Below are 57,450 nucleotides of genomic sequence, written 5' to 3'. Positions count from 1 at the left end.
GCAGGGTCCAGATGGTGGTGGTCCAGATCACGAAAAAGAGCTTGCTCTTGTCAAAGCCTGCCAGCTTGCCCAAGTCGTCGTGCATGGGGAACTTGACATACACGGTGGTGCAGGGGTCGTCCTGATACTCGATCTCGGCCTCCGCCAGGGCGGTCTCGTCGTGGGGGCACCAGTACACGGGCTTCAATCCCTTGTAGATATAGCCCTTCTTGTACATCTCGCCGAACACCTTCACCTCCTCGGCCTCGAAGCCGGGGTTCATGGTGGCGTAGGGATGCTCCCAGTCGCCGATGACGCCCAGCCTCTGGAAGCCCTCGCTCTGCACGTCCATGTAGTGCTGGGCGAAGTCGTGGCAGGCGGAGCGGAAATCGGGGATGCTCATGGCCTTGTGGTTCAGCTTGTTCTGCTTGATGATGGCGCTCTCGATGGGCATGCCGTGGTTGTCCCAGCCGGGGATGTAGGGGGTGTAATAGCCCCGCATGGCGGCGGAGCGGGTGATAAAGTCCTTGATGGACTTGTTCAGGGCGTGGCCCATGTGCAGCGCGCCGTTGGAGAACGGAGGGCCGTCATGCAGGTTGAACAGGGGCTTGCCCTCGTTCTTCTTCAGCAGCTCGTGATAGACGTCGATTTTCTTCCAGCGCGCCAGCATCTCCGGCTCCCGTTTGGGCAGGCCCGCCCGCATGGGAAAGTCGGTTTTCGGCAGATGGATGGTCTTGTTGTAGTCCATATCTGTTTCCTCCAAATCAAAATCCGGGTTGAATTGATAATTGAATAATCGATGATTGACAGCAAGCTCAAATCTATTTTCGCCGCGGCATGTACGTGGCGAAAATACATTGACTCAGCCGCCTTGGGCGGCGTTCACCAGTGACCGAGGTCACTGGTGGGGGGATTTAAAGGGGGGATGAAATCCCCCTCTTTAAGAAAAAAACGCTTTGCCTCTCGTTCAAGAGACAAAGCGTTCAAAAAACACTCTGCGGTACCACTCTCGGTTGCCGTGGCCTTGCGGACACGACCGCTCACCGCCCGCCGTCACGGGCCGACGGAATAACGCCCGTCACACGTCCACGCTTACTCGCGTCGTCTTTCAGCAGGAGGCTCCAAGGTGATTTTCGTCCTCCGTGCCCGTCCGCCTTGCACCAAACGGCGGCTCTCTTCGCGGGAACCAGAGGGTTACTCGTCCTTATCTACGCCAAAATGTTCAATTACCGGAATATGATATCACGTTTTGGCGGTTTGTCAACGGTTTTTCATGGATTTTTTCTGGAAATAGCGCCGCATTTTTACTGATAGCGATACCTCTGGGCGGTGTAACGGTCGATACAGGACTGAAACAGCTCGTAGCTGCGAAATTCCAGCAGCCGCCCGCCGTCGATCTCATGGAAGGATACCACCTGCCGCTCCGTATCGACCCAGATGCGCCAGATCTCCTCTGTCTTTTTCTTCGCCAACGCATGTCACCTCCCGCAAAATGAGACCTTGCTCATCATTTTATGCGATTATCGCATAAAATGCAATATGCAATTTTGGCATATCCTAAAATAAAGGAACCCTGATTCAATCGGGATGTGCGGATTGGCAGGCAGATTTTTTGTCTGGCAAGGAAAAAAACGCGGGAATCCTGACGAATTTCAAGATTTTCTGACGCAGTCCAAGCAGAGAATATACCGCCAAAACGTGCGTCTCAATTGAATCAGCGGTTCCTAAAGCATCAGCATGGAAGGGGAGGGATATGCGGCGATGTATCACCGTCTGCGGGACATGCGGGAGGACAAGGATCTGCCACAGCGGAAATTGGCGGATCTGCTCAATATCTCCCAGACCACGTATTCCCGATATGAGAGCGGCGCGCTGGATATTCCCAGTGCGGCGCTGATCGCCCTGGCCCGGTTCTACGACACCAGCATTGATTATCTGCTGGGCCTGACCGACGATCCAATACCGTATAAAAAATAAAAAAGGGACCGCCCAGGCGGTCCCTTTTGCGTGTTTGATGGTCACTGATACCGGTACTGTTTGCAGGTGTATTGGTCCACGCAGCTCAAGAACATCTCCCGGCTGCGAAACTCCAGCAGCTTGCAGCCCTCCTCCTCATGGAAGGATACGATGCGTCGCTGGGTATCGACCCATACGCGCCACAGGGGTTCATTGGTCATAGCTTTCTCCATGGAGAGGCTCCTTTCACACAGCTTTTTATGTTGACTACATCTATAAGACGATTTATCCGGGCGTTTTGTTTCACGATTTTGAAAAATTTTTTAAAAAATTTTTCCGGCCGCTCAGCGTATGCGCCCATGGGCGGAATAAAGGCACGCGCAGACGGCGTTTGGCGCTTGCTCAGTCCGCCTGCTCCGCGGCCGCCTCCATTTCCGCCGCCACGTCGGCCCGGAACTGCTCCCAGCTCTCCGGGTCGTCCACGAAATGCCTGGGGCAGACCTTGCCCGTCACGTCGTAGTGGCGGATCACGTCGGCCTCCGGGTCCAGCCGGAACTCCTGGCACAGCCAGGCCGTCAGCTCCACCACGCGGTCATAGGTGACGGGGGAGAATACCCCCGTCTCGTCGGGGTGGCAGACCTCGATGGCCACAGTGTCGCCGTTCCGGGTGTTGGAGGCGTAGGCGATCTCGTCCAAGGGGATGCACTGGATGACCTCTCCCTCCAGCCCCACGATGAAGTGGCTGCTGGCGTAGGTCCCCTCTTTGCCGGAGGACAGAGACTCGAAATAGTTGCGGTTGGCCTGGGCGGTGGTGCCGGGATTGCCCACGTAGTGGATGACCACGCCCCGGATCTCCTTCAGCTCCGTTCCGGGACGGGACCACTCGTTCACCGTCAGATAGTCCTGCCGGACGTAATCCGGCACGGCCACGTCTGCCGGGTCCGGGGCCCGCCTGGCCAGCAGGACTCCGATCACGGCGCACGCCAGCACCAGCAGCGCTGCCCCCAGAGCGCCCAGCTTCAGCCGGGGGTCGATGTACCACCGCCTCCGCCGTCTTCTGTGGACTGCCATGGGTCAGATCACCGTTCCCGCCACATAGACCTTGGTGGGGCCGTCGGCCCCGCCGATGATGCCGATGCCGCCGGCGCCGCCGGTACCGCTGGCCGTTTCGGTATAGGTGCCCATTTCATCATATTCCTCCGACCAGCCCTCGTCGTTGTAGTACTGGCTCCAGGTGAGCAGCCGCTCCCGCTGGACAAGACCCATGGCGTCCAGGCAGTCCAGGGTGTTCTCCATCCCCGGACGGACCGCGATCGTGATCCGGTCGGCGTCCCTGTCGACGTCCGGGCCTTCCTTCGCGAAGGACAGGTAGAGGTCCATGGCGTATGCGTCGTCCCGGTCGCTGCCGGTCAGGTCCACCTGCCCCCAGGTCCCGGCCTGGGTGTCCCGGCCCACGGCGTCCAGAATGGTCTTGGCCTCCCGGCTGTTCAGGTCGAAGAAGCTGTCTTCCTTTCCGGCCAGGTCATATACGGTGATGGTGCCGCCGGTAACGGCGTAATCGTCGTCCAGGTGGAGCCGCCGGATCTTGGCGGCGGTGCTGTTCACAAACTGGTCCAGCAGGCTGTCATAGGTCCCCGCCTGGGCCAGCCGCTCCTCCGTGATGGGCAGGCGGTAATAGCGGTCCAGGGTCTTGCCGTCCGCCAGGGTGTAGGTCAGCTCCGTGTAGGCGTGATAAACGTCGTCGGGGTCGGCGCCGCTGCGCAGATACTCTGTGTCGGCCGCCACGGCCCGGTGCAGGTCCAGCACCTGCCGGATCATGTCGTCATCCTTTCCGGCCTGGAGGCTGTAGGAGTTCCCTCCTGCGTAGAGGTACACGCTCCGCAGCTCCTCTGCCGCGGGAATGCGGCGCTGGATGCCCAGCGCGTCGAACCGCAGCACGGCGCACAGGGCCGCGCAGGCCAGAACCACCGCCCCGGCTCCCAGCCAGCTCCGCCTGCGGAACACCCGCAAAGACTTGGCCAGCAGCATGGTGGCGGCGAAGTAGCCGATGACGCCTGCCACGGTCATGCACACCGCCATGGGCAGCGCCTCGGCGTAGGGGCCGTTCTGGAAGCCGCCCTCCCAGAACAGGGCGTACAGCAGCCGCCCGCCCAGCAGGGCCGACAGCGCCGCCAGCCCGTAGCGGAACAGGGGCTTCATCCAGCCCACGGCCACCACGTCCCCGGCGCACTCGCTGCGCCGGCGGCGGTAGAGGACGAAGGCGGCAGCCGCCAGCGCCGCGCCCACCAGGGCGTATACGCCGATCAGGTAGAAATTTTCCAGCTCCACGGCGGTCAGCACGCTGTCGACGTAATGGGTTCCGTCGGCGGTGATCCGCTCCGCTTCCTCATAAGTCGAGTCCACGCCCAGATGGCTGAGCAGATGGACCGTGGGGGAGAGAAAGCTGGTGGCGCCGTTATAGTAGGACCGGACCCCCACTAGGAAGCAGGAGGCGAACTCCGACAGGATCCACTCCAGCAGCACCGCCAGGAAGTGAAACAGGAAATACAGCGCCGGCAGGGCGAAGAGGTTGCCGGTGACAAAGGCCGCGAAAGTGGCGCTGGCAAAGTAGAAAAAGCTCAGTCCCAGCACGCCCAGAATGGTGTTGAAAAGGCCCGCCGGGTCAAAGCTGCCGTACAGCAGGGAGATCAGCACGCACAATGCCCCGGTGACAGCGTAGGGGATCAGCATCATGGTCAGGCCTGAGAGAAAATTGGTGAGGAACAGCCCCTCCCGCCGCAGGGGCAGGGTGTGCAGCATCCCCACGCTGCGGGCGTTGTAGAGATAGCTCCACACCACCATGGCGCAGAGGATCGCGTACAGCAGGGACACCACCGGCAGGCCGGTCAGCGTATTGTAATAGAGATTCGTGAATTCCAGCGGCTCCCGCAGGTAGCTGTGCAGGCTCCGGCTGATGTTCATCCACATGGCCAGGGGGAACAGCGCCCCCAAAAAGCTTGCGCCGCCCCACAGGGGCCAGAACCGGGTCAGGTTCTTGCGGAACAGGGTCCCGTTAAAGTACGATGTCTTTGACTGCATAGTCCGCACCTCCCAATTCATAGATAAAGATCTCCTCCAGCGTCAGGGGCACCGCGTCCACCAGCAAGGGGGCGTAGGTGGAGAGCTTCGCCGTGGCCTCCTCGGCGTTCATCCGCATGATGAGGGTGTGGATGCGGCCGACCCGGGAGGCGTGGAGCACCGGCAGCTCCGCCGGGACCTCCGTCACGCCGTCCTGGAACACCACCTGCAGCTTCACCATGTTGTCCTGGAGCTGCTCCAGGGACCGCTCCAGCAGCACCTTGCCGTGGTCCATGATGCCCACGTGGTCGCACACGTCCTCCAGCTCCCGCAGGTTGTGGGAGCTGACCAGCACCGTGGTGCCCCGCTGGGACACGTCGCCCATCACCAGGCTCCACACCTGCCGCCGCATCACCGGGTCCAGGCCGTCCACCGGCTCATCCAAAATCAGATAGTCCGGCATGCAGCTCAGCGCCAGCCAGAAGGCCACCTGTTTCTGCATGCCCTTGCTCAGGCGGCGGATGGTTTTTTTCTCGTCGATGTTGAAAACTTCCTTCAGCTTTTCGTACCGCTCCATGGAAAATGTGGGATAAAAGCCCCGGTAAAAGCGCATCATATCCCGGATGGTGGACTGCATGAAGTAGTACCAGTCGTCGGGAATGGCGGCCACGCGGCCCTTCAGCGCCGCGTTTTCCCACACGCCTTGGCCGTCCAGGCGGATGTCGCCCTCATCCTGGCGGTAAATGCCCGTCAGGCAGCGGATCAGGGTCGATTTGCCTGCGCCGTTGGGCCCCACCAGGCCATAGACGCTGCCGGCAGGCACGGAGACGGAGGCCCCGTCCAGCGCCGCGAAGCCGTCGAACCGCTTGACGGCGTTCTTCACTTCGATCATAGTCGTTCCTCCTCTTCCTCCATCAGTGCCAGCAGCTCCTGGCGGCTGACGCCCAGATACCGCAGCTCCGCGATCATTTCCCGCACCTGGCCCAGCAATTCCTTCTTCCGGGCGGCGTCCGCGTCCAGATTCCCGGAGGCAAAGCTGCCCTTGCCGGGAACGGAGTAGATGTACCCGTCGCTTTCCAGCTCGTTGTAGGCCCGTTGAATGGTGTTGGGATTGATGCTCAGCTGCATGGCCAGCGCCCGTACCGACGGCAGTTTTTCCCCCGGCGGCATGGCTCCGGTGACGATCAGCTTCCGCAGGCCGTCCTTGATCTGTTCGTAGATGGGCCGGGAATCCCGGTAATTCAGGCTGATCATCGCTTCACCTTCCCTTCCGCGGCGCGGAACGCCACAAACTGTATTAACTGTTCTAGTACAGTTAGAATAACACGGCGGCAGAGCGCTGTCAAGACCTGCCAGGAGCAAAATTTCTGTATTTTCAGGGAAAAAACAGGGCGGCTCCCCCTTTACAACCGGAAAATGATGTGTTATCCTTATACAGCATGCGGCTGTGAGGGAACTCCGGTCCCATGAAAATGCCCCGGAGCTTCGTTTTGCGGACATTCACCGGTCCCACGGCGCAGCCCCGCGGGGAATCTATATGGAAAGGTGGAAAAACCCATGCTTCGCAAAGAACAGAAAACCGCTATCATCGACGCCAACCGTACCCACGAGAACGACACCGGCTCTCCCGAGGTCCAGATCGCCATTCTCACCGAGCGCATCAACGTGCTGACCGAGCATATGCGCGCCAATCCGCAGGACAAGCACTCCAACCGCGGCCTGCTGAAAATGGTCGGTAAGCGCCGCAGCCTGCTGGATTACCTGCAGAAGAAGGACATCGAGCGTTACCGCGCCCTGATCGCCAAGCTGGGCATCCGTAAGTAAGCGTTGAATGAGGGTGGTGTGTACACACCACCCTTTCTTCACATTTTCCCCTGGCGCGCGTGAGAGCCAGTTTTAACCTTTAGCAGTTGAAAAAACGCCTGGACCGTGGTCCGCGCCTCCTATCTCGGGCCTTTTTTCAAGTGCTAAAGGGTTGTTTGGCTCCCATGCGGAAAACTTCAAATGAAAAGGAGCAAACACATGTCAACCATCATAACCCGCAGACAATTCCCCGGCTACCGCAAGTATGAGATGGAGCTGGCCGGCCGTCCCCTCTTCCTGGAGGTGGGCAAGCTGGCCGAGCTGGCCAACGCCGCCGTCATGGTGGGCTACGGCGACACCCGCGTGCTGGTGTGCGCCACCGCCTCCGCCCGTCCCCGGGACGGCATTGACTTCTTCCCCCTCAGTGTGGACTTTGAGGAGAAGCTGTACTCCGTGGGCCGCATCCCCGGCAGCTTCAACCGCCGTGAAGGCCGCCCCGGCGAAAAGGGCATCCTGACCAGCCGTGTCATCGACCGGCCCATCCGCCCCCTGTTCCCCTATGACTTCCGCAACGACGTCTCCATCATGGCGACCGTGATGAGCGTGGACCACGACTGCTCTCCCGAGATCGCCGCTCTCATCGGCACCTCCGCCGCCCTGGCTATCTCCGACATCCCCTGGAACGGCCCCGTGGGCGCCCTGAAGGTGGGCCTGGTGGACGGCAAGCTGGTGTTCAACCCCACCAGCGAGCAGCGCAAGGTCAGCGACCTGGACGTCACGGTGGTCTCCACCGGCAAGAAGGTGGTCATGATCGAGGCCGGCGCCAACGAGGTCCCCAACGATGTGATGTTCGAGGCCATCCGGCAGGCCCACGAGGAGAACCAGAAGCAGATCGCCCTCATCAACCAGATGGTCTCCGAGATCGGCAAGCCCAAGTTCGACTATCCCCATGCCTCCTTCGACCAGGAGCTGTTCGACGACATCGTGGCCAACTTCATGGACGAGGCCAAGGCCGCCATGGATACCGACGACAAGAACGTCCGGGAGGCCCGCTGGAATGCCATGATCGAAAAGTGGCACGAGAAGTATCTGGAGTCCCATCCCGACATGGACCAGTACCTGGAGGAGATCACCTACAAGTTCCAAAAGAAGATCGTCAAGGCCTGGCTGCTGGAGGGCCACCGCGTGGACGGCCGCCAGAAGAACGAGATCCGGCCCCTGGCCGCCGAGGTGGGCGTGCTGCCCCGGACCCACGGCTCCGGCCTGTTCACCCGGGGCCAGACCCAGGTGCTGTCCGTCTGCACCCTGGACACGCTGTCCGCCAATCAGAAGCTGGACACCATCTGGGAAGAGACCGAGAAGCGTTATATGCACCACTATAATTTCCCCGGCTACTCCGTGGGCGAGGCCAAGCCCGCCCGCAGCCCCGGCCGCCGGGAGATCGGCCACGGCGCTCTGGCCGAGCGGGCGCTGCTGCCTGTGATCCCCTCCGTGGAGGAGTTCCCCTACGCTATCCGCGTGGTCAGCGAGGTGGTCAGCTCCAACGGCTCCACCTCTCAAGGCTCCATCTGCGGCTCCACCCTGGCCCTGATGGATGCCGGCGTGCCCATCAAGGCCCCTGTGGCCGGCATCTCCTGCGGCCTCATTCAGGACGACGACGGCTCCTTTACCACCTTTATCGACATCCAGGGCGTGGAGGACTTCCACGGCGAGATGGACTTCAAGGTGGCCGGCACCAAGAAGGGCATCACCGCCATCCAGATGGACCTGAAGAACGACGGATTGACTATGGAGATCATCAAGAACGCCCTGGACATCACCTATGACGCCCGGGTCCAGATCCTGGATCAGATCATGCTGCCCTGCATCTCCGCGCCCCGGTCCGAGGTCAGCAGATACGCCCCCAAGATGATCACCATGCACATCGATCCCGACAAGATCCGGGACGTCATCGGCAAGGGCGGCTCCGTCATCCAGAAGATCGTGGCCGATACCGGCGCCAAGGTCGATATCAACGACGACGGATCCATCTTCATCTCCGCCCCCAATCCCGACAGCTGCGACGCCGCCAAGAAGTGCATCGACGACATCGTGTTCGTCCCTGAGATCGGCAAGCTGTACTATGGCCGGGTGGTGCGCCTGATGACCTTCGGCGCTTTTGTGGAGCTGGCCCCGGGCAAGGACGGCCTGGTCCACATCTCCAAGCTGGCGGACCACCGCATCGAGAAGGTGGAGGACGCCTGCAAGATCGGCGACATGATGTGGGTGAAGGTCACCGACATCGACGAGAAGGGCCGGGTCAACCTGAGCCACAAGGACGCCGTCCGGGAGATCAAGGCCAAGGAGGCCGCCGGCGAGCGCGTGCAGTGACATGGGCGCAAGGCCCAACGGAAAAATTTGCTCCCATAAAGGAGATGTGGCAGTGTGGATCGCAAGTGGATGAACTGGTGCTGGCGTCTGCTGTTTTATTTGACGGGATTGCTTCTGCTGGCATTTGGCGTCTGCATTACCAATTTGGCTGATTTGGGCGTGGCACCGTTTGTGTCCGTCCACTATGGGATCTCCCGGATCTGGGGATTGAATTTTCCGGCGCTGGCCTTTTGTGTCTACCTGGTCCTGGTGACGCTTCAATTTGTGATAAAGGGCAGGAACCGTTCCTGGAGAGACCTGCTGCAGGTCCCTTTTGCCCTGCTGTTTAGTCTGCTTCTGGAGTTCTTTGGGCGGCTTTTGACGTTTCAGCCCCAGGGGCAGTCCATCCCGCTTTTTTGCCTGGGCATTTTGTGCACCTCTGTGGGAAGCGCCATGTCTGTGAGCATGAAGCTGCTGCCGAACCCCGCCGACGGTCTGTGCCAGACCATTGCGGAGCGGGTGGGAAAGGATCTGGGTACGGTCAGAAATATCATGGATATCGCCTGTGTGGCCATTACCTGTGCCATTGGCATGGCCGCCGTGGGCCGCGTGGAAGTCATTGGTCCCGGCACACTGGTCTCCATGGTCCTCAGCGGGCGTATCATATTTTTGTTCAACCACTTTTTCAAGCTGAAAATGGATACTCTGGCGGGGGTAGCGCCTGCCGCATATCAAAGCTGACTGCTGTGTGTATCCATTGGCGGGGCGGGCGAATGCCCGCCCCGCTTTCATGTGGTGCTGTGTGCCGCCCATCGCGTAAAAGAAAGGCCTCGTCCGCTGGATGCGGGGATGAAGGAGCGCTGCTGCGGTCCTGCCCGCTGGTGAGCGTGTGCGGCAAGCCTTGGTAAAAATCAACGGGACGGGCCTTGCGGCCCATCCCATTTTTGCGTTTTAAATGGCGGCGCCCAATTTTCGGGCAGCTTCCAATTGCTCTGGCTTGCGCTGGATATCTCCTATACTGAAATTGTCCCCGGCATAGACGATGCCCGTGTTCTTCCAGCCCATGTGGTGCTGCAGGAACTCATAATAGGTCCGTACTGGGGCGAAGTTTTCCTCCGTGCTCCCCTTTGCCGCCATCAGCAGCACGGCGTTCTTGGTGGGACTGGCGTAATTAGGGCCCAGTTCCGCCACGGCGAACAGACGGTCGAGAGCGCATTTCAATTGACCGGTGATGCTTCCATAGTATATGGGCGACGCCAGCACCACCACGTCTGCCGCCATGTAGGCGGGGTAGATCTGATCCATATCATCTCGCTGAGCACAGGGGTAGTCAGGGGCCTTGCCGCCGCCGTAGCAGCCTTGGCAGCCGTGGATATCCATAGTTCCAAGGTCGAATCTGGAGACGGTGTGTCCCGCCGACTCCGTGCCCTCCGTAAAGGCGGCGACCAGCGCCGCTGTGTTTCCCTGTGCCCGGGGACTGCCATTTAATATCATAATGTTATTTGTTTGTAAAGTAGGCACATTTTTGTTAGATACGAACCAAAAGGAAAGTGATTCAATGACTGCTTATGTCATGCTCGATGCCAAAATGCAGAAAACTGGATGCGGATATGCGCTGTCCCTCATCAACGGCAGATACAAGATGAGCATTCTCCACTGGCTGGCAGAAAAGACTGTTCTGCGCTACAACGAGCTGAAGCGATATCTGGGGGGAATCTCTCACAAGACGCTGAGCCTGTCGCTGAAGGAGTTGGAGGCGGACGGGCTGGTCCTCCGGACGGAGTATCCCCAGATCCCGCCCAAGGTGGAATATAGACTTTCATCCAAGGGCAAGTCGCTGATCCCCATTCTGGACACGCTGTGCGTCTGGGGTGAGGAGCACCGGCCAGGAGGCCCGTCGGAAAACTCGTGAAAAAAGGACGCCGGAAGGCGTCCTTTTTCGGTGTGTCGTTTTATGCCTGCGCGGCCCTGTACAGGAAGGTTGCGATCTGGCCTCGGGTGCAGGGGCCGAGGGGGGAGAAGGCAGTGCCGTCGCCGGTGCCCTTAGTCACGCCGGCCTCCACCGCCCAGTGCACGCACTCGATGGGGTGCAGGAACTGCCTGTTTTCCTCTTCAGCCATGTCGGTGAAGGCGGTCTTGGCCTTCGGCGCGGGGCTGCCGTTGGCCCGCCAGATAAAGTGCACGGCGTCGAACCGGGTGCAGGTCTCATTGGGCCGGAAGGTCCCGCTGCCTTCCATGTCCATTTCGGCGGCCCACTGGACGGCCTTATAGTAGTAAGCGTCAGGGTCAGTCACGTCCATATACGCTGCTTCTGTGAGCTTCGGCTCAGGAGAACCGGCGGCCCGCCACAGGAAGGTGACGATCTGGGCGCGGGTGCAGGGATTGGCGGGGGCAAAGGTGGTGGCGGTGGCGCCGTTGGTGATCTTCTGCTCCACGGCCCACAGGATGCCCTGGTAGTAGGGGGAGCTTTCCGCCACGTCGGTGAAGGGATTCGCGGGCTTTTCGGCAGGGGCCTCATTCTTCACCTGCTCCACGTTCTTCCTCACGTCATAGGTCTCGCCGGCGTCATAGTTGAACTCCAGCTCGGCAGTGATCTTGTCGCTCTTGGGGGTGAACCAGATGGCGCCGTCCAGGCTCATGGTGCACTCGGCCAGCAGCGTGGCGCCCGCGGGGACCTCCTTGTCCACGTCCAGCTTGCCGTCCGTGTCGAAGAAATACAGGGTGCCGCAGTTGTTGGCGTCGGGAGTGATGTCCTCGCCCTTCATCTTCTTATTGGCGCCGTTGTAGACCACCTTGCAGTCGATGTTGGGCCCCACGCCCGCGTCGCCCTCCTTGGTGGCCATTTTGTAATCCCAGCGGGAGGCGAAGTACACGCCGTTGGCGTCAGGCTTGAGCAGCGTGCGGATCTCCTTGGTCTCATCCGTGGTGCCCTTGCACTCCTTGAAGTCGTGAATGAGCTGCACGGTGCCCGTCTCGGCCTCCGCCTGCTCCAGGGCGCTGGCGTCCAGGGGATAGGCGTCCACATTCTTGGCCGGGTCGGGCTTGGCGTCCTTATACTGGAACTTGACGGCCATTTCCAGCCCCTCGGTCTTGGGCATGGCGATGACGGTCCAGGTCTTGAGGTCCACCTTGAATTTGGCGATCTTCTCCGCGCCGTCAGGCGCGCTCTCCGTGCTGACGATGACCTTGCCGCCCTGTTCAAAGACGCTGATCTTGACCTCGTTCAGGCCGTCCAGCTTCAGGTCCTTGGTCTTGGATTTGTAGTCGGTGCCCTTGTAGGTCACGGTCAGGCTGATGTTCTCCACGGTGTACTTCCAGGGGGAGACATAGTAGCCGCCCTCCACCTCCACATAAGTGGCGGCGCCCTTGCCGTCATCCACACCGTCTGTCTGGAAATCGTGCTTGACCTTGATTTCCTTGGCTGTATAAATAGAGCCGGCCATTGCGGAGGGAACCATGGAACAGAGCATGACGATCGCGAGGATGAGCGCGGATAGTTTCCTTTTCATTAAGATTCCTCCTTCATTGCTGCAGCGGAAAAACCGCGGGGCTTTCGGCTGTTTCATCTATTGTAATCCCGCCTTCCAGTTTTTTCTATTGTCCCCCGGGAGAATTTCAAAGGGAAAATCATGCATTTTCACGATACAGTCCAAGAAGCTTTGCGTAAAATTTGGTCAAAATATAAAAGCGGTACAAAGATCTGGCGGAAAGAATTGCAATTTATCGGCAAAGGATATACATTGGAAAAAACGCGCCCGGTCTGTTTATGGGACACGGACGATGAAAAACCACACGCGAAGGATGATACATTTGTTGATCCGCACATACCGCCGGCCCTTTCTTGAGCGCCGGGGATAGATGCTGACCAATTACCTCATGGAAAAGGAGCTGATCTGATGGATACCATCGCCGCCATCGCCACCGGCGGAAATCCCACCGCCATCGGCATCGTCCGGGTCTCCGGCGAGAAGTGCTTTGACATCTGCGGCCGGGCCTTCCGGGCCGCTAACGGAAAGTCCTTCCCGGAACAGGAAGCCCGAAAAATGGTGTTTGGCGAGATGCTGGACAGCCAGGGGAGGACGATAGACCAGGGGCTGGCCGTTCGGTTTCCCGGCCCCCGCAGCTATACCGGCGAGGACTCCGCCGAGTTTCACTGCCACGGCTCCCCGGTGGTGCAGCGGGAGCTTTTGAGTGCCCTGTTCGCCGCCGGAGCCAGACAGGCAAAGGCCGGAGAATTTACCCGGCGGGCCTTTCTCAACGGGCGGCTGGACCTGACCCAGGCGGAGGCTGTGGTGGACCTGATCGACGCGGAGACCGCTGCCGCTGCCAGAAACGCCGCCGCCCAGCTGGACGGCGGACTGCGCCGGACCCTGGAGCCCATCCAGGAGGCCCTGCTGGATGTGATTTCCCGGTTTTACGCCGTGGTGGACTACCCCGACGAGGACATCGAGGACATCCGGCCGGAGCAGATCGCCCAGGCCCTGAGGACCGCCGGTGAAAAGCTCACCGCCCTGCTGGACACCTGCCGGCGGGGAAAGGTGCTGAAGTCCGGCGTCCGCACCGCCATCGTGGGGCGGCCCAACGTGGGCAAAAGCTCCCTGCTGAACGCCCTGGTGGGCTATGAGCGGGCCATCGTCACCGATATCGCCGGCACCACCCGGGATACGGTGGAGGACACCGCCGTGATACGGGATGTGCTCTTGCGGCTGGTGGATACCGCCGGTATCCATGCCACCTGCGACGCGGTGGAGCAGCTGGGCGTGGAGCGCAGCCGCCGGGCTGTGGCAAACGCCGACCTGGTGATCGCCGTGGTGGACGGCGTCACCGGCCCCACGGAGGCCGATCAGGAAATCCTGGCACTGGCCAGCCAGGCACCCCACTGGATTTTGGGCGCCAGCAAAGCCGACCTGCTGCCGCCCGGGACCGGTCACATTTCAAAGGACGCCAAAGGCGCCCGAACGGCAGACGCCTTTGTGATGTTCAGCTCCGTGGTCCCCGGCGGCCTGCACGCACTGGAGGGCGCCATCTCCAGGCTCTTCCCCGCCGGGGCGGCCGCGCAGGCCGGCAGCCTGCTGACGGACCAGCGCCAGGAGGAGGCCGCCCGCCGGGCCCGGGACGCTGTCCGCCGGGCCGGGGAGGCTCTGACCGCCGGACTGACCCCCGACGCGGTGCTGACCGATGTGGAGGAGGCGCTGGACGCCTTGGGTGAGCTGACGGGCCGTTCCGCCAAAGAGGAGATCGTCTCTCGCATTTTTTCCCGCTTCTGCGTTGGGAAGTAATATACCCCCGGGGGGTATGGAAACTGCGCGGAAAATATACCCCCGGGGGGTATATTATTCTGCTAAAATAATTTTCAACCTCTTAAAACACGGTTTACAAAACTGCATTTCCGTGGTATGATTACTGTATACTGCCAATAAGGAGGAGGCCGTCATGTCTGATCTGATGGAATTGCAGGAGCGGCTGCGGAACCAGCGGCCTGTGGACTGGGAACAGCTTCCGGATTTTGCCCTGTATATGGATCAGGTGCTGAGCTATATGGAGCGCCAATACATCCGCTTTGACGAGGATGACGCGCTTACCGCCGCCATGGTGAACAATTACACCAAAAGCGGTCTGGTGCCCCGGGCGGAGGGAAAGAAGTACAGCCGGGAGCACCTGGCCTACCTCACCGCCATCTGCGTGCTGAAGCAGGTCATGTCGACCCGGGACATGGATCTGCTGATCCACGAGGAATTGCAGGGTGCCCACTCCGTAGAGAGCGGCTACCGGGCCTTCTGCGATAGCCTGGACAAGGCTCTCTCCATCACGGTGGATGAAATGGAGGGACGTACGAACGACGATTCCCTGGCGGACTCTGCCATCCACTTCGCTTTGCTGAGCTATGCCGCCGGCGTGGCCAGCAGCCGCTACGTCTCTCTGCTGCGGCAGCAGAAGATGGCGGCGGGAGAGCTGCCGGTGAAGGCCAAGAGCAAAAAGGAAAAGGAGCGTGACTGAGCCATGCGTGATTTTGTGATCCTGACGGACAGCTGCTGCGATCTGGACGCCCAAATAGCCCAAAGCCTGGAGCTGGAGGTTTTGCCGCTGAGCCTGCAAATGGGCGACGCGACCTACCGCAACTTTCTGGATGGCCGGGAGATCGGCTTCCAGGACTTTTATGCCCGGGTCCGGGGCGGCACCGAGGCCACTACCTCCGCTGTTAACGTGGGAGAGTTTGAGGAGCGGATGCGGCAGCTCCTGGCGGCGGGAAAGGACATTTTGTGCATCAGCTTTTCCTCCGCCCTGTCCACCACCTATCAGTCTGCCGTCATCGCGGCGGAAGAGCTGAAGGGCGAGGCCCCGGAGGCGGATATCCGGGTCGTGGATTCTCTGTGTGCCTCCGGCGGCCAGGGCCTGCTGGTATGGCTCTGCGCTCGAGAGAAGGCGGCGGGGAAGTCCCTGGAGGAGGTCTGGGCCTTTGCAGAGGAGACTAAGCTCCACATCTGCCATTGGTTCACAGTGGACGATCTGTACCACCTGAAGCGAGGCGGGCGCATCAACGCTGCCACGGCCCTGTTCGGCACCATGCTGGCCATCAAGCCGGTGATGCATGTGGACGACAAGGGGCGGCTGACGCCGGTGAGCAAGGCTCGGGGCCGGAAGGCGTCTTTGCTGGCGCTGGTGGACGAGATGGAAAAGAGCGTGATCGAGCCTGAGACCCAGACGATCTTCATAACCCACGGCGACTGCGCCGAGGACGCCCGATTCGTGGCGGAGGAGATCACACGCCGCTTCGGCATCAAGGACATCCACATCAACTACGTTGGCCCGGTGATCGGCAACCACTCCGGCCCGGGGACCATGGCGCTGTTTTTCATCGGTAAAAACCGGTGAAAAACAATTAGGAATGAGGGATTAGGAATTTTAAATTGCCAGCGAAGCTGGCTGTTCTGTTTTGCCCTCCATAAGGAGAATTCCTAATTTCTCATCACATAAAGGAGTTTTTATGAGCTGGCTGGAACTGCATATCGACACGACCCACCTTGGGCTGGAGATGGTGGAGACGCTGCTTTCCTCTCTGGGCATCGACGGCGTAGTCATCGACGATGAAACGGAATTTCAGGACTTTTTAGAGAACAATCACCAGTATTGGGATTACGTGGACGAGGATCTGGAGCGGCAGATGCAGGGAAAGTCCCAGATCACCTTCTACCTGCAAGCGGATGAGGAGGGCTTTGCCAAGCTGGGAGAGGTCCGGATGGCGGTGCAGGCGCTGAAGGAGGCACGCGCCGACTGCGGGACCCTGCTGATGACCATGAACGACATGCGGGACGCCGACTGGGAGAACAACTGGAAGCAATATTACAAGCCCATGGAGATCGGGGAGCGGCTGCTGGTGGTGCCCCAGTGGGAGCGGGAGGACCCCAAGGTCCAGGCGATGATGGCCTCCCGGGTCCCGCTGATTTTGGAGCCGGGGCTGACCTTTGGTACCGGCAGCCACGCCACGACCCGATTGTGCCTGACGGCGCTGGAGCGAACGGTCCGGGGCGGCGAGAAGGTGCTGGACCTGGGCTGCGGCAGCGGGATATTATCTATCGCGGCCCTGAAGCTGGGAGCGGCCTCCGCCCTGGCGGTGGACATTGACGACAAGTGCCTGGACGTGGCCTATGAAAACGCTGCCATGAACGGCATCGGCCGGGAGACCTACACTGTGAAAGTGGGGGACATCCTGGAGGACGCGGCCCTGCGGGCCGAGCTTGGCGGCGGATATGACGTGGTGCTGGCCAACATCGTGGCGGATGTCATTATCGGCCTTGCACCCATGGTCCGATCCCTGCTCAGCGAGAGGGGCGTGTTTCTCTGTTCCGGCATTATTGACGACCGGGCGGAGGAGGTGGCGGACAAGCTGCGCCAAGCGGGACTGGAGATCCTGGAGACCCGCAGTGCCGAGGGCTGGTTCGCCTATACCTGCCGCTGACGGGCTGCGCCTGCGGCGTGGGAAAATCCGATTTCTATTACAGGCTGCGCCTTCCCCGCTCCAGTGCTTCTGGGGCGGGAGGCGGCAAAACCGGCCAATACTGGGCGGCCCTCAGCGGGCCGCCTCTTTTTTTGCGCATGCCCGCGTCCTTCGACAGGATATTGCCGACTTTTCACGCCGCAGGACGTAAAATAGGGGAAATTGGAAGGAGGCGGTCCTATGGCGGAAACGGAGGGACGGCGGGTCATGGAGCTGCCGGCGGCGGAGCTGCGGCCCAACCCGCGGCAGCCCCGGCGGGTTTTTGACGAGGCGGGCCTGCGGGAGCTGGCCGCGTCTATCCGGCGGCATGGCATTTTGCAGCCTCTGACGGTGCGGCGCTGCCCGGAGGGCTGGGAGCTGATCGCCGGGGAGCGGCGGCTCCGGGCGGCACGGCTGGCGGGATTGGAAACGGTGCCCTGCATCGAGACAGCGGCGGACAGCCAGCAGTCGGCGCTGCTGGCCCTGGTGGAAAATCTGCAGCGGCGGGACCTGCATTACTTTGAAGAAGCCGCCGCCATCGCGGATTATTTGCGGCGGTCCGGCGTGACCCAGGAAGAGGCGGCGGCGCAGCTGGGGCGGTCGCCGTCGGCCCTGGCAAATAAGCTGCGGCTGCTGCGCCTGTCGCCCCAGTGCCGGGAGCTTCTGGTAAAGGGCGGCTTGACGGAGCGCCACGCCCGGGCGCTGCTGCGGCTGGAGGATGAGGAGGAGCGGCTGGACGCTCTGCGGCGGATCACGGTCCGCCAGATGAACGTGGCCCAGACGGAGCAGTACATCGACCGACGGCTGGCGGAGCTGCAGGCCACGCCTCCGGCGGGACGCCGGACCTTCATCCTGAAGGACGTGCGGCTGTTTTTGAACAGCCTGGACCGGGGCCTGCGGCTGATCCGGGAGGCGGGCGTGGGCGCTGAGAGCCGCCGGGAGGAGACAGAGGACGCGATCCTGCTGACCATCCGCATCCCCAAGCAGCGGCGGGAGCGGGGCTAGGAAGATGCCCGGCGGCGGGGATCATGCCGCCGCTGAAAGCGCTCTTGAGACCCGGGCCGCTCTCTGTCCACTGCGGATATTGTTACGAGATTGTAACGCTTTTTCCAAAAAAGTGTGCTATAATCAAATCGCTTGAAAAGTGGCTCCGCCACTTTTCAAGCGTCACAGCGCTCGCACTGTGACAGGCCGCGGTCTGCGGCCTTGATTTGGATTTCATAGTCGATCACCGTACGTTTTGCGTGCGGCAGGCGCAGCCTGCATGAAAAATCGTTTGTGATTTTTCGGGTTCATTGACTATAAAATAAAAACCAATGGAATAGGCTGTTGTGTGTGCGGCTTGTTCCGGATCATTCGTAACAACAGGAGGGCTTCATGGAAGAGAAAGCAAACGAAGCCACCGCGCGGGAGCCGGGCGGCGCACGGCTGAAAAAGAGCGAGAAAAAGAAGCGGGGACCCGTGATCGCGGGGGTCCTTTTGGCCGTCATGATCGCGGCTGACCTGGGCCTGGGCTGGTACGCCAACAGCCGTCCGGGCTTCTGGCCGAATACGGACATCCTGGGGCAGGACGTCTCCGGCCTGACGGCGGCGGAGGCCGCGGAGAAGCTGGAGACGGCACTGCCGGACATCGGCCTGATGGTGTATGATATGCCGGAGGAGGGCCGGTTTTACTCAGCCGGCATGGCGACTGATCTGGCCGGCGCGCCGCCTCATGTGGTGCTCTCTCTGGAGGAGATGGGCGTCAGCCTGGACCCCGCCGCGGCGGCGGCGGACGCCTTTGATTTTCAGCACGGCGGATCCATCCTCACGGCCGGGAAGGCGTATCTGTCCCACAGCCGGGGCGTCCGCTGGACGAATTTCACCGGCAAGACTGCCTGCCAGGTGGACGGGGAAAAGCTGGCAAAGGCCGCCGCCCAGGCGGCGGAGGCCCTCTCCTACGCGCCTCAGGACACCGGCTACACCGTAACGGACGACGCCCTTCTGCTCCACGCGGCCAAGGATGGCCGGCAGGTGGACGAGGCGGCCCTGCTGGAGCAGATGAAGAGCCTCTCCTGGCTGGGCGACCTCTCTTTGAAAGCACCCTGCGCCTCCACGCCCGCCAGGATCCGCACCGCCCAGGAGATCTATGACGAGGTCCACGGTGAGGTGAAAAACGCCGGGTACGACGCGGAGACCGACACCATCACGCCGGAACAGATGGGCGCGGATTTCGACGTTTCCGCCGCGCAGGCGGCGCTGGACGCGGCCGCTCCCGGCGAGACTGTGGAAATAGACGCAAAGATCCAGCACCCGGAGGTCACGGCGGCGGACCTGCGGGCCGTGCTGTTCCGGGACGTGCTGGGGGAGGCCCGGACCAAGGTGGGCGGCACCGCCGCCCGGAAGAGCAATGTGCAGCTGTCCGCCTCCACCATCAACAACTATGTGATGAACACGGGAGACGTGTTCTCCTACAACGGCGTGGTGGGCAAGCGGACCGCCGCCAACGGCTACAAGCCCGCCCCCGCCTACGTGAAGGGAGAGACGGTGGATGAGATCGGCGGCGGCATCTGCCAGACCTCCTCGACGCTGTATCTGGCCTGCCTGCGGGGCAATCTGGAGATCACGGAGCGGTACGCCCACCGCTACATCCCCTCCTACATTGCCGCCGGCATGGACGCCACCGTGTCCTGGGGCGGGCCGGACTACAAGTTCACCAACGACACCAGCTATCCCATCAAGATCGTCACCAGCTATGAAAACGGCTATCTGACCGTGAAGCTGCTGGGGACCAACGTCACCGGCATCACCGCCAAGATGACCAACGAGCGGCTGTCCACCACCAATTTCGAGGTGGTGTATGAGGACGATCCGACCCTGGCTCCCGGCCAGGAGAAAGTAAAGACGACCCCCTATACCGGCTCCAAGTGGCGGACCTACCGCCATCTGTACGATAAGGACGGCAAGCTGATCTCCAGCGCTTATGAGGCTACCAGCGATTATAAGGCCCGGAACAGGGTCATTCTGCGGGGACCTGTGGTCCAGACTCAGGAGCCTGCGGCGCCGGTGATCGGCCCCGGGGATATCCCCGCCGATGTGCCGGCTGTGCCGGAGGAACCGGCAGTCCCGGATGATCCGGCGGAGGAGCCGGGGACGGCGCCGGTGGAGGAGCCGCCTGTGTCCGTCATCGTGGTGCCGGAGGAGCTGTGGGACGAGGGCGCGTGACCTGCCGCCGCAGAGCGGAAACGAACACAAACAGGCCCGGATGGAAGGGCGCGCAAAGCATTTGAAAAAAGGCCGGCCCAGTGTGGGCCGGCCTTTTTTGCGGCATTTTGGGCAACACGAAATGCGTTTTTTCCCTAAAATACCAGGGATGGGGAGAAAGCTGAATAGCGGATTTTTGGAACAAATACAGAAAAAATATGAAAGATACACAGAAAGCAATCGTTTACTTATGATAAATATGGCGAACAATATCGTTGACAGCGGCGGGAGAGGATGTTAAAGTGTTCACGGTCGCGCAGAGAGCGGGACGCGTAAAATTTGACGGTAAGGAGGAAACGAGCATGACACGAGAGATCGATATCAGGAGCAAGGAACAGGCGGAGAAAATCAGCAGGCTGGCCAGCGAAGCGCCCTACGAGGTCTGGGTCAGCACAGAAACTGTGATGCTGGACGCCCGGTCCCTGCTGGGCCTGCTGTCCCTGGTGGGCGGTAAGGCCCATGTGGTCGCGGAGGACAATGTGAATCCTGCTGCTTTCGGCAAGCTGGTTTCTAAAATGGAATAAGCTGAAAAGAAACTGGAGGGACCGGCTCAGGCCGGTCCCTCCAGTTTCTTCGGGCTTTTGCTGTTTTTTGTAGTTGTACTTTTTTCGCTTTTATGCTATGATATTTCAGTTGGAGTATATACATGCGGAGGAACTGTTTTGAACCGTGAAAATGTATTGATCCCGGAGGCGGACCTGGCCCGCCAGCGGGGATTTGAAGAGAAGATCCGGGCCATGTTTGCGGACCGGCAGGCCCATCCCGCGGCCTGTGTGGATACCTTCGGCTGCCAGCAGAACGTGGCCGACGGCCAGAAGCTGATGGGGATGCTGCGGGACTGCGGCTTCACCTTCACAGAGGACCCCAAGGAAGCGGACCTGGTGATCCTGAACACCTGCGCCGTCCGGGAGCACGCGGAGGACCGGGTGTTCGGCAATTTGGGCGCCCTGACCCACACCAAGAAGGAAAATCCCGAGCAGGTCATCTGCCTGTGCGGCTGCATGGCGCAGGAGCAGCGGGTGTCGGAGCGGATCAGGCGGTCCTATCCCCATGTGAACCTGGTGTTCGGCCCCCACGCCCTGTGGAAATTCCCGGAGCTTCTCTGGCAGGTGTATGAGGGGCGGAAGCGGGTCTTTTCCGTGGACGACGAGCACGGCACCATCGCCGAGGGCATCCCCGTGGTGCGGGAAAAAGGCGTGAAGGCCTGGGTCTCCATCATGTACGGCTGCAACAACTTCTGCTCCTACTGCATCGTGCCCTATGTCCGGGGCCGGGAGCGGAGCCGGGACCCCCAGTGCGTGCTGGAGGAGGTCCGGGCGCTGGTGGACGCCGGGTACAAGGACATCACGCTCTTGGGACAGAACGTGAACTCCTATGGAAACGACCTGAATATCGGCTATGACTTTGCGGACCTGCTGGCGGATATCGACCAGATCCCCGGAGAGTATTTGATCCGGTTCATGTCCAGCCATCCCAAGGACGCCACGAAGAAGCTCTTCGACACCATGGCCCGGTGTTCCCATGTGGCCAGGCAGCTCCACCTGCCCTTCCAGTCCGGCAACGACCGGGTCCTGCGGGAGATGAACCGGCGGTACACCCGGGCGCAGTACCTGGAATTGATCCGCTACGCCAAATCCGTCATGCCGGGGCTGGTGCTGACCAGCGACGTGATCATCGGCTTCCCCGGCGAGACGGAGGCAGAGGCCATGGACACAGTGTCCCTGGTGGAGGAGGTGGGCTTCGACGCGCTGTTCACCTTCATCTACTCTCCCCGCCCCGGCACCAAGGCGGCGGAGATGCCGGACCCGGCGACCCGCCAGGAGAAGCAGAAGTGGTTCGACAAGCTGCTGGCGGTGCAGAACGAGATGTCCGCCAAGCTCCACGCCGCCTACATCGGAAAGACCGTGCGGGTCCTGGTGGACGGTGAGAGCGACGACCCGGCCTATCCCCTCTCCTCCCGGACGGAGGGCAACCGCCTGGTGCGGCTGACGGGGGACAAGGCGCTGATCGGGCAGTTCCTCGATGTGAAAATCACCGCCAGCAACACCTGGGCGCTGTACGGCGAGCCGGTTTAACGGAAGATCTCCCGGGCCAGGAGAAAGACCTGGCGGGCGTACAGGTCCTCGCCGATGGAAGCGGTGGCGTTGCGGGCCTCCTCGTAGGCCAGAAGAAGCGGATACTGAGCCTCCGTCAAGGAGGCGTGGAGGGCCTCATAGGCGCGGCGTTCCCGCTCCAGCTGGAGATGATAGGCGCTGTCCATAAAGGAAAAGCGGAACTCAGAAAGGGCTTCCAGAAGGATGCCGATGTAGTCGTAGTCGTTCATGGTTTCACCTGATATTTCAGACATTGACAAACACAATCGTGTTCTATATGCTGTATCATAACAGACACAATCGTGTCTGTCAAGAGAAATGAGGAAAAAATGACTTTTCCCGAAAACCTTTTAAAATTGCGGAAAGCGGCTGGCCTCAGTCAGACTGCCCTTGCAAGTAAAATCGGCATTAGCTGGCGCACGTATCAGACCTATGAACGGGGTGAACGTGAGCCGTCACTTTCCACGCTGGTCGCTTTGGCGGACCTCTATGATATCTCGCTGGACGAGCTGGTGTGCAGGACATTGAAACAGAAAGAGAACGAGGTGTGACCATGGCGGAACTGACCCCCATGATGAAGCAATATCTGGAGATCAAAAAGGACAATCCGGATTCCATTCTGTTCTTCCGGCTGGGCGACTTCTACGAGATGTTCGCCGACGACGCCCGTCTGGCGTCGAAAGAGCTGGATCTGACCCTGACCTCCCGGGATCATGGCAAGCACGCCAAGCCCGCAGAGGAGCAGATCCCCATGTGCGGCATCCCGTATCATGCCAGCGAGGCCTACATCGCCCGGCTCATCGCCAAGGGCTACAAGGTGGCCATCTGCGAGCAGATGGAGGACCCTGCCACTGCCAAGGGGCTGGTGAAGCGGGACATCATCCGGGTCGTCACGCCGGGCACCGTCATCGACGCCGCGTGTCTCGACGATAAGTCCAGCAATTTCCTCTGCGGCATTTACATAGACTCCCGCGCCGCCGGCGCGGCCTTCTGCGACATCACCACCGGCAAGGCCCATCTGACTGCCTTCTCCGGCAAGGACCGGGTGGAGCACGTCATCAACGAGCTGGGCCGCTTCTCTCCGGCGGAGGCCATTTTGAACGACGGCGCCTATGGGGAAAAGACGCTGACTTCCGCCTTGGCGGAGAAGTTCCGCTGCCGCGTGGAAAATGGCGGCGAGCGGCGCTTTTTGCTGAATGAGGCGGAGAAAAACATCCGCAGGCAGTTCGGCGAGGAAGCCCTGAAGCGTCTGCCCGCCGGGGAACCGGCGGCGGCCATGGCCCTGGGGGGATTGCTGCATTACCTCTACGAGACCCAGAAAACGGACCTCTCCCACATCAACGACCTGGATTATTACGAGCAGGGCCGGTTCATGGAGCTGGACCTGACGGCCCGGCGCAATCTGGAGCTGACGGAGACCCTGCGGAACAAGGAGAAGAAGGGAAGCCTGCTGTGGGTCCTGGACAAGACCAAAACCCCCATGGGCGGGCGGCGGCTCCGGTCCTGGCTGGAGCGGCCCCTGCTGAGCGTTACCGCCATCTGCAAGCGGAATTCCGCCGTCAGCGCCCTGGTGGAGAACACCATCCAGCGGGAAGAGCTGATCGCCGCCATGACGGGCCTGGGGGACATGGAGCGGCTCATCGGCCGCATCGTCTACGGCACCGCCGGGGGACGGGACATGGCCTCTCTCCGGGCCGCCATTGAAAAGCTGCCCGCCGTGAAGGCGGGACTGTCCGGCCTGAACGATAGGCGGCTGGCGGAGCTGACGGGCGAGCTGGATACGCTGGACGACATCGGCGGGCGCATCGCCGCCGCCATCGACGACGAGCCGCCGTTCTCCGTTCGGGAGGGCGGTTTCATCCGGGACGGCTTCAACGAGGAAGTGGACCGCCTGCGGCACATCCTGAAAAGCGGCAAGGGCGTGATGGCGGAGATGGAGGCCCAGGAGCGGGAGCGCACCGGCATCCGGACCCTGAGGATCGGATACAACAAGGTGTTCGGGTATTACATCGAGGTCAGCAACTCCTTCAAGGACCAGGTGCCGGACACCTACATCCGCAAACAGACCCTGGTGAACGGCGAGCGGTTCATAACCCAGGAGCTGAAGGACCTGGAGCATGAGATCCTGACGGCCTCGGAGCGGGTGGTGGCCCTGGAATACGAGCTGTTCACCGCTCTGCGGGAGGAGATATCCGCCGCCGCGCCCCGCATCCAGCGGGCGGCCGCCGCTGTGGCCGAGGCGGACGCGCTGGCGTCCTTCGCCGCCGTGGCGGTGCGGAACAACTACTGCCGCCCCGACGTGGACGAATCCGGCGTTATCGAGATCCGGGAGGGCCGCCACCCGGTGGTGGAGCGGATGCTGAAGGACAGCCTGTTCGTCCCCAACGACACCTTCATGGGGGAGAAGAAGGAACGGGTCGCCATCATCACCGGGCCCAACATGGCGGGCAAGTCCACTTACATGCGCCAGGTGGCGCTGATCGTGCTGATGGCGCAGATGGGCAGCTTTGTCCCGGCAGCCCACGCCCACATCGGTGTGGTGGACCGCATCTTTACCCGCATCGGCGCCAGCGACGACCTCAGCGCCGGGCAGTCCACCTTCATGGTGGAGATGACGGAGGTCTCCGATATCCTGCGCCACGCCACGAAAAACTCCCTGCTGATCCTGGACGAGATCGGCCGGGGCACCAGCACCTTTGACGGCATGTCCATCGCCCGGGCGGTGCTGGAGTACTGCGCGGAGAAAAAACGGGCCAAGACCCTGTTCGCGACCCATTACCACGAGCTGACGGAGCTGGAGAACACCCTTCCCGGCGCCGTGAACTACAACATTGCCGTGAAGGCCCGTGGGGAGGACATCATCTTCCTGCGGAAGATCATCCCCGGCGGCGCGGACCGCAGCTACGGCATCGAGGTGGCCAAGCTGGCGGGGCTGCCGGACCAGGTGGTCCAGCGGGCCAGGGCGGTCCTGAAGGAGCTGGAGGAGGAGAACGGCGTGCAGTACGTGGCCGCCCGGCAGGAGGCGGACCAGGTGTCGCTGGAGGCTATCGGCGAGGGCGAGGTGCTGGATACCCTCCGCCGCTGCCAGCCAGACACGCTGACACCCATTGAGGCGATGACGCTGCTGTATGAGCTGAAGCAGAAATTGCAGTGAGATAGAAATTCCTGTCCGGAGGTACGAAAAGCGATGGCTAAACGCAAATCAGCCGCCTATATGACGGCGGGAGAGCAGATCGCGGGGGTCGTGTTTTTTGTCATCTACCTGCTGGTGCTGCCCTTTGCCGCCGCGCCCATGTTCCGCTTGGCGGGGAAGCTGATGGGGATGACGATCTCCAGCGCTCTGCAAAACATGATCTACTATTACGTGCTCTTCGCCGTGACGATCATCATTTTCCATGGTTTTCTGGGCCGCACCTCCCGCCATTTTGCGGACAACCTGGGGAGCGCCTGCAAGACGCTGGTGGTGGGCCTGATCGGCCTGTACGGCCTGAACGAGCTGGTGTACCGGCTGACCAATCTGCTGTTCACCAACCATACCAATCTGAACGACACCACCATCTCTGCCCAGATCGACGACGCGCCCCGGCTGACGCTGCTGATCGTCGTGTTTTTGGCACCCTTTGTGGAGGAGGTCCTCTTTCGGGGCCTGGTGTTCGGCAATTTGAAAAGCAAGAGCCGGACGGTGGCGTATCTGGTGAGCTGCCTGCTGTTTGCGCTGCTGCACGTGTGGCAGTTTGCAGTGGTACGGCAGGATATCACCTATTTTCTGCTGATGGTGCAGTATCTGGTGCCGGGGCTGGTGCTGGCCTGGGCCTATGAGCACAGCGGGACGCTGTGGACTTCCATCGCCCTCCACGCCGCTGCCAACGCCCTGAGCGTGTGGACGATGCTGTGAAAGGAGACGGAGCATGTCTGGAGAACTGCTGATCCAGTCCGACGGCTGGAAGAAGGCCCTGCCCGCCCTGGCGCTGAGCTGCCTGCTGGCGGGGGGCGTGACGATGATCTGGGCGCGGTATATCCACCTGGAGGGCTTTGCCAGAGGGGCGCTGATCGCCCTGGGGGCCTATGTGCTGTTCCGGGTCCTGTATCCTGCCTGCGTCAAGCTGCTGGGCGGGAGGGAGAAGCAGGGACCCGGCACCTGGACCGTGACGGAGGACACGCTGTATCTGAACGAGACCGCTGTTCCTCGGTCCAGTATCAAAATGGTCCACTGCTGGCCCAATCGGGACGCCCTGGGCCACGCGGGGACCGGCTGGACCGTGAACATCGAGACCACGGGGAAAAATCACCTGCTCCGGTCCCTGGCGGAGGGACCGGACGCCGACCGCTCCGCCCGCCAGCTGCGGGCCATGGTGATCGCCCTGGGCTACGGCGCCCAGTGGCGGGAGAACTGAGCGGGATGCTTTTGTGAAAAGAGGAAACGAGACGCATGAGTTTTTTGGATACGCTTTGTGAAATGCTGGTGATCCTCTTCGCCATCGTCCTGGGCTATGCAGCCAACCGGATGGGTATCCTGGGCGGGGAGACGGACCAGCGGATCTCAAAGCTGCTGCTGCGGATCACCATGCCTGCCATGATCCTTGCGGCAGTTATCACCGGGGAGGCTCTGCCAGGATTGGCGGAGGTGCTGTCCATTTTGAAGGTGGGCGTGGTGTTTTACGTCATGGAGGCGCTGTTCATGCTGGCGGTGCCGCGGCTGATGCGGGGTACGCCGGGGGAGAAGGGCGTTTGGCGCTTTACCATGATGTTCCCCAATGTGGGCTTTATCGGCTATCCCGTGGCGGTGGCCCTGTTTGGGCCGGAGGCGCTGTTTTACGCCGTGGTGCTGGCGCTGCCCTTTAATCTGATGGCCTTTACCATGGGACCGCTGCTGCTGGTGGGTGCCAGACGGTTCCGGCTCCGCCAGATGTTTTCGCCCTGTGTGGTGGCGTCGCTGCTGGCGCTGCTGCTGGCGTTGAGCGGCCTGCGGCCGCCCGCGCTGTTGGGCGAGATGCTGGATTTCGTGGGCGGCATCACAGTGCCGCTGTCCCTGCTGCTGGTGGGCTCCCTGTTGGCAGGGCTGCCTGTGGGACAGGTGTTCGCCTCGCCGAAGCTGTGGCTTCTGTCAGTTGTGCGGCTGTTGGTGATGCCGGCGGCTCTGTGGCTGATCCTGCGGGGAATGGACGCCGGATATCTGGTGATGGGCGTTGCCATTTCTCAGATGGCCATGCCGGTAGCGGTCAATGGCTCCATGCTCTGCATGGAATACGGCGGCGACGCGGAGAGCATGGCCCGGATCACCTTTTTGACCACGCTGGCGTCCATCGTCACCATTCCCCTGGTAGCGGTGCTGCTGCTGTGATATTTCGGAGAGGACCGGAGGTGGGCTTATGCCACACATTCAACAACTGGAATCCCATGTAGCTGATCTGATCGCTGCCGGTGAGGTGGTGGAGCGGACCCCAGCGAATGTCCCATCCGCTGGGGACCCCGTGATTTAATTCAAATCGTCCAAAGTAAATTTGGCCGATTTCAAGGTTTTGCCAGGGGCAAAACGCTTGAACGCCGCGTTTGCGGCGGGCCGGCCGCTCCACGAAAGGAGAAGAGAATGCCACACATTCAACAACTGGAATCCCATGTAGCGGATCTGATCGCTGCCGGTGAGGTGGTGGAGCGGCCGGCCAGCGTGGTGAAGGAACTGGTGGAAAATGCCATTGACGCCGGGGCTGCCGCCGTGGTGGTGGAGATCCAGCGGGGCGGCATGGGCCTGATCCGCGTGACGGACAACGGCTGCGGCATCGCGCCCGGCGAGCTGCCCACCGCCTTTCTGCGCCACGCCACCAGCAAGCTGCGGACCTCCGAGGATCTGGGGAAGATCGGGACCCTGGGCTTTCGGGGCGAGGCCCTGGCCGCCATTTCCGCCGTCAGCCGGGTCGATATCCTGACCTGTCAGCGGGGGGAGCGGTGCGGAGCGGCCCTGCATCTGGAGGGCGGCGTGCCTGGTCAGGTAGAGGAGGCCGGCGCGCCGGAGGGGACCACCATTATGGTTCGGGACCTGTTTTACAACACGCCCGCCCGGTTAAAATTCATGAAGAAGGACAGCGCGGAGACTGCCGCTGTGGCGGGATTGATGCAGCATCTGGCCCTGTCCCATCCCGACATCTCCTTTAAGTTCATCAAGGACGGCGTGGAGGCCCTCCACACCCCCGGCGACGGGAAGCTGGACTCCGCCGTTTACGCCGCTCTGGGGCGGGACTTTGCCCGGAGCCTGATCCCGGTGGAGGGGCGGGGCGGCGAGATCGCCGTTTCCGGCTTTGTGACCCAGCCTCTCATGAGCCGCGGCTCCCGGTCCATGCAGGTGTTCTTCGTCAATGGGCGGTTCATCAAGTCTCAGCTTCTGACGGCAGCCCTGGAGGAGGGCTACCGCAACCAGATCATGAAGGGGAAGTTCCCCGGCTGCGTTCTGGCTGTTGCCCTGCCGGTGACGGCGGTGGACGTGAATGTCCACCCTGCCAAGACCCAGGTGAAGTTCGCCCGGGAGCGGGAGGTATTCGACGCGGTGTACCACACCGTGCTGGACTGCCTGGACGCCAGGGGCGGAGCTGTGCAGGCCCCCAAGAGCGCGGAGCGGACCGCCAATCCCCGGGGAGATTTTTTCCAGTCCATGGACGCGGAGACCTTCCGCCATCGGAGCGGCCCTCTGACCAAGCAGCCGCCCCGGCCCGTCCCGCCTGCGGAAAAGGCGCGGCCTGCCTGGAATACGGAGTGGAAGAGCGCCGCCGCCGTGGCGGACAGCGCGCCCCAGCGGTTCGGTTACCGCACGGCTTCCGGCGGGGCCTTGGGGACCCCTCCGCCTTCCGTAGCGGCGCGACCCACGGAGGAAGAACCGTCCCGGGAGCACGTCTCAGCCAAGGCCCCAGTGAAGCCGGAGCCGCCCGCGCGGCCCTTTGTGCCTGCCATTCCGGCGGAGCGGCAGAAACTGGATCTGCCGGGACAGCAGACCATCGAGCCGCCGAAGGAGGCCCCCTGGCGCATCGCGGGAGAGGTGCTGCATACGTACATCATCTGCGAGAGCGAGGACGGCTGCGTGTGGCTCATCGACAAGCACGCTGCCCATGAGCGGATCAACTTCGACCGCCTGAAGGCGGCCCAGACCCCGCCCATGCGTCAGACGCTGCTGCGGCCCATCGCGGCGGAGCTGGACCGGGAGACTGGAGCGCTGCTGCTGGAAAATCTGCCGCTTTTGGAGCAGTTCGGCTTTGCCTGTGAGGATTTTGGCGACGGGGCCATTCTGGTGCGGGAGATCCCGGCGGACATCGACGCGGCGGACACCGTGGCCACTTTGGAGGAATTCGCGGAAAAGCTGCGGACGGGCCGGGATCCGGTGGAGCGGCGGGAGAGCCTGCTGCACACCATGGCCTGCAAGGCCGCCATCAAGGGCGGCTGGACCAGCGACCTCTCAGAATTGAAGGTGCTGGTGGAAAAGGTCCAGAGCGGTGAGGTGAGATACTGTCCCCATGGGCGGCCCGTGGCGGTGAAACTGACCAAGTATGAGCTGGAAAAGATGTTCAAGAGAGCGTAAAACCGTTGGGAATTCGGAATTGAGGTTGTCCGGCATGGCCGGATATCGAGGATCCCAACGGATCAAAGCGTGATTTGGAGGAAAGCATATGGCCAAGAGGGATGAACGGTTCGCAAAGATCTATTCCCAGGGAATGGTGACCCTCAGCGAGATCTGGGTCGACCGGAAGACCGGTGTGAACTATTTCTTTCACAAAGACGGGAATGCCGGCGGCATGACGCCACTGCTGGATCGGGATGGGAAGCCTATCATCACCACGGTATATGACGAGGAGTGATACGAGCCATGAAACTGCTGTTTGTAGATTGCTGCATCAGCCAGCGGGAGAACGACTCCCGGACACGGAAGCTGGCGGAGGCGTTTTTGAAGGCGTTCCAGGAAAACCGCCCGGAGGCGGAGATCCAGACCGTGCCGCCAGAGACCTTGCTGGCCCTGAAGCCCTTTGACGCAGCCATGCTGGACGAGCGGGACGCCCTGGCCTCCGTAGGGGCCTGGGACGCGCCGGTGTTCAGCTTGGCCAGGCAGTTCCGGGCGGCGGACCAGATCGTGGTGGCCGCGCCCTTCTGGGATCTGAGCTTTCCGGCGGCCCTGCGGACCTATATCGAGTACGTATCCGCCAATGGGCTGACGTACCACTACGAGGCGGATGGCTGCCACGGCGACTGCCGGGCGGAGCGGCTGGCGTATCTGACCTCCGGCGGCGACTTTGAGCGGGAGGACAGCGTGGGCGTGCTGTACTGGCGGCAGCTGTGCGCCATGTTCGGCGTGGGGCAGTTCGACTATGTGTTTGCCGGCGGCCTGGACATCGACCCGGCCAAAGCGCCGGAGCAGCTGGAGGCCGCCTGCGCCCTGGCGGGAAAGCTGGCGGAGACATTTTGAAAGGGGGCGTCCATGAGGCGGGCGGTATGTTTGGCGGTTTTGCTGCTTTTGGCGCTGACTGCCTGCGGCGGCGAGGACCCGCTGCGGGAGCAGCTGGAGGAGGCCAGGGCCGGGGGCCGCGTGGTGACGGAGAATGGCGATGTGACCGCCGGGGCGGAGGTCTGGACGGCCTTCTGCCAGGCGGCCTGGGCCGGCGAGGCGGCCGAGGTCCGGCTGGCGGACTGGTATGACGCCACGGAGCGAAGCCTGGCCCGCTTGTACTGCCACACGCTGGTATTTGACGGCGAGACCTATACCATCAGTGCCGAGTACGGAAGCGGAAACGGCGGCGAACCGTGGCAGAGCAGCTATACGGAGCTGCTGAGCTTTTCCCATGAGCCGTCGGGAGCCCGTGCGGAGATTTATGAGAGCTGCACGGACTATTGGCTGACCAACGACCCGGAACTGACGATAGAGGATATCCGCTACTTGGAGACATCTTCACTGGGGATGGTGGACGCTTACTGCGTATATACCGAGCGCGTTCCGAAGGACAGCGGGATGGCGGCCGGGGATCGAGGCGCCTGAAAAGGAGGCGGAGAAGATGGCCCCTAAAATTGTCTGCGTCGTAGGCCCCACGGCCTGCGGCAAGACCACGCTGGGCGTGCTGCTGGCAAAAAAATTGAATGGGGAAGTGGTCTCCGCCGACTCCATGCAGATCTACCGGGGAATGACCGTTGGCACTGCCGCTCCCACTGCGGCGGAGATGGAGGGCGTGCCCCACCACATGGTCGCCGTGGCGGACCCGGCGGAGCAGTGGTCCGCCGCCCGGTACGCACAGACCGCCATCCCCATCATCGACGATATCCTGGCCCGTGGGAAGCTGCCCATCCTGGTGGGCGGCACCGGACTTTGGCTGGACGCAGTGGTGAAGGGCCACGGTTTTGCCGGGGGCCATGCCGGCGGGGCCGTCCGGAAAAAATTGCAGGAACGGCTGAAGACGGAGGGCATCGGCCCGCTGCTGGAGGAGCTGCGCCGGGCCGACCCGGCGTCGGCGGAGCGGCTCCATCCGGCGGACGAGAAGCGTATTCTTCGGGCGCTGGAGGTGTATCTGGAGACCGGAAAGACCATTACCGCCCACAATGAGGAGACGAAGCGGCTGCCGCCCCGGTATGACGCGGTATGGCTCGGCTTGCAGTTCGCCGACCGGGCGGATATGAAGGCCCTCATCGACCGCAGGGTAGACCGCATGGTGGAGGAGGGCTTGCTGGACGAGGTCCGGGCGCTGCTGCGAAGCGGGCTGCCTCGGACAGCCACGGCCATGCAGGCCATCGGCTACAAGGAGTTCCTGGGAGTCCTGGACGGCACCGCCGCTGAGGCGGAGGCTATCGAGGAAGTGAAGCTCCGCTCCCGGCAGTACGCTAAACGGCAGCTGACCTGGCTGCGGAAAAATCGGGACATTCACTGGATATTTTGGGAAAAAGAACGGGATTTTGCACGGGCCCTACAGATTTCGACGGAAATCCTGACCGCCGCAGGCGTATGCTAGCCTCAGGCGGACGAGGATAGAACACATCGTCCGTACAAAGAAAAAAGGAGCGGACGATATGCAGACCAAGGCAAATTTACAGGACATTTTTCTCCTTCGGGCAAAACGGGACAAGCTGCCTGTCACCATGTTTTTGATGAACGGCTTCCAGATGCGGGGGACCATCACCGGCTTTGACGCCTTTGTGGTGGTCCTGGACAGCGACGGCAAGCAGCAGATCATTTACAAACATGCAATATCGACCATCGCGCCCATCCGGCCGGTGGACCTGGCGGAGGACCCGCGGTGAGCGGCGGACGGCCCGCCTGAAAGAGCGCGCTACATAAGAGGCTTGGAACGATGAAGAACAACTCTCTGGGAACAAAATTACTGATGCTGGCAGTGACGCTGGCGGTCCTGGCTTACTTTGGAGTACAGGTTTATCTGTATTTCACAGACCCCCTGTCCACCACGCTGGCCTATGCCTATCAGGTGGAGGAGGCGGCGGACCTGTCCGGCTATGTGATCCGGACAGAGCAGGTGCTGCCTGACGACGCCGGAGGCCTGCTGCGGCTCCAGCGGGCGGAAGGGGAGCGGGTCAGCGTGGGCGGCACAGTGGCCACGGTCTACGCGGACCAGGCGTCCCTGGACCGCCAGGCGGAGTTGGACGCGCTGACCACCCGCATCGAGCAGCTGGAATATGCCCAGGAGGCAGCGCTCAGTTCTGAAGTCTCTTTTAAGCTGGATACCCAGATCATGCAGAGCATCCTGGCCTATCGAAGCAGTCTGGCGGCAGACCGCCTGGTGAAGGCGGAGGAGGTCGGCAGCCAGCTTCGGAGCCTGGTGCTGAAGCGGGATTATACCAATGCCGGGACCGGAGACCTCTCCGCCCAGATCGAGGAGCTGAAGGCGCAGCGGAAGAGCGTGCAGGCACAGGCGGCGGGGTCCGTGCGGCGGATCACAGCGCCTGTATCGGGGCTGTATTCCGCTGTGGTGGACGGCTTTGAGACTGTGCTGACACCGGAAAAGCTGGCGGAGCTGACGCCCTCTCAACTGAGCGGCGTCCAGGCCGACGGCTCTGTCCGGTCCGAGGTGGGAAAGCTGATCTTGGGCGACACGTGGTACTACGCCGCTTCCATGCCCACGGAGGAGGCAGAGGAGCTGCAGGAGCGGGGCGGCCTGACGCTGCGTTTTACCAAGAGCGTGGAGCGGGATCTTCCGGTCACGCTGGCCTCCATCGGCCCGGAGGAGGGAGGCTATTCCGTGGCGGTGTTCCGGGGGGATACTTATCTTCCCCTGCTGACGCTGCTGCGGCAGCAGAGCGCTGAGGCGATCTACGATACAGTGGAGGGCATCCGCATCCCCAAGGAGGCGCTGCGGATGATCACACAGACGGCGGAGAATGAGGACGGCACCGTGACGGAGACCACGACCACCGGCGTTTACTGCGTGGTGGGCATGAAAGCCCGGGTCAAGCCGGTGAAAGTGGTATACAGCGGCGACAGCTTTGTTCTGGTCCAGCCCGATATTGCGGCGAATCAGGAAAAACTGCGGCTCCGGCCAGGAGACGAGGTCATCATCTCAGCCAATGACCTGTATGATGGAAAGGTCCTGGGCTGACCGCCCGAGGACCTGGATATAGATTTCAATTTGGGAGGGAAGACGCTTATGTCTATCGCGGAAAATATCGCCCAGGTGCGGGCCAATATCGCGGAGGCGGCCCGGGAGGCCGGACGGGACCCGAAGGAGATCACGCTGGTGGGGGCCAGCAAGATGAACGACGCGGCTGCCTGCCGGGAGGCCATCGCCGCCGGCATCGATGTGCTGGGGGAAAACCGGGTCCAGGAGATGATCCAGAAGCTGGCGGAAAACGCCTATGACGGCGCGCCGCTGCATTTTATCGGCCATCTGCAGCGCAACAAGGTGAAGCAGGTGGTGGGGAAGGTGGACCTGATCCAGTCTGTCGGCTCCCTGGAGCTGCTGGACGAGATCGAAAAGACAGCCGCGCGGCAGGATCTGGTGCAGGACATCCTGCTGGAGGTGAACATCGGTGAGGAGTCCGCCAAGAGCGGCTTCGCTCCGGCGGAGCTTTTCGCGGCGGCGGAGGCGGCGCTGTCCCGCCCTCATGTCCGGGTCCGGGGCGTGATGACCATTCCGCCCGCCGACGCGGACCGGGATACCAATATGCGGTATTTTGAGGAAGTTCGGACACTTTATGTTGACATTAACGCAAAATTGTTCCATAATAAATTAGAATATCTCTCTATGGGCATGAGCGGCGACTACGCGGACGCCATCCGCGCCGGGGCCACCATGGTCCGGGTGGGCACCGCTATCTTCGGCGCCCGCCATTATTCCTGAAAATACCGGCCCGACAGGAGGACGCGCCATGAGCATTATTGATGAGCTGAAAAAGCTGGCCCATCCCTATGAGGATGAGGACGAGGAATTTGAGGACTTCGAGGAAGTGCCTCGGAAGGACGCCTTTGAGGACCGCCGGAGCAAGATCGAGGATCGCCGCAACAAGGTGGTGAACATCCATGCCACGACCCAGCTGAAGGTGGTGCTGGTGAAGCCGGAGCGGTTTGAGAACGCCTCGGAGATCGCGGACCATCTGAAGGACAAGCGGACGGTGGTGCTGAACCTGGAATCCACCAACAAGGATATTGCCCGCCGCCTGATCGATTTTCTGTCCGGCGTGGCTTACGCGGGGGAGGGCAAGATCAAAAAGGTGGCCGCCAACACGTACATCATCACGCCCTACCATGTGGATATCGAGGGCGACCTGATCGACGAACTGGAAAATAACGGGCTTTATTTCTGAGATAGAGCAATGAAGAGAGGGGTACTGTCGAAATGCTGACACCGCAGGAGGTCTCTACCCATGCCTTTACCAAGGCGGTCATGGGCGGTTACAATATGGCCATGGTCGATGAGTTTTTGGATGAGCTTACCGACGATTATACGGCGCTGTACAAGGAAAACGCGGCCTTGAAGGCCAAGCTGAAGGTCCTGGTGGAAAAGGTGGAGGAATACCGGGCCACGGAGGATTCCATGCGGGCCACGCTGCTGACCGCCCAGCGGATGGCGGATTCCATCGTGCGGGAGGCCGAGGGCAAGCGGGACGAGATCCTGGCCCAGGCGGAGAGCGGCGCCCAGGAGAAGGTCGCCCACTACCAGCAGGAGCTGGCCGCGTCAGAGGAGCGGCTGAAGCAGGGCCGTCTGGAGCTGGCGAAGTTCATCGCCGCCGCCCGGGAGGTGTGCAGCCAGGAGCTGCAGCTGCTGGACCGCCTGCCGGACCTGCCGGTGGCCACGGAGCAGCCCGCCCCGGCGGAGGCGCCTGTGGAGGAGATCGAGGAGAAGGTGATGGCGGCCTTTGCCGCGCAGCCGGCGGAGGAGGCCCCCGCGATCCCCCCGGCGGACGATTATCCCGAAGGCGATCCCTTCGCTCAGACGGAGGATCCGCTGGAGGCGACCCGCCGCATCGACCTGGACGATCTGAAGTTTGGCCGCAATTACAGCGGAGGTGGAAACTGAGAAAAAAGCGGCTCTGCTGAGCCGCTTTTTTCTGAAAGGAACGGACATATGGAAAAGCAGCGGCCCATCGTGGCGTTCTTATATGATTTTGACAAGACCCTCTGCACCACCGACATGCAGGATTATGCCTTCATCCCCAGCCTGGGCATGACGCCCTCGGAATTCTGGGCGGTGGCCAACGGCTTTGGCCGGGCCAACCGCATCGACGGGATCCTTGCCTACATGTATACCATGATCCGGGAGGCGGAGCGGAAAAACCTGCCTTTTACCCGGGAGGACCTGGTGGAGAAGGGCCGCAGCATCGTGCTGTTTCCCGGCGTGGAGAGCTGGTTCCGCCGCATCAATGAATTCGGCGCCTCCCAGGGGGTCCAGGTGGAGCACTACATCATTTCCTCCGGCCTGCGGGAGATCATCGAGGGCTCCTCCATCAGCCATGAGTTCAAGGAGATCTACGCCAGCGAGTTCTATTATGACCAGCAGGGGCGGCCCGTGTGGCCCAAGCTGGCAGTCAACTTTACTGCCAAGACCCAGTTCGTCTATCGCATCAACAAGGGCGTGCTGGACGTGTCCGACGATAAGACGCTCAACGACTCCATGCCTGATGACAGCAAGCGGGTCCCGTTTCCCAATATGATCTATATGGGGGACGGCCTCTCCGACGTGCCCTGCATGAAGATGATGCGGGCTTACGGCGGACAGGCTATTGCTGTGTATCAGGAGAGCAACCGCATGGGTGTGGAGGACCTGCTGGCCAAGGGCCGGGTGGATTTTATTTTCCCGGCGGATTACAGCGAGGGCACCGCCCTGGACCTGACGGCCAAGAACATCCTGCGCAAAATGGCCATCACCGACCGCCTTTGGGAGGAGAATACCCAGCAGATGCGGAGCATCGGCGGAGATGTGCTGCCCAATCAGGTGGGCCTGTTTTAAAGAGTTTTTTCAATGCGCTGGGGCCGCCGTTGGCGGCCCTCTCGTTTTTTAGCAGGCCCTGTATCAAGAGGAAAGGTTTTTTCGCCGCAGAAGGAGCATGAGGCGTGCAAAGTCCTGGCAGGAAAAGAGAAGCGCTTCCACCCGACTTATGACAGAGCGGACTTTCACGGGTTTTGCTTTACATTTGGCAGCGCTTTTGCTAAAATATACCCTGCGTATTAAAACCGCTTTAAAGGAGAGAGAACGATGGCTTCCACTTCAGAATTTTCCCGCACCCTGTCCCTGCTGCGGCGGGAGCGGGGCGTGTCCCAGCGGACCGCCGCCGGGGACCTGGGCATTTCCCAGGCCCTGCTGAGCCACTATGAGAACGGCGTCCGAGAGCCGGGGCTGAGCTTTGTGGTCAGGGCCTGCGATTACTATAACGTCTCCGCCGATTTCATTCTGGGCCGCACTCTGTCCCGGGAGGGCAGCATGCTGACCAAGGAGGAGATCCTCAACGCCGCCGAGCCGGGCAATATATTGCAGGGCAGCGTAATGGCGACGCTGCAGAGCAAGCTGCTTTCCGGCGCCATCGGGGTTCTGTTCGGCCTGCTGGGCAAGCTGGGGGACAAGACCGCCATCAATGCGGCGGCGTCTTATCTGGGCAGTGCGGTGTATCAGCTCTACCGGCACCTGTACCGGGCCGCCGGGGCCAACGAGGGCTACTTCGCCCTGGACCCTGCCGCCTGTGCCATGGATATGGCGGGGGCGGACATGAAGCTGGCAGAGAATGAGTATGACCACGCCCTCCGCATCCAGGAGGAGGGAAAGACCGCCTTTCCGGATATGTCGCCGGAGGCGCTTCGGCAGGACTATCCCGGCCGCTGCCAAAGCCTGACCCAGGTGCTCAGCACCGCCGATACCCGGCTGAACGCCCTGTCCCGCAAGCTGCGATGAGCTTTCAGTCCATTTCGTTTCTGGCGTTTCTGGCCGTGACTGCGGCGCTCTGTCCGGCGCTGGCCCGGCACGCGCCCCGGGCAGGGCAGCTGGCACTGGCGGCGGCCTGCATTGTGTTCTATCTCGCCGGCGGCGGCTGGGCCGGACTGCTGGTGCTGGCGGCCGGTACGACGGTGACTGCCCTGTGCCTCCGGCAGCTGCGGGGAGAGGACGGCCCAGCCCGCCGTCGGCTGGCGCTGGTATTGGGCTGCGGCTATCACATCGCCGTGCTGATGGCTTTCAAGTACACCGGCTTTTTTTCCGGCGGCCAGTGGTCCATGGACTGGGCGCCCCTGGGCCTCAGCTTTTTCACCTTCCAGCAGCTGTGGCTGCTGAAGGAGGCCCATGCCCGGCAGTATGTTCCCCAGCAGGGGGACGATCTGCTGCTGTACGTCTTCTTTTTCCCCACGGTGACCTCGGGGCCGATCCTGCGTCCCGGGGCGTTTTTTCCCCAGCTGCGGGGAGAGGGCTTTCTGCGGCCTGACTGGGAGGATATCGCGGCGGGATTATATGCCATCTGCTGCGGCCTGGCGAAAAAGACCCTGCTGGCAGATCCTTTGGGCGCGGTGGCGGCCAATGGCTGGGCCGGTCCCGGGGCGCTGTCCGCGCCGGAAGCGTGGCTGGTGATGCTGGCTTATACCCTGCAATTGTACCTGGATTTTTCCGGCTACTGCGATGTGGCGGCGGGCTGCGCCCGGCTGCTGGGCGTAAAGCTGCCGGTGAACTTCGATTCGCCCTACCGGAGCCTCTCTGTGGGGGAGTTCTGGAAGCGGTGGCATATCACGCTGACCACTTTTCTGCGGGAGTGCCTGTATATCCCCCTGGGCGGCAGCCGGCGGGGGACGGCCCGAACGTATCTGAATATCCTGCTGGTGTTTCTGGCCAGCGGCTTCTGGCACGGCGCGGGCTGGACTTTTCTGGCGTGGGGCGGCCTTCACGGATTGGCCCAGGTCCTGGAGCGGGCCTGGGGACCTGGCCGGGAGCGGCTGCCCAAGGCGCTCCGCTGGGGGATGACATTCCTCTTCGTCAATGTGGCTTGGGTATTTTTCCGGGCGCCCAGCCTGTCCGCCGCAGGAAGTTTGCTGGCTTCCGCCGTTTCCGGCGGCTGGGGGTTTTCCGCCCAGACGCTTTCCGCCGGTGTGCTGGAGAGCGAGACCACGGCGCTGACGGTGCTGCTGCCCGGCCTCTCCGGCTGGGTCCCGACGCTGGCGCTGGGACTGCTGCTGGCGGCGGCGCTGACAGTATCCCTTTGGCCTCGGAACGTCATCCAGCGAATGGAGGAGGTCAAGCCCGCTCCCTGGCTGGGAGCGGCGCTGGCGGTGCTGCTGGTGTGGTGCGTGCTGTCCTTCAACGGCGTGTCCACCTTTATTTATGCTGATTTCTGATCCTGGAGGAAGGGGGGACTCCTTTGAAAGACCGATACCGGCGCTGGACCTGCGGCCTGCTGGCGGTAGCTTGTCTGCTGTTGACGGCCTGCGCCGTTTTCGTGGGGGCGGTGGACCCCTTTTTCCACTACCGCGCCCCGGACCCGGAGGGGGAGATCTGGTTCGACCAGCGTGCCCAGGGGGCCGGACTGCTGCGGAGCCAGGACTATGAGACGCTGTTCATGGGGTCCTCGCTGGCGGCCAACTACCGTCCCTTCTGGTTCGACGTGTTTTACGACACGTCCACCGTGAAGATCACCTTCCCCAACGGGGGCTTTCGGGAGTTTGACCGGGCGCTGGAGTATGCCTTTTCCCAGCAGGACGTAAAGCGGGTCATCTTCGGCCTGGACCCGAATCTGCTGGCCCGGTCCCCGGCGGAGGAGCCGTATGAGCTGCCGGACTACCTCTATGACGAGGATATCTGGAATGACGGCCGGTATCTGCTGAACAAGGACGTGCTGTTTCGCTCCGCCTATACGCTGCTGAAAAAGAGCCGGGGCGAGGCCCAGGCGATACAGGACGCTTTCATATGGGATGGCAATGTGTTCTTTTCCAAGACGCTGGCTCTGGGGAGCTACCAGCGGCCGGAGCCTTCCGGCGAGACCCTGGCGGCGGACGCCCTGCTGGCCGGCAGCCGGGAAAATCTGGCGGTGGTGACCCGCTGGCTGGAGCGGTATCCGGATACGGAATTTATTTTTTTCTTCTCCCCGTACAGCATCCTCTTTTGGGACAAGGCCCAGCGCACCGGGGAGACCGAGGCGGTGCTGACCATGCTGGAGGACGCCGCCGGGACCCTGCTGGACTATGAAAACGCAGAACTGCAATTTTTCATGGCGGATACTGAAGTGATATCAAACCTGGATAATTACGCCGACCATATCCATGTGGCGGGACGGGTCACCTATCAGCTGGCTAAGGCCATGCCCACGGGGCACTACCGCCTGACGAAGGAAAACTGCCGGGAAGTGCTGGACGGCCTGCGTACCTATGTGGTAAACTACGACTACGAGAGCATTTGGAATACGGCTCCCTGAGCGTAGAGGGACATGGAGCGCGGCGGCCTGCCGGCACAGCATGAGAGCTGGCAGCGGGGATTCTTTGAACAAGACCTGGAGGGAGCTTATGGGACTTTTCCTGTACACGTTTCTTTTCCCCGGCGGGGAGGAGGAAGCCTGCCGCGCAGCCCTGGAGCGGGAGGCCGATGACCCGGATCTGAACATCCGTCTGGATGAGTGCCGCTGGCATATGTTTCCCAAAGGCCCCGCCGTCCTGCTGAGCGACGGCGCCGTCGGCTTCGACTCCGCCGGGAGGCTGTCGGAGGCAGTGAACTGCCCGGTGATGGGGCTTTATATCTACGACGGCGACTTTTGGGGCTATGACCTCTGGCAGAGAGGGCGGCAGCTGGACCAATTCGCCAGCCTGCCCGGTTACTTTGACGAGGATTCCCCACCCAACATGCCTGGAAACGCTCAGGTGGTGGCGCATACTTTTGGCGTGGAGCCGGAGCGGGTGGAACGCTACCTTGTCCCCTGGGACGAGGAGACCATGGACGGGGACATCTATGCCTACGACGAGGACAAGACCGTCATCGGGGACTCGTGGCAGATGGCGGATCTCATGAACGCCCTGGGCTTTGACTTTGACCGGTTCTACCCACAGGATGAAGCGCTGGACGAGGAGCCGAAAAAAGAAGCGAACCGGTCCGCCTCAGTGACAGAAGGAGAGCTGAGGCAGGAATATGCCCGGAAGCAGTCCATGCCCATTGACACGCCAGAGCTGCCTGACGCGCTCAACAGCCGGTACTACGCCCTCCAGAGGGCGGAGCTTCTGGGCGAGGCGTATGAAGCGCTTTTTTGGCTTTTGCGGGACGGAGACTATCAGGAGGTGATCGCCCAGGCCACGGCGGCCATTACAGCTGCTCCAGACAAGGCGGGGCTGTATCTCCTGCGGGCCTTCTGCTGGAAGCAGACAGAGGGCCTTTCCGGCAGGAGCCGCAAGCCGGAGATCAGCCGGGACCTGACGAAGGCTTTGGAGCTGGAGCCGGACAACGTGATGGCCCTTCGGGCCCGCCACCCCAACACAGAGACCTCCGCCCGCTATCCCCGGCACATCCAGGACCTGACCCGGCTGATGGAGCTGGACCCGGAGAACCGGGACCTTTATCTGGTGGACCGGGCCTACCGCCACCACTGGCTGAAGGATGACGATGCCGCCCGGGCAGACCTGGAGGAAGTCCTGGACCATGGAGAGCTTTGGACGGTGGACCTGGTGTATCTTTGCGGGGAATTGGGACTGCCGGGGTTCTGATCCCGCCGCAGGGCCGCATCCCTCGCTTCCGCCTGAGGATGAAAGACGGCTCACCCGGCAGCACCCCTTTTCCTCCAAAATCTGATGATTTTGCGGAAGCCCTTTTGATTGAACATCCTCGGCGGAAATGAATTCCGCCTGCGGCAAGATTTTGGCTGAAGCCAAAATGCTTGGACGCGCATCCGCGCGAAACAGCGTGGACTTGCCTAAGGAGGTTTTGCATTTTATGACAAGACAGAGCAACATTCGAAATTTCAGCATCATTGCCCACATCGATCACGGCAAGTCGATTTCCCACAAAATCTGATGATTTTGCGGGAGCCCTTTTGATTGAACATCCTCGGCGGAAATGAATTCCGCCTGCGGCAAGATTTTGGCTGAAGCCAAAATGCTTGGACGCGCATCCGCGCGAAACAGCGTGGACTTGCCTAAGGAGGTTTTGCATTTTATGACAAGACAGAGCAACATTCGAAATTTCAGCATCATTGCCCACATCGACCACGGCAAGTCCACACTGGCGGATCGGCTGCTGGAAAAGTGCGAGGCGGTGAGCCAGCGGCAGATGGAGAGCCAGCTGCTGGACAACATGGACCTGGAACGGGAGCGGGGCATCACCATCAAAGCCCGGGCCGTCCGGCTGAACTACAAGGCCCAGGACGGGCAGGTCTATGAGCTGAACCTGATCGATACCCCGGGCCATGTGGACTTCAACTATGAGGTCTCCCGCTCCCTGGCGGCCTGCGAGGGAGCGGTGCTGGTGGTGGACGCGACCCAGGGCGTGGAGGCCCAGACCCTGGCCAACACGTATCTCGCCATGGAGCACGACCTGGAGATCCTGCCGGTGTTCAACAAGATCGACCTGCCCGCCGCGGACCCGCAGAAGGCCAAGCATGAGGTGGAGGACATCATTGGCCTGCCCGCTATGGATGCGCCGGAGATCTCTGCCAAGATGGGCATCAACATCGACGCCGTGCTGGAGGACATCGTGAAAAATGTGCCGGCGCCCACCGGCGATGTGAACGCGCCTCTGAAGGCTCTGATCTTTGACAGCCAGTATGACAGCTACCGGGGCGTCATTGTTTATATGCGGCTGATGGAGGGCAGCATCCGCACCGGCCAGCAGGTGAAGCTGATGGCTACCGGCGCTACCTATCAGGTGGTGGAGTGCGGCCACCTGCTGCCGTTGGGCCTGGAGCCATGCGGGATGCTGGAGGCCGGCGAGGTGGGCTATTTCACCGCCTCCATCAAAAATGTGCAGGATACCCAGGTGGGCGACACCGTCACCGACGCTGCCAGTCCCACGGCGGAGGCCCTGCCGGGCTACCGGCCGGTGCAGCCCATGGTCTACTGCGGCATTTACACCGAGGACGGCTCCAAATATCCCGACCTGCGGGACGCTTTGGAAAAGCTGCAGCTGAACGACGCCTCCCTCAGTTTTGAGCCGGAGTCCTCCGTGGCGCTGGGCTTTGGCTTCCGGTGCGGCTTTTTGGGGATGCTCCACATGGAGGTCATCCAGGAGCGGCTGGAGCGGGAATTTGACCTGGACCTGGTGACCACGCTGCCCTCCGTCATCTACCATGTCTATAAGACCGACGGGACGCTGGTGAAGGTGGACAATCCTCACAACTACCCGGACCCCGCCTCCATCGAGCGGGCGGAGGAGCCTTATGTGAAGGTCTCCATCATCAGCCCCAACGAGTATGTGGGAAATATCATGCCCATGTGCCAGAACCGCCGGGGCGAGTTCAAGGACATGCAGTATCTGGACACCCATCTGGTGGAGATCCACTACCAGATGCCCCTGAACGAGATCATTTACGACTTTTTCGATACCCTGAAGGCCAATACCAAGGGCTATGCCTCTTTGGACTATGAGCTGTCCGACTACCGGCCCAGCGAGCTGGTGAAGGTGGACCTGCTGCTCAACGGCGACAAGGTGGATGCCCTCAGCTTCATCGCCCATAAGGACAAGGCGTATCCCCGGGCCAGGAGGCTGTGCGAGAAGCTGAAGGAAAACGTGCCCCGCCAGCTGTTTGAGGTGCCTGTTCAGGCGGCCATCGGCGGCCGGGTCATCGCCCGGGAGACCATCAAGGCCATGCGGAAGGACGTGCTGGCCAAGTGCTACGGCGGTGACGTGACCCGCAAGAAAAAGCTGCTGGAAAAGCAAAAAGAGGGCAAAAAGAAGATGCGCTCGCTGGGAACGGTGCAGATGCCGACAGAGGCATTTCTGGCAGTGCTGAAGCTGGACGAGTGATGTTTGCCCTCTGCGAGCGGCAGCGAGCCGCCGCGGAAGCGGCGTCAAGCGTTTTGCCGGCGGCAAAACCTTGGAGCGGGCGGGCTTTGCCTGGCCGCTCAGGTGAAATGCGGGGTCCCCGGAAAATCAAAGATTTTCCGGGGATGCGGCAAAAAGAAGATGCGCTCGCTGGGAACGGTGCAGATGCCGACAGAGGCATTTCTGGCAGTGCTGAAGCTGGACGAGTGATGTTTGCCCTCTGCGAGCGGCAGCGAGCCGCCGCGGAAGCGGCGTCAAGCGTTTTGCCGGCGGCAAAACCTTGGAGCGGGCGGGCTTTGCCTGGCCGCTCAGGTGAAATGCGGGGTCCCCGGAAAATCAAAGATTTTCCGGGGATGCGGCAAAAAGAAAATGCGCTCGCTGGGAACGGTGCAGATGCCGACAGAGGCATTTCTGGCAGTGCTGAAGCTGGACGAGTGATCTTTGCCCTCCGCCAGCGGCAGCGAGCCGCCGCTTAGGTGAAAAGAAGCGGGGATTTACAAAAAACATAGAGTTCAGCGGACCATGGCACTGACCAGGGCCGGGGACCTGATATCGCAAAAAAGCCACGGGATCTTCCCGTGGCTTTTTTGCAGGCCGGCGGCGCTGGGACGGTGTAGATCTGAGAAAAAACCGCCCAAAATGGCGGGTTAGGTGGACCTTTGCGAAAATGCACAAAAAGTATTACCTCTCCCGCCGGAAAGTCTACTTCGGAAGAGGCGGGAAGGCGTTGACTGTTGCAGAAAAAACCATCATAATGTCATAGAATGAAGTAAAATAGAGGAAGTGTGGTCAAAGAGCAGGAGGAAGTTATGAAAAAAGGCTATTTGGTGTTACAGGATGGCCGGGCCTTTGAGGGCGTTCGGTTTGGCGCGGAAGGCCGCACGGTGGGCGAACTGGTGTTCACCACCGGCATGTGCGGTTACATCGAAACGCTGACGGACCCCAGCTACGCGGGGCAGATCGTAATGCAGACTTATCCCCTCATCGGCAACTATGGCATCATCCGTGAGGATTTTGAAGGGGCCTGCTGTGTCAGGGGCTACGTGGTTCGGGAGTACTGTGACGCGCCGTCCAATTTCCGGACGGACACGGACCTGGATACTTATTTAAAAGAGCAGGGCGTTCCGGGCCTGTACGGCGTGGATACCCGAGAGCTGACCCGCATCATCCGGGAGCACGGTGTGATGAACGCCGCCATCTGCGACGAGGTCCCCGCCGACCTGACGCCGGTGGAGACCTACGCTGTCACCGGCGTGGTGAACAGCGTCACCTGCAAGGAGCCTGCCGTCTATCCTGCGGCGGGAGAGGAGCAGTTCCGGGTCTCCCTCATCGACTACGGCGCCAAGCGCAACATCATCCGGGAACTCCAAAAGCGAGGCTGCACGGTGACGGTCCTGCCCGCCTCTGCTGCGGCGGAGGACATTCTGGCCGTGGACCCGGACGGGGTGATGCTCTCCAACGGCCCCGGCGACCCGGCGGAGAATGTCTTCCAGATCGAACAGATCAAAAAACTGCTGGGCAGAGTTCCCATGTTCGGCATCTGCCTGGGCCACCAGCTGACGGCTCTGGCGGCAGGGGGCTCCACCTATAAGCTGAAATACGGTCACCGGGGCGTGAACCAGCCCGTCCGGGACTTGAACGGCGTCCGCACTTACATCACCAGCCAGAACCACGGCTACGCTGTGGACGGCCAGAGCATAAAAGTGGGCCGGGTCAGCTTCGCCAACGCCAACGACGGCACCTGCGAGGGCATCGACTACCCCGGTTTCAAGGCCTTCACTGTCCAGTTCCATCCGGAGGCCTGCACGGGGCCCAAGGATACATCCTTCCTCTTTGACAGATTCGTTGACCTGATGAAAGGCGGTGACCGGTAATGCCCCTGGATACCAGTATCAAGAAAGTCCTCGTCATTGGCTCCGGCCCCATCGTCATCGGCCAGGCCGCCGAATTCGACTATGCCGGCGCCCAGGCCTGCCGTATCCTGAAGGAAGCGGGCGTCAATGTGGTGCTGTGCAACTCCAATCCCGCCACCATCATGACGGACCAGGCCATGGCGGACGAGATCTATCTGGAACCGCTGACCGTGGACACCATCAAGCGCATCATTAAGAAGGAACGGCCTGACAGCATCCTGGCGGGGCTGGGCGGCCAGACCGGTCTGACGCTGGCCATGCAGCTGGACAAGGAGGGCTTCCTGGAGGAGCAGAATGTCCGGCTGCTTGGCACCGACGCCAAGGCGATTTCCCGGGCGGAGGACCGGGAGCTGTTCAAAGAGGCAATGGCGGAGATCGGTCAGCCGGTCATCGCCTCGGATATCGCGGAGACGGTGGAGGACGCCCTGGCGGTGGCCGGGCGCATCGGTTACCCCGTCATCGTCCGTCCCGCCTTTACCCTGGGCGGCGCCGGCGGCGGCGCCGCGCAGAACGAAAAAGAGCTGCGCATCATTGCCCAGACGGGCCTGGACGCGTCCCCCATAACCCAGGTGCTGGTGGAGAAGGCCATTTTCGGCTGGAAGGAGATCGAGTTTGAGACCATGCGGGACGGCGTGGGCAACGTTATCGCCGTCTGCTCCATGGAGAACTTGGACCCCGTGGGGGTCCATACCGGCGACTCCATCGTGGTGGCACCGGCTCAGACCCTGGCGGACAAGGAGTTCCAGATGCTCCGCAAGGCGTCCCTGGACATCATATCCCACTTGGGCATCGTGGGCGGCTGCAATGTGCAGCTGGCCCTGGACCCCGACAGCTTTGAATACGCGGTCATTGAGGTGAATCCCCGGGTCAGCCGCTCCTCTGCCCTGGCCTCCAAGGCCACCGGCTACCCCATTGCCAAGATCACCACCAAGATCGCCCTGGGCTTTCGCCTGGACGAGATCAAAAACGACATCACCGGCAAGACCTGTGCCTGCTTTGAGCCGACGCTGGACTACATCGTGGTGAAGATGCCCAAGTGGCCCTTTGACAAGTTCGCCGACGCCAGCCGGAAACTGGGCACTCAGATGAAGGCCACCGGCGAGGTGATGGCTATCGCTCCCAGCTTTGAAATGGCTCTGATGAAGGCTGTCCGGGGCGCGGAGATCGGACAGGACACGCTGAACCGCAAGGCGGACCCCGAGGACGCCGCCCCCATCTGGGAGCGGCTGCGCCGGGTTGACGACCACAGGCTGTTCACCGTATTTGAGGCGTTGAAGTCCGGCATTTCCATCGACGAGATCTTCAGCATCACCAAGATCGACCGCTGGTTTCTCTCCAAGCTGAAGAAGATGGCCCAGTTTGAACAGGCGCTGGAAACCGACGGCCTGACGGCAGAGCACTACGAGACCGGCAAGCGCCTGGGCTATCCCGACGACACGCTGCTGCGCCTCTCCGGCACCGGGGAACTGCCCGCTTCTCCCAAGACCGCCGTCTATAAAATGGTGGACACCTGCGGCGCGGAATTCGACGCCGAGACCCCCTACTTCTACTCCTCCTTCGACCGGTTCTGTGAGTCCCGGACCTTCCCCCGGTCCGGCAAACCCGTCATCATGGTGTTAGGCTCCGGTCCCATCCGCATCGGCCAGGGCATTGAGTTCGATTACTCCTCCGTCCACTGCGTGTGGACGCTGAAGGAGCTGGGCTATGAGGTGGTCATCGTCAACAACAACCCGGAGACCGTCTCCACCGACTACGACACCGCCGACCGCCTGTACTTTGAGCCCCTGTTCCCTGAGGACGTCATGCACATCATCGACGTGGAGAAGCCCGTGGGCGTTGTGGTGGCCTTCGGCGGCCAGACGGCCATCAAGCTGACCAAGTTCCTGGACAGCCGGGGCATCCCCATTCTGGGGACCTCTGCCGAGTCCATCGACATGGCCGAGGACCGGGAGCGGTTCGACGAGCTGCTGGAGCGGTTTTCCATCAAGCGGCCCCAGGGCCTGGGCGTTGCCGGTATGGACGAGGCCCTGAAAGCGGCCCATGAATTGGGCTATCCTGTGCTGCTGCGGCCCTCCTACGTCATCGGCGGCCAGAACATGGTCATCGCCCACAACGACGAGGATGTGCGGACCTATATGGAGGTCATCCTCTCCGGGAAGATCGAAAACCCTGTCCTGGTGGACCAGTATCTGATGGGCAAGGAGCTGGAAGTGGACGTCATCTCCGACGGCAAAGACGTGCTGATCCCCGGCATCATGCAGCATATCGAGCGCACCGGGGTCCACAGCGGCGACTCTATCGCCGTCTACCCGCCCTTCTCCATCGGCGATAAGATGCTGAAAGTCATCATCGACTGCTCGGAAAAGCTGGCGCTCTCTCTGGGCACCCGCGGCCTGATCAACATCCAGTACCTCATCTATCAGGGCGAACTGTACGTCATCGAGGTGAATCCCCGGGCCAGCCGCACGGTGCCCTATATCTCCAAGGTCACTGGTGTGCCCATGGTGGACCTGGCAGCCCGGGTCATGGTGGGACAGCCATTGAAGTCCCTGGGCTACGGCACCGGGCTATACCGGCAGCCGCCGTATGTGGCCGTCAAGGTCCCGGTGTTTTCCTTTGAAAAGATCACTGACGCCAACGCTGCCCTGTCTCCGGAGATGAAGTCCACTGGCGAGGTGCTGGGACTGGGCAAGGACATGCAGGAGGCCCTTTTCAAGGGCCTGGTCTCCGCCGGCTACAAGGTGGAGAAATCTGAGCACGCAGGTGTGCTGATCTCCGTCAACCGCCGGGATCAGCCGGAAGTGGTCAACATCGCCCGGAAGCTGGACGAGATGGGCTTCAAGCTCTATGCCACGGAGCGCACCGCCCACGAGATCGAGCAGCTTGGCACCAGCGTGGAAGTGGTGGGCAAGCTGGGCCAGGACAACCGGGTGTTCCAGCTGCTGGAGGAAGGCAGGATCGACTATGTGATCCTCACCGGCTCCACGGAGCCCAGCTACATCCGGGATTTCATCCACCTGAACCACCGCTGTGTCCAGCTGGGCATTCCCTGCCTGACTTCCCTGGATACTGCCAACGCCTTGACGGATATCCTGGCTTCCCGGTATACCCAGCAGAACACGGAGCTGGTGGATATCTGCCACCTGCGGACAGAGCGGCAGAAGCTGCGGTTCGCCAAGATGCAGACCTGCGGCAACGACTACATCTTCCTGGAAAATTTCAACAGCCAGATCACCTGCCCCGAGTCCCTGTGCATCACCTTCTGCGACCGGCATAATGGCATTGGCGCTGACGGTATCATCCTTATGGAGCGGTCGGAAAAGGCGGACGCGAAAATGCGGATGTTCAACGCTGACGGCAGCGAGGGCGCTATGGCGGGGAACGCCCTGCGGTGCATGGGCAAGTACCTTTATGACAACGGCATCGTGAAGAAGGATGCCCTCACCATCGAAACGGGCCGGGGCATGAAAACGGTGCAGCTTTATACCACCAACGGCAAGGTCACCTCCGCCTGTGTGGACATGGGCTGTGCCACGCTGGATACGGCGGCGCTGAAATTCACTATTTCGGAGCAGACGGTGGTGGATTACCCCGTCCGTATTGCCGGACGGCCCTACAGCATCACCTGCGTGGATATGGGCAACCCCCACTGCGTGGTGTTTTGTGACCGGGTCGACGCGGTGGACATTGATTTCATCGGCCCCCGGTTCGAGCATGCGCCCTACTTTCCCCAGCGCATCAACACGGAGTTCATCCGTGTGGTGAATCCCAGCATGATCAAGATGCGGGTCTGGGAGCGTGGCAGCGGCGAGACCATGGCCTGCGGCACCGGCGCCTGCGCCGCGGTGGTAGCGGCGGTGGCCAACGGCCTGTGCGCCAAGGGCAGCGACGTGACTGTCCGGGCCAGAGGCGGCGATCTGATCGTCAACTACACCGACGAGCGGGTGACACTCACCGGCGATGCCAAACTGGTGTTTTCCGGCGAGGCGGAGTACTGAGCTGTAGGAACTGGTCCGGCGTTTCCCAGAGACGCTGGACCAGTTCTTTTTTGCTGTGCGCAAATTTTACGGGAATTTTGCGGAAAATTTACGAAAAGTCTTTTCCCCTGTCCTAAAATGTGGTATGCTCAAAAAGGGATGTGTAAACGCCCCTAAACGCCGCCGAGGAGGAACCCCTCATGGACACCAAACCCGCCCTGCACGCCCCCCACATTGGCCTTCGAAATATCAAGACCGCCCTGGCGGCGACCCTGTGTGCCCTGGTGTACTACTTTCTGGACCGCAGCCCCGCCTTTGCATGCATTGGCGCGATCTTCGGCATGGGCTTTGACCTGCAGAACTCCAAGCTCCACGGCGGCAACCGTTTTTTCGGCACGCTGGTGGGCGGCTTCATCGGCATGGGCCTGTTCTCGCTGTACATGCAGATATTCCCCGACGGCAGCAACCGCTGGTTCCTGATCCCCCTGACCTTTGTGGGCGTGGTGGTGCTCATCGTCTCCTGCCAATACATCTGGATCGGCGGCGTGCAGCCCGGCGGCGTGGTGCTGTGCATCCTTCTGTTCAACACCCCCACGGACGCCTACATCTCCTACGCCCTCAACCGCATCCTGGATACCGGCATCGGCGTGCTGGCGGCGCTGTTCGTCAACGGGATGCTCCCCGGCGGCTTTACCTTTGGCTTCATGCACCGGCTTTACCTGCGCCTCGGCATCAGGGATGACGTGTGCTGAATTTTTTACGTCCGGCATTTTTCGTGTTGCAATTTTTGTTCCGCTCTGGTATAATACCATCCAGACGCGGCTGTAGTTCATCGGTAGAACGGCAGCTTCCCAAGCTGCATAGGGGGGTTCGACTCCCCTCAGCCGCTCCAAAAGGAAAAGACAGGCATAGCCTGTCTTTTCCTTTTGGAGCTTTCCCGGTTTGCCAAGGGCAAACCGGGCCGCTGCGGCGGGCTGATTCAAATCGCGCGGGAAAACCCTGACGGTTTTCCCGCGCACACCCTTTCCCTCCGAGACCTGACAGCAAGGAAACATTTTGCGTTCCTTTTGGAGCTTTCCCGGTTTGCCAAGGGCAAACCGGGCCGCCGCGGCGGGCTGATCCAAATCGCGCGGGAAGGCCCTGACGGTTTTCCCGCGCACACCCTTTCCCTCCGAGACCTGACAGCAAAGAAACATTTTGCACTTCTTTTGGAGCTTTCCCGCTTTGCGGGGGCCCTGGGGCGGCTGAGCTTTTCCCGCGCACACTCTTTTCCCTGCGAAGCTTTCAAGCGCCCGGTTGGGCGCTTTTTTTGCGCGGCTGAGACTCCTTTCAATGTTACAAACGCAGTCAAACTAACTTCCAAAAGGACCTGCTCCGCACATGACTGAAAATCACCAAAAACCACTGAAATAAAGCGGTTTTTCGCAGTTTTTCCATGCCGATGCTCTTGCGGTTCTACTGGATGCGCTTGGATGCTTTGTTACAAGCAAGTTACAAAATAAGCTGATTTATTGACTTCCGAATTGACGGCGTGGTATAGTCATCGTGCAGAGAGGAGCACGGATGGCCCATCCCGGCATAGATACGGGGTCGGCTAGCCACTGTATGTGCGCCGGAACGGCCGGATAGGCCCCCCTCTGACACACCGGCGGCTCTTCACCGCCGAAAATCTAAAAGGAGGAAAAACCATGAAGAAGTTCCTTTCCCTGGTGCTGGCTCTGGTGATGACCATGTCTCTGGTCACTGTCAGCGCCGGCGCGAAGGAGTTCACGGACAATGACAGCATCACCTATGAAGAAGCTGTCGCCGTGGTCTCCGAGATTGGCATTGTCGACGGTTACAAAGACGGCAAGTTCAATCCCACCAACGTCCTGACTCGTCAGGCCGCCGCCAAGATCATCTGCAACATGATTCTTGGCCCCACCACCGCAGCCGAGCTGCACGCGGACACCGCCCCTTATAAGGACGTGCCCATCACCAGCGAGTTTGCGGGCTACATCGCCTACTGCCAGAAGGAAGGCATCATCAGCGGCTACGCTGACGGCGCGTTCCGTCCCGGCAACACCCTGACCGGCTACGCTTTCATGAAGATGCTGCTGGGCGCCCTGGGCTACAACGCCGCCACCGAGGGCTACACCGGCGCTAACTGGTCCATCAATGTTGCCAAGCGCGCCCTGAACGTCGGTCTGGCCAAGAGCCTGGAGGGCGAGTTCAACGGCATCAAGGCCGTGACCCGTGAAGAGGCCTGCCTGTATGCCTTCAACACCCTGAAGGCCGACCTGGTGGAGTATGAGACCGTTGTGAGCACTGTCATCAACGGCCAGCAGGTCAATGTTGGCACTTCTATGGCCAAGGCCCAGACCTGGAACAACTCCGCGACCCGCCGCAACAACATCAAGGCCGATGAGTACATCCAGTTCGCCGAGCAGTACTTCACCAAGCTGATCCTGGACGAGACCACCGACGTGTTCGGTCGTCCCGCCCGCGAGTGGACCTTTAAGAGCGAGGAGATCGGCACCTATGTGAACTATGATGTCATGGTTGCCGAGTACACCGACTCTGTTTCCGCCAAGGAAGTTTACGACGCCATCGGCAAGACTGCCATGGACAAGTTCGACCTGGCTGTGGCTGTGGACGGCAACGCCAAGAGCGCCATCGTCAAGGAGATCGCCAAGAACAACAAGGACGACCTGACCGACACCGGCACCGGCGTCCTGACCCAGGTGTTCGTGGACGAGGACAACAAGGAATCCACCGTGACCATGATCAACACCTATCTGGCTATCGCCGACAAGGACTACAACGAGAAGAAGGACGAAGTCGACTTCAACGTGTACGGCATCAAGGAGACCTCCACCGGCGTCTTTGAGAAATTCAACACCAAGGATGAAGCCAGTAAGGTAACCCTTGATAAGGAGAAGATGACTATTTCCGGCGACGATTTCGTCATCGAGGAGATCGAGGAGGACGACGCCTATCTGGTCACCGTGGCCGAGGGCGAGATCCAGAGCCTGACCAAGGCTGAGGTCATCGAGGATACTGAGATTTCTTCCTTCAAGAAGGGCTCCAACGTCACCGCTGACGGCACCAAGTACAGCTTCGCCGAGACCGCTGAGTATGACGCGGAGACTCTGAGCGCTTACACCGATGGCGACAACAGCATCAACCTGAAGGATGCTACCTATGACATCTATCTGGATACCTACGGCAACCTGATCGGCCTGGAGGAAGTAGACGCTGTTGATAACTACCTGTTCATCACCGGCGCTGACGCTGGCTCCAGCAACCTGGCCACCAAGACCACCGAGGCCAACGCCATTTTCCTGGACGGCACCTCCAAGGTCATCGATGTCAGCATGACCAAGGGCGACGGCGTTGAGGATGCGGCTATCATCAACAAGTGGTTCACCTACACCGTGGACAAGAACGACGTCTATACTCTGAATGAGATCAAGTCCGACGACTTCAATGATGAAAAGGACAAGGTCGGTCAGAAGGCTCAGGGAGAGGGCGAAGTGGAGATCGACAAGAAGCACGTCACCCTGGACGGTAACGGCACTCTGAAGAAGGTCTACGGCAACACCAGCTCCATCTATCTGACTGCCTCCCTGAAGAAGGTCAAGACCGACGACAAGAACTACGTGGTCATCTCCGGCGTTGACAACGTCACCACCGGCGTGAAGAACGCCAGCATCAAGACCTGGACCGAGAAAGAGGCCCAGAAGGACGCTGACAGCAAGACCACTACCTGGGAAAAGACCTCCTACGGCGTCTACACCCTGTTCAAGGATAACGGCTATGTGATCGCCGCCGTCGTGGTTGGCGAGGACGCCGCTTCCAGCAAGAACCTGGTCTACGCCCACAAGGGCAGCATCGACCTGGAGAGCTATGACAAGACCGAGGACGAGTGGACCTGGACCCGCAAGGTCGTCTTTGAGGGCGAGGAGATCACTCTGACTGAGAAGAGCGACGCTCTGACTGAGCTGAAGAAGATGAAAGAGGGCGAATGGTATCAGGTGAAGTACAACGCCGAGGGCAATGTCATCGACGTTGAGGCTGCTGAGACTGCTCTGACCGGAAACAAGCGCATCACGAAATTCTCCGATATCGAGACCGCTGTCAACAATGAGGACACTGTCCTGCTGGACGTCAAGAACATCGACCATGAGCTGACCCTGAAGGGAAGCACCCTGTACGATGAGACCAACGAAAAGATGGGCGTGGCCGTCGACGACGAGACCAAGATCGTCCTGATCCAGACCAACAACAACAAGAAGACCACCGTCTTCGATTCCGGCGTGAAGGCACTGGAGGATGTCCTGGAGGACCTGAACAAGGATAAGGAGACCAAGGAGTATGACTACAACGTGAGCGCCATCATCGAGGATGGTATCGCCACCGTAGTCGTGGTCTACGACAACGTTAAGGACGGCTACACCGAGAACGGCAAGCCCGCCGACTCTGACCTGATGGTCACTGTTAAGAACGGTGTTATCACTGTTGACGGCGCCGAGGCTGAGATCGATGTTGTCGCTACCGCGATCGTTGACGAGCTGGACGCTCTGGGTTACACCGACGTGAAGGTTTCCGTTGGCGGTACGAGTACAACCGAAATCACTGGCGTGACGGCTACCCGGAACTCCATCGAGTACTCCTTCAAGTTTGTTAACAAAACCAAGAAGTCCAATTCCGGTCACTGATGCACCGTAAGTCTTAACAACTTGCAAATATTCTGCCTGACAGAATAAGAAAGACCCCCGGGCTTCGGCCCGGGGGTCTTTTTGTCACGCTTCGCCGTCTGTTTGATAAAGCGCCAGGACCCAATAGACGGCGTCCTTTTCGTTCATCTGATACCGCTCATGTACGGAATTGGAAAAGGATACGGTGTTTTCAGTCCAGGTGAGCTTTGCGTCGGAGACAATACTGCCGGACTGGGTCGGATTTTTATAGGCGGTAAAGGCAGTCGTGTCGCTGCCTCGGGCCAGCAGGAGGGCCAGGGGGCCAACAATCATAAACGCCAGGGGTTTTGCCGGGAAAGGGACTGTAGTAGGTGTATCCCCGCCGTAAGTGCCAGTGCCAGTATAGGTGGTGACGGCGACACGGCAGTTGCCGCACTTTGTCAGCGCCGCCTGGACTGCCGCCAGCTCCGCCGCCTGGGCCGTCAGGGCCGCGTCCAGGGCCGCGTTGTCCCGGTTGAAATCCTCCATCTGGATGCGGTCGCTCTTTTCCCACTGGGTCAGTTGATAGTTTTCCGTCTGTTTCATAGGGTAGCCTCCAAAAGTAATGTAGATTTGATATACAAAGGTAACATTACCAGGGGCCATCCCCGCCCTCTTGCCCAAAACCGTGCAAAGCATCGGAAATTTCCCTGCCCAGCCGCAAAAAAGGACCGCCCAGACGGTCCCCCTTGACAAAATGTGAAAATGTGGTATCATAAAAACAGAAAGGGCCGATCAGCGGTTCAGCCCTGATTGCTAGGGTTAGTTGGGTTGCCCCAAGAAACCGTCACTGGTCAGAGTGGCGGTTTCTGCTTTTTACGATGATCGTTACCGTATAGGCTCCGATATGTAACGTAATCCGCATACATACCCTCAGCAGGCAAAGGGCAGTACGCCTGCCAGCGGCTAAAATCAACGCTGGCGGCGTCATCGTCCTAGGTGGGCGTCAGCCCACCGTTGTCCTCTTCCTTGCCAGCGCCGGTTTTTTCTCGCTGGCAGGTCTGTTTTTCGGGAGTAGATTTAGCGGCTGGCAAGGCAGACGAAGCAGCCGGGCTAACGCCCGGCAATGAGGATAACGCCGCCAGCCACTCAAGATGCCCCGAAAAAACCGTGCTGCCCCTTGCCTGCTGAGGGTAAGCACCCCCTCTCGGGTGGTGTGGCCAAACCGCCAACCGTTCACATGCCCTTTCTGGCCCCTTGCGGGGCGTATCCATCATAACAAAATTTGCAGAAATTGTCAAACCGAAAAAACCGCCGCCTTTTCACAGGCGGCGGTCTCCTTTTTATTCCGTGAGCCGCTTCTGGGCGGCTTTCAGCGTCCGCCGCAGGAAGGTGATGCTGAGGATGAGGGAGGCAAACTCTGCGATGAGGAAGGACAGCCACACCAGCTCCAGCCGCCCGGTCTGGGCCAGCAGCCACGCCGCAGGCAGCAGCACTACCAGCTGGCGGCCGACAGAGATGATGAGACTGTAAAAGGGATTTCCAATGGCCTGACACACGGAACCGGCAATGATGCAGAAGCCCGCCATCGGGAAGGGCAGGCAGATGAGCCGCAGGGCCGTGGGGCCGATGGCCAGCATTTCCTCCGAGGGGCTGAAGAAGCCCAGCAGAAACTCCGGGGCCAGCTGGAATACGGCGAAGCCCAGGGTCATGATGCACACGGCGGTGCAGATGGTCAGCTTGATGGCCTTTTTCACCCGGTCCAGCCGGGCCGCGCCGTAGTTGTAGCTGACAATGGGCACCATGCCGTTGTTCAGGCCGAACACCGGCATGAAGATGAAGCTTTGCAGCTTGAAATACGCGCCGAACACCGCCGTGGCCGCCTCCGTGAAGGAGATCAGGATCTTGTTCATGCCGAAGGTCATCACAGAGCCGATGGACTGCATGATGATGGAGGGCAGGCCGACCCGGTAGATCTCCCGGGCCGCGTCCCGATGCAGGCGGATGTCCCGGAGGCGGATGTGGACGTCCGGGTTGCACTTGACGTTCAGCAGGACCGCCAGCGTGGCCGCCACGATCTGCCCCAGCACCGTGGCCCAGGCCGCGCCCGCCACCTCCAGCCGGGGGAAGCCCAGCAGGCCGAAAATCAGGATGGGGTCCATGACGATGTTGATGAGAGCGCCGATCAGCTGCGTGGCCATGGCCAGCGTGGTGCGGCCGGTGGATTGCAGCAGCCGCTCAAAGCAGAACTGGCTGAAAATGCCCACGGAAAGCCCCAGGCAGATCCGGGCGTAGGCCGTGCCGTAGGCCACGATGACCGGATTTTTCGTCTGGGCCAGGAAGAAGGGCTTGGCCAGCAGCAAAATCAGCACCGCGAATACGGCCGCGCTGCACAGCGACAGGAAAATGCCGGTGTTGGCGGCCTTGTCCGCCATGTCCTGCCGCTTTTCCCCCAGGGAACGGGACAGCAGGGCGTTGATGCCCACGGCGGTGCCGCCGCCCACGGCGATCATCAGGTTTTGCAGGGGGAAGGCCAGGGACACCGCGTTCAGCGCGTCCTGGCTGATCTTGGCGACAAATACGCTGTCCACCACGTTGTACAGCGCCTGGACCAGCATGGAGATCATCATGGGGATGGCCATGCCCGCCAGCAGGGGGGCAATGGGCATGACGCCCATTTTGTTTTCCCGGGGCGGTGTGCCGGGAGCGGGCGATTGCGTTTTGTTATCTTTCATCTGTATTGTCCTTTCTGTATATGAGAGAACGGGCGGAAAAAGGACGCGGCTCTTCCAGCCGCGCCTTTTCGCAGGGGCGGCGCCCCTGCACCCCGCCGGCTTTTTGAAAAAAGCCAGGGCAAAAACTTTACTTTTTCAATTCGCCGGTGGCCAGCTGGGTCAGGTAGGCGTTGAGGAAGCCGTCCAGGTCGCCGTCCATGACCCCGTCGATGTTGCTGGCAGCACCCCACGCGCCGGGGACGTGCGGGGACCCCGCATTTCACTGAAATGGCCGGGCAGAGCCCGCCCATTTCAAGGTTTTGCTGCGCAAAACGCTTGGA

At 61.1% G+C, this 57,450-nt stretch carries 52 protein-coding genes, 1 tRNA gene and 1 other annotated feature (1 of these 54 only partly in view); of the genes, 41 read left to right on the top strand and 12 right to left on the bottom strand.

Features of this window, described 5'->3' with window-relative positions:
* Positions 1-727 carry part of the coding region annotated (gene ileS / locus Q0Z69_RS10455; RefSeq protein ID WP_298033066.1) for an isoleucine--tRNA ligase on the bottom strand (this coding region is incomplete at its 3' end). The annotated region extends 1,093 nt beyond the left edge of the window, so 727 of the 1,820 annotated nt are shown.
* 219 nt (positions 728-946) lie between these two features.
* Positions 947-1,199: a binding site (T-box leader), on the bottom strand.
* 84 nt (positions 1,200-1,283) lie between these two features.
* Positions 1,284-1,451 (bottom strand): hypothetical protein, encoded by a 168-nt coding sequence (locus Q0Z69_RS10450; RefSeq protein WP_298033063.1) that lies wholly within the window; start codon positions 1,449-1,451, stop codon positions 1,284-1,286.
* 289 nt (positions 1,452-1,740) lie between these two features.
* Between Q0Z69_RS10450 and Q0Z69_RS10445 the strand changes: the two genes are divergently transcribed.
* Positions 1,741-1,956, top strand: a complete 216-nt coding sequence (locus Q0Z69_RS10445; protein WP_298033061.1) for a helix-turn-helix domain-containing protein — start codon at positions 1,741-1,743, stop codon at positions 1,954-1,956.
* Between the two features lie 41 nt (positions 1,957-1,997).
* Here Q0Z69_RS10445 and Q0Z69_RS10440 read toward each other — a convergent pair whose 3' ends face one another.
* The 5 genes from Q0Z69_RS10440 to Q0Z69_RS10420 all read right to left on the bottom strand — a co-directional run bounded on the left by Q0Z69_RS10440 (position 1,998) and on the right by Q0Z69_RS10420 (position 6,246).
* On the bottom strand, positions 1,998-2,168 hold the full coding sequence (locus tag Q0Z69_RS10440) for a hypothetical protein (RefSeq protein WP_298033059.1): 171 nt from the start codon (positions 2,166-2,168) through the stop codon (positions 1,998-2,000).
* Between the two features lie 169 nt (positions 2,169-2,337).
* Entirely contained in the window at positions 2,338-3,006 is a 669-nt protein-coding gene (locus tag Q0Z69_RS10435) for an N-acetylmuramoyl-L-alanine amidase family protein (RefSeq protein WP_298033058.1), read from the bottom strand.
* 3 nt (positions 3,007-3,009) lie between these two features.
* On the bottom strand, positions 3,010-5,013 hold the full coding sequence (locus Q0Z69_RS10430; RefSeq protein ID WP_298033056.1) for an ABC transporter permease: 2,004 nt from the start codon (positions 5,011-5,013) through the stop codon (positions 3,010-3,012).
* A complete protein-coding gene (locus Q0Z69_RS10425; RefSeq protein WP_298033054.1) occupies positions 4,988-5,884 on the bottom strand; it encodes an ABC transporter ATP-binding protein in 897 nt (298 codons plus the stop codon). The genes Q0Z69_RS10430 and Q0Z69_RS10425 overlap by 26 nt, the downstream gene beginning before the upstream one ends.
* Positions 5,881-6,246, bottom strand: coding sequence for a GntR family transcriptional regulator (locus Q0Z69_RS10420; RefSeq protein WP_298033052.1), 366 nt, complete (start codon positions 6,244-6,246; stop codon positions 5,881-5,883). The genes Q0Z69_RS10425 and Q0Z69_RS10420 overlap by 4 nt, the downstream gene beginning before the upstream one ends.
* A 303-nt stretch (positions 6,247-6,549) precedes the next feature.
* Here Q0Z69_RS10420 and rpsO point away from each other — a divergent pair, with 303 nt between their 5' ends.
* From rpsO to Q0Z69_RS10405, 3 genes are all read left to right on the top strand, one after another.
* Positions 6,550-6,816 carry a 30S ribosomal protein S15 gene (gene rpsO, locus Q0Z69_RS10415; RefSeq protein ID WP_298033051.1) on the top strand — a complete coding sequence of 89 codons (267 nt, stop codon included), beginning with the start codon at positions 6,550-6,552 and terminating at the stop codon, positions 6,814-6,816.
* A 198-nt stretch (positions 6,817-7,014) separates the two neighbouring features.
* Positions 7,015-9,165, top strand: coding sequence for a polyribonucleotide nucleotidyltransferase (locus tag Q0Z69_RS10410; protein ID WP_298033049.1), 2,151 nt, complete (start codon positions 7,015-7,017; stop codon positions 9,163-9,165).
* A gap of 54 nt (positions 9,166-9,219) precedes the next feature.
* On the top strand, positions 9,220-9,885 hold the full coding sequence (locus tag Q0Z69_RS10405) for a YitT family protein (protein WP_298033047.1): 666 nt from the start codon (positions 9,220-9,222) through the stop codon (positions 9,883-9,885).
* A gap of 210 nt (positions 9,886-10,095) precedes the next feature.
* On the opposite strand, the gene Q0Z69_RS10400 is transcribed toward Q0Z69_RS10405, so the two are convergent.
* The gene (locus tag Q0Z69_RS10400; RefSeq protein WP_298033045.1) at positions 10,096-10,638 is read right to left on the bottom strand and encodes a flavodoxin family protein; all 543 of its coding nucleotides are present in this window, start codon (positions 10,636-10,638) and stop codon (positions 10,096-10,098) included.
* Positions 10,639-10,702: 64 nt separating this feature from the next.
* On the opposite strand from Q0Z69_RS10400, the gene Q0Z69_RS10395 reads away from it, so the two are divergent.
* Complete coding sequence (locus Q0Z69_RS10395) at positions 10,703-11,056, top strand: helix-turn-helix domain-containing protein (protein WP_298033043.1); 354 nt, start codon at positions 10,703-10,705, stop codon at positions 11,054-11,056.
* 40 nt (positions 11,057-11,096) lie between these two features.
* Here the strand turns inward: Q0Z69_RS10395 and Q0Z69_RS10390 are convergent, their stop codons facing one another.
* Positions 11,097-12,653, bottom strand: coding sequence for an S-layer homology domain-containing protein (locus Q0Z69_RS10390; RefSeq protein ID WP_298033040.1), 1,557 nt, complete (start codon positions 12,651-12,653; stop codon positions 11,097-11,099).
* A gap of 120 nt (positions 12,654-12,773) precedes the next feature.
* On the opposite strand from Q0Z69_RS10390, the gene Q0Z69_RS10385 reads away from it, so the two are divergent.
* The 9 genes from Q0Z69_RS10385 to miaB all read left to right on the top strand — a co-directional run bounded on the left by Q0Z69_RS10385 (position 12,774) and on the right by miaB (position 22,437).
* Positions 12,774-12,989: a hypothetical protein gene (locus Q0Z69_RS10385; protein WP_298033037.1), complete on the top strand. Its 216-nt coding sequence runs from the start codon at positions 12,774-12,776 to the stop codon at positions 12,987-12,989.
* Positions 12,990-13,040: 51 nt separating this feature from the next.
* On the top strand, positions 13,041-14,423 hold the full coding sequence (gene mnmE / locus Q0Z69_RS10380; protein ID WP_298033034.1) for a tRNA uridine-5-carboxymethylaminomethyl(34) synthesis GTPase MnmE: 1,383 nt from the start codon (positions 13,041-13,043) through the stop codon (positions 14,421-14,423).
* A gap of 154 nt (positions 14,424-14,577) precedes the next feature.
* Entirely contained in the window at positions 14,578-15,141 is a 564-nt protein-coding gene (locus Q0Z69_RS10375; RefSeq protein ID WP_298033032.1) for a DUF1836 domain-containing protein, read from the top strand.
* 3 nt (positions 15,142-15,144) lie between these two features.
* Positions 15,145-16,017: a DegV family protein gene (locus Q0Z69_RS10370; RefSeq protein ID WP_298033029.1), complete on the top strand. Its 873-nt coding sequence runs from the start codon at positions 15,145-15,147 to the stop codon at positions 16,015-16,017.
* Between the two features lie 112 nt (positions 16,018-16,129).
* Positions 16,130-17,101: a 50S ribosomal protein L11 methyltransferase gene (gene prmA / locus Q0Z69_RS10365; RefSeq protein WP_298033026.1), complete on the top strand. Its 972-nt coding sequence runs from the start codon at positions 16,130-16,132 to the stop codon at positions 17,099-17,101.
* Positions 17,102-17,320: 219 nt separating this feature from the next.
* Positions 17,321-18,124: a ParB/RepB/Spo0J family partition protein gene (locus tag Q0Z69_RS10360; protein WP_298033023.1), complete on the top strand. Its 804-nt coding sequence runs from the start codon at positions 17,321-17,323 to the stop codon at positions 18,122-18,124.
* A gap of 372 nt (positions 18,125-18,496) precedes the next feature.
* Positions 18,497-20,323: a VanW family protein gene (locus tag Q0Z69_RS10355; RefSeq protein WP_298033022.1), complete on the top strand. Its 1,827-nt coding sequence runs from the start codon at positions 18,497-18,499 to the stop codon at positions 20,321-20,323.
* Positions 20,324-20,664: 341 nt separating this feature from the next.
* Entirely contained in the window at positions 20,665-20,886 is a 222-nt protein-coding gene (locus tag Q0Z69_RS10350; protein ID WP_298033020.1) for a hypothetical protein, read from the top strand.
* 138 nt (positions 20,887-21,024) lie between these two features.
* Positions 21,025-22,437, top strand: a complete 1,413-nt coding sequence (gene miaB, locus Q0Z69_RS10345; protein WP_298033019.1) for a tRNA (N6-isopentenyl adenosine(37)-C2)-methylthiotransferase MiaB — start codon at positions 21,025-21,027, stop codon at positions 22,435-22,437.
* Here the strand turns inward: miaB and Q0Z69_RS10340 are convergent.
* Complete coding sequence (locus tag Q0Z69_RS10340; protein WP_298033017.1) at positions 22,434-22,685, bottom strand: hypothetical protein; 252 nt, start codon at positions 22,683-22,685, stop codon at positions 22,434-22,436. The genes miaB and Q0Z69_RS10340 overlap by 4 nt on opposite strands.
* Positions 22,686-22,784: 99 nt before the next feature.
* Between Q0Z69_RS10340 and Q0Z69_RS10335 the strand changes: the two genes are divergently transcribed.
* The 26 genes from Q0Z69_RS10335 (at position 22,785) to Q0Z69_RS10210 (ending at position 54,437) form a co-directional block, all read left to right on the top strand.
* A complete protein-coding gene (locus Q0Z69_RS10335; RefSeq protein WP_298033015.1) occupies positions 22,785-23,006 on the top strand; it encodes a helix-turn-helix domain-containing protein in 222 nt (73 codons plus the stop codon).
* Between the two features lie 2 nt (positions 23,007-23,008).
* Positions 23,009-25,609, top strand: a complete 2,601-nt coding sequence (gene mutS / locus Q0Z69_RS10330) for a DNA mismatch repair protein MutS (protein WP_298033013.1) — start codon at positions 23,009-23,011, stop codon at positions 25,607-25,609.
* Positions 25,610-25,642: 33 nt separating this feature from the next.
* Entirely contained in the window at positions 25,643-26,350 is a 708-nt protein-coding gene (locus Q0Z69_RS10325; RefSeq protein WP_298033011.1) for a CPBP family intramembrane glutamic endopeptidase, read from the top strand.
* Between the two features lie 13 nt (positions 26,351-26,363).
* Positions 26,364-26,849: a hypothetical protein gene (locus Q0Z69_RS10320; protein ID WP_298033008.1), complete on the top strand. Its 486-nt coding sequence runs from the start codon at positions 26,364-26,366 to the stop codon at positions 26,847-26,849.
* Between the two features lie 35 nt (positions 26,850-26,884).
* Positions 26,885-27,796, top strand: coding sequence for an AEC family transporter (locus tag Q0Z69_RS10315; RefSeq protein ID WP_298033006.1), 912 nt, complete (start codon positions 26,885-26,887; stop codon positions 27,794-27,796).
* Between the two features lie 246 nt (positions 27,797-28,042).
* Positions 28,043-30,016 carry a DNA mismatch repair endonuclease MutL gene (mutL, locus tag Q0Z69_RS10310; protein ID WP_298033003.1) on the top strand — a complete coding sequence of 658 codons (1,974 nt, stop codon included), beginning with the start codon at positions 28,043-28,045 and terminating at the stop codon, positions 30,014-30,016.
* An 88-nt stretch (positions 30,017-30,104) separates the two neighbouring features.
* Positions 30,105-30,293, top strand: a complete 189-nt coding sequence (locus tag Q0Z69_RS10305; RefSeq protein ID WP_298033000.1) for a DUF6440 family protein — start codon at positions 30,105-30,107, stop codon at positions 30,291-30,293.
* 8 nt (positions 30,294-30,301) lie between these two features.
* Positions 30,302-30,895: an NAD(P)H-dependent oxidoreductase gene (locus Q0Z69_RS10300; RefSeq protein WP_298032997.1), complete on the top strand. Its 594-nt coding sequence runs from the start codon at positions 30,302-30,304 to the stop codon at positions 30,893-30,895.
* Between the two features lie 30 nt (positions 30,896-30,925).
* Positions 30,926-31,462: a hypothetical protein gene (locus tag Q0Z69_RS10295; RefSeq protein ID WP_298032994.1), complete on the top strand. Its 537-nt coding sequence runs from the start codon at positions 30,926-30,928 to the stop codon at positions 31,460-31,462.
* A gap of 16 nt (positions 31,463-31,478) precedes the next feature.
* Positions 31,479-32,423: a tRNA (adenosine(37)-N6)-dimethylallyltransferase MiaA gene (miaA, locus tag Q0Z69_RS10290; RefSeq protein WP_298032992.1), complete on the top strand. Its 945-nt coding sequence runs from the start codon at positions 31,479-31,481 to the stop codon at positions 32,421-32,423.
* Positions 32,424-32,481: 58 nt separating this feature from the next.
* Positions 32,482-32,712 carry an RNA chaperone Hfq gene (hfq, locus tag Q0Z69_RS10285; RefSeq protein ID WP_298032990.1) on the top strand — a complete coding sequence of 77 codons (231 nt, stop codon included), beginning with the start codon at positions 32,482-32,484 and terminating at the stop codon, positions 32,710-32,712.
* 50 nt (positions 32,713-32,762) lie between these two features.
* Positions 32,763-34,022: an HlyD family efflux transporter periplasmic adaptor subunit gene (locus tag Q0Z69_RS10280; RefSeq protein ID WP_298032987.1), complete on the top strand. Its 1,260-nt coding sequence runs from the start codon at positions 32,763-32,765 to the stop codon at positions 34,020-34,022.
* Between the two features lie 48 nt (positions 34,023-34,070).
* Complete coding sequence (locus Q0Z69_RS10275; protein ID WP_298032985.1) at positions 34,071-34,763, top strand: YggS family pyridoxal phosphate-dependent enzyme; 693 nt, start codon at positions 34,071-34,073, stop codon at positions 34,761-34,763.
* A gap of 28 nt (positions 34,764-34,791) precedes the next feature.
* Complete coding sequence (locus Q0Z69_RS10270; RefSeq protein WP_298032982.1) at positions 34,792-35,226, top strand: cell division protein SepF; 435 nt, start codon at positions 34,792-34,794, stop codon at positions 35,224-35,226.
* Positions 35,227-35,258: 32 nt separating this feature from the next.
* The gene (locus tag Q0Z69_RS10265) at positions 35,259-35,939 is read left to right on the top strand and encodes a DivIVA domain-containing protein (protein ID WP_298032980.1); all 681 of its coding nucleotides are present in this window, start codon (positions 35,259-35,261) and stop codon (positions 35,937-35,939) included.
* 48 nt (positions 35,940-35,987) lie between these two features.
* The gene (locus Q0Z69_RS10260; protein WP_298032977.1) at positions 35,988-36,869 is read left to right on the top strand and encodes an HAD family hydrolase; all 882 of its coding nucleotides are present in this window, start codon (positions 35,988-35,990) and stop codon (positions 36,867-36,869) included.
* Between the two features lie 246 nt (positions 36,870-37,115).
* Positions 37,116-37,805, top strand: coding sequence for a helix-turn-helix domain-containing protein (locus Q0Z69_RS10255; protein ID WP_298032975.1), 690 nt, complete (start codon positions 37,116-37,118; stop codon positions 37,803-37,805).
* Positions 37,802-39,229, top strand: a complete 1,428-nt coding sequence (locus tag Q0Z69_RS10250; protein ID WP_298032968.1) for an MBOAT family protein — start codon at positions 37,802-37,804, stop codon at positions 39,227-39,229. Before Q0Z69_RS10255 ends, Q0Z69_RS10250 begins: the two co-directional genes overlap by 4 nt.
* A 23-nt stretch (positions 39,230-39,252) precedes the next feature.
* Positions 39,253-40,302 (top strand): hypothetical protein, encoded by a 1,050-nt coding sequence (locus Q0Z69_RS10245; protein ID WP_298032966.1) that lies wholly within the window; start codon positions 39,253-39,255, stop codon positions 40,300-40,302.
* Positions 40,303-40,390: 88 nt separating this feature from the next.
* On the top strand, positions 40,391-41,575 hold the full coding sequence (locus Q0Z69_RS10240; RefSeq protein WP_298032963.1) for a hypothetical protein: 1,185 nt from the start codon (positions 40,391-40,393) through the stop codon (positions 41,573-41,575).
* A gap of 448 nt (positions 41,576-42,023) precedes the next feature.
* Entirely contained in the window at positions 42,024-43,829 is a 1,806-nt protein-coding gene (gene lepA / locus Q0Z69_RS10235) for a translation elongation factor 4 (RefSeq protein WP_298032962.1), read from the top strand.
* An 827-nt stretch (positions 43,830-44,656) separates the two neighbouring features.
* A complete protein-coding gene (locus tag Q0Z69_RS10230; RefSeq protein ID WP_298032960.1) occupies positions 44,657-45,721 on the top strand; it encodes a carbamoyl phosphate synthase small subunit in 1,065 nt (354 codons plus the stop codon).
* Positions 45,721-49,758, top strand: a complete 4,038-nt coding sequence (carB, locus tag Q0Z69_RS10225; RefSeq protein WP_298032958.1) for a carbamoyl-phosphate synthase large subunit — start codon at positions 45,721-45,723, stop codon at positions 49,756-49,758. Before Q0Z69_RS10230 ends, carB begins: the two co-directional genes overlap by 1 nt.
* A 179-nt stretch (positions 49,759-49,937) precedes the next feature.
* A complete protein-coding gene (locus Q0Z69_RS10220) occupies positions 49,938-50,489 on the top strand; it encodes an aromatic acid exporter family protein (protein WP_298032956.1) in 552 nt (183 codons plus the stop codon).
* A gap of 66 nt (positions 50,490-50,555) precedes the next feature.
* Positions 50,556-50,629 (top strand) — tRNA-Gly (locus Q0Z69_RS10215).
* Positions 50,630-51,425: 796 nt separating this feature from the next.
* The gene (locus tag Q0Z69_RS10210; protein ID WP_298032953.1) at positions 51,426-54,437 is read left to right on the top strand and encodes an S-layer homology domain-containing protein; all 3,012 of its coding nucleotides are present in this window, start codon (positions 51,426-51,428) and stop codon (positions 54,435-54,437) included.
* 84 nt (positions 54,438-54,521) lie between these two features.
* Here the strand turns inward: Q0Z69_RS10210 and Q0Z69_RS10205 are convergent, their stop codons facing one another.
* Together Q0Z69_RS10205 and Q0Z69_RS10200 are read right to left on the bottom strand one after the other, a co-directional pair.
* Positions 54,522-55,001 (bottom strand): hypothetical protein, encoded by a 480-nt coding sequence (locus Q0Z69_RS10205; RefSeq protein WP_298032950.1) that lies wholly within the window; start codon positions 54,999-55,001, stop codon positions 54,522-54,524.
* Positions 55,002-55,738: 737 nt separating this feature from the next.
* Positions 55,739-57,073, bottom strand: a complete 1,335-nt coding sequence (locus tag Q0Z69_RS10200; protein WP_367272290.1) for an MATE family efflux transporter — start codon at positions 57,071-57,073, stop codon at positions 55,739-55,741.
* Between Q0Z69_RS10200 and Q0Z69_RS10195 the strand changes: the two genes are divergently transcribed.
* Positions 57,063-57,450, top strand: a 388-nt coding sequence (locus Q0Z69_RS10195) for a hypothetical protein (RefSeq protein ID WP_298033068.1), incomplete at its 3' end; no start/stop codon positions are given. The two genes, Q0Z69_RS10200 and Q0Z69_RS10195, sit on opposite strands and share 11 nt — an antisense overlap.

The organism is uncultured Dysosmobacter sp. (assembly GCF_947631165.1).
In the GTDB taxonomy this organism is placed as follows: Bacteria; Bacillota; Clostridia; order Oscillospirales; family Oscillospiraceae; genus Oscillibacter.
The sequence above is the reverse complement of the archived record's forward strand: the minus strand, read 5'-3'. Positions and strand labels throughout refer to the sequence as shown.

Bases quoted from the DNA above. Each gene is read 5' to 3' on its own strand.
- Q0Z69_RS10445 (WP_298033061.1), top strand. From the start codon at position 1,741: ATGTATCACCGTCTGCGGGACATGCGGGAGGACAAGGATCTGCCACAG.
- Q0Z69_RS10440 (WP_298033059.1), bottom strand. From the start codon at position 2,168: ATGGAGAAAGCTATGACCAATGAACCCCTGTGGCGCGTATGGGTCGAT.
- Q0Z69_RS10435 (WP_298033058.1), bottom strand. From the start codon at position 3,006: ATGGCAGTCCACAGAAGACGGCGGAGGCGGTGGTACATCGACCCCCGG.
- Q0Z69_RS10430 (WP_298033056.1), bottom strand. From the start codon at position 5,013: ATGCAGTCAAAGACATCGTACTTTAACGGGACCCTGTTCCGCAAGAAC.
- Q0Z69_RS10425 (WP_298033054.1), bottom strand. From the start codon at position 5,884: ATGATCGAAGTGAAGAACGCCGTCAAGCGGTTCGACGGCTTCGCGGCG.
- Q0Z69_RS10420 (WP_298033052.1), bottom strand. From the start codon at position 6,246: ATGATCAGCCTGAATTACCGGGATTCCCGGCCCATCTACGAACAGATC.
- rpsO (WP_298033051.1), top strand. From the start codon at position 6,550: ATGCTTCGCAAAGAACAGAAAACCGCTATCATCGACGCCAACCGTACC.
- Q0Z69_RS10410 (WP_298033049.1), top strand. From the start codon at position 7,015: ATGTCAACCATCATAACCCGCAGACAATTCCCCGGCTACCGCAAGTAT.
- Q0Z69_RS10400 (WP_298033045.1), bottom strand. From the start codon at position 10,638: ATGATATTAAATGGCAGTCCCCGGGCACAGGGAAACACAGCGGCGCTG.
- Q0Z69_RS10395 (WP_298033043.1), top strand. From the start codon at position 10,703: ATGACTGCTTATGTCATGCTCGATGCCAAAATGCAGAAAACTGGATGC.
- Q0Z69_RS10390 (WP_298033040.1), bottom strand. From the start codon at position 12,653: ATGAAAAGGAAACTATCCGCGCTCATCCTCGCGATCGTCATGCTCTGT.
- Q0Z69_RS10385 (WP_298033037.1), top strand. From the start codon at position 12,774: ATGCATTTTCACGATACAGTCCAAGAAGCTTTGCGTAAAATTTGGTCA.
- mnmE (WP_298033034.1), top strand. From the start codon at position 13,041: ATGGATACCATCGCCGCCATCGCCACCGGCGGAAATCCCACCGCCATC.
- Q0Z69_RS10375 (WP_298033032.1), top strand. From the start codon at position 14,578: ATGTCTGATCTGATGGAATTGCAGGAGCGGCTGCGGAACCAGCGGCCT.
- Q0Z69_RS10370 (WP_298033029.1), top strand. From the start codon at position 15,145: ATGCGTGATTTTGTGATCCTGACGGACAGCTGCTGCGATCTGGACGCC.
- prmA (WP_298033026.1), top strand. From the start codon at position 16,130: ATGAGCTGGCTGGAACTGCATATCGACACGACCCACCTTGGGCTGGAG.
- Q0Z69_RS10360 (WP_298033023.1), top strand. From the start codon at position 17,321: ATGGCGGAAACGGAGGGACGGCGGGTCATGGAGCTGCCGGCGGCGGAG.
- Q0Z69_RS10355 (WP_298033022.1), top strand. From the start codon at position 18,497: ATGGAAGAGAAAGCAAACGAAGCCACCGCGCGGGAGCCGGGCGGCGCA.
- Q0Z69_RS10350 (WP_298033020.1), top strand. From the start codon at position 20,665: ATGACACGAGAGATCGATATCAGGAGCAAGGAACAGGCGGAGAAAATC.
- Q0Z69_RS10340 (WP_298033017.1), bottom strand. From the start codon at position 22,685: ATGAACGACTACGACTACATCGGCATCCTTCTGGAAGCCCTTTCTGAG.
- Q0Z69_RS10335 (WP_298033015.1), top strand. From the start codon at position 22,785: ATGACTTTTCCCGAAAACCTTTTAAAATTGCGGAAAGCGGCTGGCCTC.
- mutS (WP_298033013.1), top strand. From the start codon at position 23,009: ATGGCGGAACTGACCCCCATGATGAAGCAATATCTGGAGATCAAAAAG.
- Q0Z69_RS10325 (WP_298033011.1), top strand. From the start codon at position 25,643: ATGGCTAAACGCAAATCAGCCGCCTATATGACGGCGGGAGAGCAGATC.
- Q0Z69_RS10320 (WP_298033008.1), top strand. From the start codon at position 26,364: ATGTCTGGAGAACTGCTGATCCAGTCCGACGGCTGGAAGAAGGCCCTG.
- Q0Z69_RS10315 (WP_298033006.1), top strand. From the start codon at position 26,885: ATGAGTTTTTTGGATACGCTTTGTGAAATGCTGGTGATCCTCTTCGCC.
- mutL (WP_298033003.1), top strand. From the start codon at position 28,043: ATGCCACACATTCAACAACTGGAATCCCATGTAGCGGATCTGATCGCT.
- Q0Z69_RS10305 (WP_298033000.1), top strand. From the start codon at position 30,105: ATGGCCAAGAGGGATGAACGGTTCGCAAAGATCTATTCCCAGGGAATG.
- Q0Z69_RS10300 (WP_298032997.1), top strand. From the start codon at position 30,302: ATGAAACTGCTGTTTGTAGATTGCTGCATCAGCCAGCGGGAGAACGAC.
- miaA (WP_298032992.1), top strand. From the start codon at position 31,479: ATGGCCCCTAAAATTGTCTGCGTCGTAGGCCCCACGGCCTGCGGCAAG.
- hfq (WP_298032990.1), top strand. From the start codon at position 32,482: ATGCAGACCAAGGCAAATTTACAGGACATTTTTCTCCTTCGGGCAAAA.
- Q0Z69_RS10280 (WP_298032987.1), top strand. From the start codon at position 32,763: ATGAAGAACAACTCTCTGGGAACAAAATTACTGATGCTGGCAGTGACG.
- Q0Z69_RS10275 (WP_298032985.1), top strand. From the start codon at position 34,071: ATGTCTATCGCGGAAAATATCGCCCAGGTGCGGGCCAATATCGCGGAG.
- Q0Z69_RS10270 (WP_298032982.1), top strand. From the start codon at position 34,792: ATGAGCATTATTGATGAGCTGAAAAAGCTGGCCCATCCCTATGAGGAT.
- Q0Z69_RS10265 (WP_298032980.1), top strand. From the start codon at position 35,259: ATGCTGACACCGCAGGAGGTCTCTACCCATGCCTTTACCAAGGCGGTC.
- Q0Z69_RS10260 (WP_298032977.1), top strand. From the start codon at position 35,988: ATGGAAAAGCAGCGGCCCATCGTGGCGTTCTTATATGATTTTGACAAG.
- Q0Z69_RS10255 (WP_298032975.1), top strand. From the start codon at position 37,116: ATGGCTTCCACTTCAGAATTTTCCCGCACCCTGTCCCTGCTGCGGCGG.
- Q0Z69_RS10250 (WP_298032968.1), top strand. From the start codon at position 37,802: ATGAGCTTTCAGTCCATTTCGTTTCTGGCGTTTCTGGCCGTGACTGCG.
- Q0Z69_RS10240 (WP_298032963.1), top strand. From the start codon at position 40,391: ATGGGACTTTTCCTGTACACGTTTCTTTTCCCCGGCGGGGAGGAGGAA.
- lepA (WP_298032962.1), top strand. From the start codon at position 42,024: ATGACAAGACAGAGCAACATTCGAAATTTCAGCATCATTGCCCACATC.
- Q0Z69_RS10230 (WP_298032960.1), top strand. From the start codon at position 44,657: ATGAAAAAAGGCTATTTGGTGTTACAGGATGGCCGGGCCTTTGAGGGC.
- carB (WP_298032958.1), top strand. From the start codon at position 45,721: ATGCCCCTGGATACCAGTATCAAGAAAGTCCTCGTCATTGGCTCCGGC.
- Q0Z69_RS10220 (WP_298032956.1), top strand. From the start codon at position 49,938: ATGGACACCAAACCCGCCCTGCACGCCCCCCACATTGGCCTTCGAAAT.
- Q0Z69_RS10210 (WP_298032953.1), top strand. From the start codon at position 51,426: ATGAAGAAGTTCCTTTCCCTGGTGCTGGCTCTGGTGATGACCATGTCT.
- Q0Z69_RS10205 (WP_298032950.1), bottom strand. From the start codon at position 55,001: ATGAAACAGACGGAAAACTATCAACTGACCCAGTGGGAAAAGAGCGAC.
- Q0Z69_RS10200 (WP_367272290.1), bottom strand. From the start codon at position 57,073: ATGGGCGTCATGCCCATTGCCCCCCTGCTGGCGGGCATGGCCATCCCC.